Origin of the sequence: Traorella massiliensis, assembly GCF_900104665.1 — a bacterium.
Lineage (GTDB): Bacteria > Bacillota_I > Bacilli_A > Erysipelotrichales > Erysipelotrichaceae > Traorella > Traorella massiliensis.
This window is the reverse complement of record NZ_LT629969.1, coordinates 937745-993573: the sequence shown is the minus strand read 5'-3', so window position 1 is coordinate 993573 and position 55829 is coordinate 937745. Positions and strand designations below refer to the sequence as shown.

Genomic DNA, 55829 nt, shown 5'->3' with positions numbered 1-55829 from the left:
TATCAAGATGATGAGAAGAACGATCTAAAAGAATTTTCATCTGATCGGCCAGCAATTTTTTATATCGCTGCAGCTGATAGCTGACTTCCTGAATATCAGGTGTTACTAATTCAGCAGCTGCTGTTGGTGTCGCCGCTCTGGCATCACTCACATAATCGACAAGTGTTGTATCGGTCTCATGACCAACACCAGTAACAATTGGTGTTAACGTATCATAAATACATCGTGCCAGTTCTTCCTGATTAAATGCCCACAAGTCTTCAATGCTACCGCCGCCACGTACTAATAAAATAACATCGTGATGATTCTGATCAGCCTTTTTTATTGTTTCAATCAGCATTGGACTAGCTTCACTTCCCTGCACCAGCGATGGATAAAATGTAATTTTCGCTAATGGCCAGCGACGAGCAATCGTCGTTCTGACATCACTTGCAGCAGCTGCTTCCCTGGCACTGATCAAGGCAATATCCATTGGATATTGTGGCAGCTGTTTTTTATGTGCAGGATCAAAATATCCTTCACTCATCATTTTCTTTTTCAATGCTTCCAGCTGCAGATACATTTCTCCGATACCATCCGGCTGTAAACCATTGACATAAAGCTGTACACTACCGCTTGCTTCATAAACGCTGACCTTGCACTGAGCAATAACCTTGCTTCCATTTTCAAGATCAAAATGAATAAGTCTTGCATAATTTGAAAACATGACACAGCTCATTCTTGCTTTGTCATCTTTTAATGTAAAATAATAATGACCTGAACGATGTTTTACAAGATTGCTGATTTCACCACGTACCAGCAGCTGTCTTAAATTTTCATCATGATCGATTCCTCGTTTGATATAGGATACCAGCGCAGAAACCGACCACATCTGATTCATCATAGCTTATCTAGCACTCCATTGATCAGTTTATAAGTTTCGCTATCACAGTACTTCTTAGAAAGAGTCACTGCTTCATCAATTACGATTGCCTTATTAGCAGTCTCAAAATCAAGCTCTGCTGCAGCCATCAAAAGGATGGCCTTTTCAATACAGCCTAAGCGGTCAAATTCCCACTCATCGCTCAGTACATCATTAATTTTCTTTATATAATAATCTTTATGTTTTAAAGCATCGATCGTTACAGTATAAAGAAAAGGATCAATTTCATTTCCCGCATTTTCATAAACAATAGACTTGATATCTGTATTTAAAAGAAAATACTGATAAAGACAAGTCATTGCAGTTTCTCGTAATGTATGTCTGCTCATGGTTACCTCCATCATTTCATTTTAGCACATATTCCATTCAAAAACACCCGTTAGGGTGTAATTAAGCTAGAAAATAAATCCGGTCACCTTGATGTCTATCATATCCATCTTCACACCTGTCATATGCAAGATCGAATTATAAATTTTATCCTGAAGACGTGAGCAGATTTCGTTCACATTCTGCTGATAATTTACTTTCACATCAACATTCAGTACTAATGAATTCTTAGAAACTCTGCAGCTTACAGCATTTTTAAATCTTGAAGAATCAGGTAAAACTGTTTTTTCTTCTTCACCAATTTCAATCAATGCAATTGATTCAAATACTTTTTTGTTAATTGCAATTTGTCCGTAATCATTTGATTTTTTTATACAAATATATTCTTGTGCCACTTTTATCACCTTCTATTGCTATTATACTTGAAAGTGAAGCATCTTTCAACTAAAAACTAATTCGATCGTCTGATTTGAAGAAATCAAAGGATAAATCAGACGCATGATCTCAGCTGCTTTTTCATTACTTTTTTCAACTTCAAAAACACTTGTCTTAACGATATCATCTTCAATATTCACAACACTTTTAAACCCTTTTTGTTCTAAAGCAGCAACGATTTTTTCTTCTGTCTGCTTGCTATTTTCAATCGTTTCAATTTTAGAAAGAACTTCTTTTTTCTTTTCTTCGCTTGTTTCACTGCTTGCCAGCTGTTCTTTTAGCTGTAACACCAAAGTGTCTTTCTTTTCCTGATTTTGCTCATTTAAAACAGCCATGACACTTGTTATATCACTGACAGGTGTATTACTTTGAGGTGGAATCGTTTCGAGTGATACATAGTAAATCGAAAGCATCAGCACTAAAGTAAACATGCTGATAAAAGCGAGGGCTTGTTTATTCATAAAAAAACCTCCTTGCATTTCATTATATGAAACAAAAGGAGGTTTATACCTAAAGTGATTTTGCTTTTAACACATCACGTTTAAGCTGTTCCACTAAATCTTCTTTACTATCAAATCGTTTTTCATCACGGATTCTTTCAATAAAGATCAATTCCATATCATCTCCATAGATCTTTTGTTCAAAATCTACCAGATAAGCTTCGACAGCAATATCTTCCTTATAATTAAAAGTAGGATTATGACCTACATTGATCATGCATTTATAATGTTTGCCTAGCACATAAGCATAACCAATATAGACACCTACATGAGGCAAGATCGAATGATACTTCATTTTCAGATTAGCGGTTGGAAAACCGATCGTATGTCCTAAGGAGCGACCTTCTGTGATTGTTCCTTTAATGGAATAAGGTCTTCCTAATAAATGAAGTGTTTTTTTCATATCACCTTCTTGAATTGATTTTTCGATACGGGTTGATGAAATTTTCTCATCTTCATAAGTTACTTCTTCCACTTCTACTACATCAAAATATGATTGCTTTTTCAAGGTTTCAACATTTCCCTCACCCTTATACCCATATGAATAATCAAATCCACAAATCAAACTCTTGATATTCATCTGTGCTAACATCTTTTCAAAATCTTGATAGGATAAGGAAGCCAGTTGTTTTGTGAAAGAAATAATGATCCAGTAATCTAAACCACATTGACGTCCAATTTCGATACGTTCTTCCATTGAAGTAATATGTGCAATATCTTCCATCTGTTTAATGACGCACCAAGGATCCGGATCAAAGGTAATGCAGGCACTTTTTAAGGATTTAGCTTCTGCCTGTTTAAGTGTTTCTTCAATCAGGCGCATATGGCCAAGATGCATTCCGTCAAAATAGCCAATGCAGGCAGCTATACCTTCTAACTGTTCAATTTTATTTAAATCCATGCATATTACTTTCATTACCATAAACCTCTTTCACAGCCAAAAACATTTTGATGATGTCGTCTATAGATGGCTAAAGCTTCTTTATTTTTTACCATCAGCACACGCTCTTCTTTTGTATCAAGTCGAATCTTTTTACCGTTTAGGACATCAAATTCATTTTCAACTTCAATCATTGGCAGATAGCTTAACGCTTCATAGATAGAATGCAGCTGAACCGTATCAGCATCTACCTCATCCAGGTCATAACAATCCTTCAGTGTAAACTTTCCTACTCTTGTCCTGGTAAGCGAGCTCATGCATCCGATATTACCGCTTTGAATCGCCATATCACGAATCAAAGAACGAATATAAGTACCACTTGAACAACTCACTCTGATCTTATTTTTATCCAATGCCTCAATATCATAGATCTCAATATCTCTTAAAGGACGTTCTACTTCAATCTGCTCACGAGCATATTCATAAAGCTTCTTTCCTTTTACTTTAATGGAACTGACCATAGGTGGCAACTGTTTTTGTTTTCCAATAAATGAATTGCATAAGGATTGCAAATCAAAAATTTCATGCACTTCTTTTTCTTCAGTTACTTTGCCCCAAATATCTTCAGTATCAGTCTGCTTGCCTAACTCAAAAGTCGCAATATATTCTTTATCAGTATTTTCAAGATAAGGGAGAATTTTAGTTGCTTTCCCGATCAGCAGCAATAATACACCTTCAGCCATTGGATCCAATGTACCGCTATGACCAATTTTTTTGATATGAAGCTTTTTTCTCATGATGGCAACAACATCAAAAGAAGTCATATTTTGCGGTTTATTCACAAGCAGTAATCCATTAAAACTTTCCATTTTTTTACCTTAAAAGCTGCTTTTAAGCATCTTTCTTTTTCTTTTTGAATTTCATGATCAGCCAAGCCGCAGCAACGATCACAACGATGATGCCCACAACAAGTCCATACTGATCCATATAACCTGAAATCAATCCATAGTGATCTCCAAGTACAGTTCCAACATAAATCAGCACGCAGTTCCAAATTAAGCTTCCTACGACTGTATACAGAGAAAAAGGAAGCATCTTCATACGGCTCATTCCTGCCGGAATACTGATCAGTGAACGGATGATTGGCACAAACCGGCAAAAGAAAACAGTCAGAGAGCCTTTGTTATTGAACCATTTTTCGGCTTTTTCTACATCCTCAAGATTAAACTTAAATAAATTTAAAAAACGTTCAAATTTCTCTGGACGCAGAAAATAACCAAGCCCATATAAAATGATAGCTCCGATATAAGAACCTAATGTTGAAAAAAGGACCATCCCTAAATATCCTAAATCACTTTTTGTAATCATGAAACCAGCAAAAGTCAAAATGATTTCACTTGGAATGGGTGGAAAAACATTTTCCAATGCAATAAGCAGAAATACTGCTAAGTATCCAAACTGTTCGATAAATTCAACAATCCATGTTTCCATATAACACCTCTCGCCTATTATACCAACTTTTTACACAAAAGAAAAGCGGGATTAAACCCGCTTACCCAAAAGGTGAGATCTTTCCCTGTATATACAGGTGGGTGTCCTGTGAAAATCTTTAGGATTCCTATGAAACACAGGCATTCAACACCAAATTTCAACGTCCGGACTCCCTTATCTCAACTTTGAGGAAAAATTTGAACCTTTTGGACAATTCCATTATATTATAAAAAAATCAAAAGTATACTCTTGATTTTTTATAGATAATTTGATATAGGACCCACGGAATTATTTTCCATCATTCTTTTGAATCATTAATCCTAACTCTTTAAGCTGATTTTCATCTACACCGGAAGGTGCTTCGCTCATCAGATCGCTTGCACTTGCTGTTTTTGGGAAAGCAACGACATCACGAATATTCTCAGTACCAGCTAAGATCATAACAAGTCTTTCCAGTCCGATACCTACACCGCCATGAGGTGGAGTACCATACTTAAAGGCTTCTAAAAAGAATCCAAACTTTTCTTCTGCCTGTTCTTGTGTCAATCCAATCGCTTCAAAGACTTTTTCCTGAAGATTTTGATCATGAATACGAATTGAACCACTAAGCAGTTCATAACCATTTAATACAAGATCATAAGCTCTTGAATAACAGTGAGCAGGATCGCTGATCAGCTTATCGACATCTTCAGCCTTAGGAGAAGTAAAAGGATGGTGAGCGGCTACATAGCGGTTTTCTGTCTCATCATATTCAAACATTGGAAAATCAGTAACCCATAAGAAGCAATATTTGCTTTCATCAATCAATTTCAGCTCTTTTCCTAACTTAACACGTAACGCTCCTAAAGATGTTAATGAAATCTTTGGCTTATCGGCAACGATAAATACGATATCATTTTCTTCAATTTGTAATGTTTCCTTTAAGAGTTCTTTTTCATGATCGTTCAATACTTTATGAATTGAACCGCTCCAGCTTTGATTTGTATATTTTAAGAAAGATAAAGCTTTAGCTCCATATACTTTCACAAATTCAGTTAAATGATCACAATCTTTACGAGAGAACTTATCTGCAGCATTTCTTGCGACGATACAATTGATCATTCCTTTATCATTTAAGATATTTTGAAAAATCGTAAATTCTGTATTTTTAAATATGTCTGTTATATTTACGATTTCCATTTCAAAGCGTAGATCAGGTTTATCAGAACCAAATCTAGACATACACTCATCATAAGGAATTCGTTTAAATTCATCAAGTTCAATACCTTTCGTATCTTTGAATATCTTTCTCATCAAACCTTCTACAACAGAAAAGATATCATCTTCATTTGCGAAAGACATTTCAATATCGATCTGATCAAATTCTGGCTGTCTGTCTGAGCGTAGATCTTCATCTCTGAAACAACGGGCAATTTGGAAATATTTATCCATTCCGGCAATCATCAGAAGCTGTTTATATATTTGTGGTGACTGTGGTAATGCATAAAAGCTTCCTTTAGAAATTCTGCTTGGAACTAAATAATCACGAGCTCCTTCAGGTGTTGATTTACAAAGAATCGGTGTTTCGATTTCTAAAAAGCCTAAGTCAGATAAATAGTTGCGGGCACACATTGTTACCTGATGTCTTAGTTTTAAATTGTTCTGTAAACATTCACGTCTTAAATCAAGATAACGATATTTTAAACGTGTGTCTTCTAAGGCATCTGTCTGATTTGCGATGATCAAAGGTGTTGTTTCAGCACTATTGATGATCTTTACATCACTTACGCTGATCTCGATATCACCCGTTTTCATCTTAGGGTTTTTATCTTGTCTTTCAACGACTTTTCCTGTTACTTGAAGTACGTATTCATTTCGAACGCTGACGATCTGTTCAGAAATCTTTTCATCAAAGACACACTGTGTGATCCCCTCACGATCTCTTAAATCGATAAAAACTAAAGCTCCAAAATTTCTTCTTTTATTGACCCAGCCACATAAAGTAACCGTTTCATTTACATGATCCAGTGTCAATTCACCACATGTATGTGTTCTCTCCATTTAAAATCTCTCCTCTAATAATTCATCCATTTTCGCAATAATTTCATCTGCATTGATCTTAAACTGTTCCTGTGTATCAATTTTCTTTAAAGAAAGCGTATGTGATGCCAGCTCATCTTCACCAATAAGAATGGCTATCTTCGCTTTCATTCGTTCAACGCTCTTAAACTGTGCCTTAAAAGAACGCAGCTGATAATCAGTATCACAGATGAAACCGTGGCTTCTCAAGGTTGTTGTCAGCTTAAATGCTTCCAGCTGAGCTTCCTTACAAAGACAAAGCACATAAGCATCAATTCCTTCATCTTTTGCGATTTCAATATTTTCTGCTTCTAAAGCCAGCAAGATTCTTTCCATTCCGAGTGCCCAGCCAATACCAGACATCTCAGGTCCACCAAAATACTCGATCAGGCCATCATAACGTCCTCCCGCTAAAAGAGTTGCCTGAGAACCCATTTCTTCATTCACAGAAACGATCTCAAACACTGTATGAGTATAATAATCAAGTCCTCTGACAAGGCGGTCTTCAACCGTATAAGGAATCTCTAACGCATCTAAACCTGCTTTTACCTTTTCAAAATAATCACGGCTTTCTTTATTTAGATAATCACTGATTTTTGGAGCACTTAACATTGCCGGGTGATCATGATCCACCTTACAATCTAAGATACGCAATGGATTTTGTTCATAACGGCGACGACAATCGGCACATAGTTCATTTAAGTGACCTTGAAAATGTTTTTTCAAGGCTTCACGATAATTATTTCGTGATTCATCATCTCCTAATGTATTCAGCTGAACAACAAGATCCTTAAGACCTAATCCACTAAGGATCGAATATCCCAAAGCAATCGTTTCTACATCCAGATACGGATTCTTGACACCTAGTACCTCAACACCAAACTGGTTGAAAATACGCTGTCTGCCCTTCTGTGGACGCTCATAGCGCATCATAGGCCCCATATAGTAAAGCTTAACAGGCAGGTCTGCACTGCCATAAAGCTTATTTTCCACAAAACTGCGGCATACCCCTGCTGTACCTTCTGGACGTAATGTCAAAGAACGTGCACCATTATCCATAAAAGTGTACATTTCTTTATTGACCATATCACTGGAATCATTACCACGTTTAAACACTTCCGTATGTTCAAAAATAGGTGTACGGATTTCTTTATAGTGATACAAAGTTGTAAATTTCTGTAGATATTCTTCTAATGCATGCCACTTTTCAATTTCATTTGGCAGAATATCCTGTGTGCCTCGAGGCATCTGATAATTTGTCATGTCTTCTCTCCTTTTAAAAACAAAAAAAAGCGTCCATCTAAGGACGCTTAACGTGATACCACCTTAGTTCGCATGACTGCGCACTCAACTCATAACGGCGAGTCCCGACTGTTCTTTGCAAACAGTACCTCCATAGTGTCCCTATTTACTTCCTGTATGGACTCACACCCAACGTCCACTCTCTTTAACATTTCATAAATATTCTCTACTTCATCAGTTTTTTTTAATATAGCACAATTCAACGCTAAATTCAACTAGTGAATCATTCTTTCTACTGAAATAACACTATTCACTTTTTTCAGATTAGCCATCAACGTTCTTAAATGTTCTGAATTTTTTACTAATACCGTCAGCATCGTCGTAACCGATATCTTATCATCCATCACCTTACTGTCTACATGAATAAGACCTGCTTTATTTTGTGAAACAACCGTTACGATATCGCTCAACAAGAAAGATCTGTCAGTAGAAGCGATCAGCACCTCTACTTCATAATCTTTTTCTTCAAGATTATCATCCCAATAAACATCAATGATCCTTGATTTTTCATTAACAATATTTGGACAGTCACAGCGATGTACTTTTACTCCCTGTGATTTTGTCACATAACCAACAATATCATCTCCAGGTATTGGCTTACAGCAAGCTGCAAGATTCACCATCATCGTATCAATGCCCTTTACATAAACGCCACATTTTGAAGATCGCTTACGTCTAGATTCATTACGATTGAACATCTTGACCAATTCTTCGTTATCCATGCTCTTGCTAGAAGTATGATTCACAAGACGATCTACGACAGCACCGGCAGAAATGGCTTTCGTACCAATGGCATAATAAAAATCATTTAATGAAGGATAGGTCAAAGCACCAACTACCGCTTCCATCTTTTTTCTTTCCATATAGTCATCGGCATTCAGACTGCGACGCTTTAGCTCATCTGCAAGCATATCTTTGCCCTTTTCAATATCCGCCGATTTCTTTTCATTTTCTTTTTTCTGATAGAATGCACGAATCTTATTTCGAGCATGAGTACTCTTTACAATTTTCAGCCAATCCTCACTAGGACCCGTTGACTGATTGCTTGTACGAATACTAACGACATCCCCTGTCTTTAAAACAGTATTCAATGGCACAATAGCACCATTGACCGTAGCTCCTACCATCTTATGACCAACTTCTGTATGAATACGGTAAGCAAAATCAATCGGTGTTGAACCATTCGGTAAAACAATGACCCTGCCCTTTGGGGACATGACATAAACGTTTGCTTCAAAGATATCTTTCTGAAGCAAATTCATATATTCCTTCGCATCATCGCTGACACCATCTTCACCGCTCATCAGTGCAAATTCCTTCAGCCATGTCAATTTTTCTTCAATTTCTTTTTGTTCTTTTTCATGACTTAAAGAAATATTTTCTTTATAAGCCCAGTGTGCCGCAATACCTTGTTCAGCAATCTGATCCATTTCTTCTGTACGAATCTGAACTTCAAAGATGTTCTCTTCAGCTACGATCGTCGTATGCAAAGATTGATACATATTAACCTTTGGCATCGCAATATAATCCTTAAAACGTCCTGGAATCGGTCGATAGGTTGCGTGAATATAGCCTAAGATCTCATAACACTGTCCGACATCATCACAAATAATACGAATCGCTAAAAGATCTAGGATCTCATCAAAGCGTTTATGCTTATTGATCATCTTCTTATAAATACTATAAAGATGCTTACTTCTTCCAAATATACGGAATTTGATATGATGTTCATTTAAAAGCTGTGAAATTTCTTCGATCATCTTCGAAACCTGACCATCACGTTCCGCTTTCTTCTTTTCAACAAGATGAGCAATTTCAAAATATTTCTCTCGATTCAGATACATGAAGCTGAGATCTTCCAGCTCATTCTTAATCTCACTGATACCAAGACGATGTGCGATCGGAGCATAAACCTCTAATGTCTCTGCGGCGATCCTCATCTGTTTTTCTTCAGGCATGTACTGAAGCGTCAGCATATTATGCAAACGATCCACCAGTTTAATCAGAATAACACGAACATCCTTCGCCATCGCAATGAAGATCTTACGATGATTTTCTGCCTGATACTCTTTTTCATCTTTAAATTTCAGATTACCGATTTTGGTAACTCCCTGTACAAGCAGAAAAATTTCATCACCAAAAAGCTTTTTAAACTCCTCTTCATCGACATCACAGTCCTCGATCGTATCATGTAAAAGCCCTGCAGCAATCGTTTGCGGACTGCTTCTTAAGGCGGCAAGAATATAACCAACATTTAAAACATGTGTTACATAAGGTTCACCACTTTTTCGAAACTGACCGGCATGCTTTTCATTTGCGTATTCATATGCTTTTTTAATCAGATCTAAATTTTCAGGTTTCACCATGTATTTTTTGACTTCATCCATGATGTCATCAAAGTTTTTATTAACATATTTATGTTTCATATTCTTTTCACCTCTTTTCTAAAAAAGGCTTACGCCTTTTAATATTTCATTACTGAATAAACATCATAATTTTTCAATAAATCACGTCCATTTAAATCAGATAGTTCAATCAAAAATGAACAGCCAACGACTTCACCGCCCATTTTTTCAACTAATTTGATCGTTGCTTCTACTGTACCGCCAGTAGCTAAAAGATCATCAATGATTACGACCTTATCCCCTTTTTTGATAGAATCAGCATGCATCTGCAATTCATTGCTGCCATATTCCAGATCATATTTGATCGATACTGTTTCTCTAGGCAGCTTATTTGGTTTTCTTACTGGTATGAAACCAATACCCATATCTTTCGCAACCGGACATCCAAAGATAAATCCTCTAGATTCAGGTCCTACAATAACAGTTGCTCCTTTACTTTGTGCAAAATCCCGAATATGATTGCAAGCCTCCTGAAAAGCTTCACCACTTGCCATCAAAGGTGTAATGTCACGAAACAGAATGCCCTCAATTGGAAAATCCTGTACAGACGCGATATAATCTTTTAAATTCATAATTTGCCTCCATTAACATGTTCATTATAATCTTTTTGACATAAAAGTTCAATACAACCCTAACTACACCCAAATAATTTTATATACATAATTCCATTTCAATAAACTCATAAAAAGAACCATTCGTAGCCTGAACAAAGCTTCTAATTCTTTTAAAACCACATTTTTCATATAAATGAATCGCTCTTGAATTAAATGATGCGACACTTAAAACAAGTTTCTTCTTTTCATAATTTAAAGATATATAATCAAGAAGATCTTCAAGAAACTTTTTTCCATGACCCTTACCAGTGAAGTCTGGACGAAGCCCAAGACCTATCTCAATATGATCATCTTCTTCCATGATCGAATAAAAACCGATACAGATATGATTCTCGATCACTTCAAAATAATGATCACCACGTTCATAAAGAAGTTCATGTAAATCTTCTTCATCATTGCTCATATCATAAAAATCGTAGGGTTCTTCATAATGCCACTTAGCAATTTCTTCGGCACTTTTTTGACTCATCTTTTGTATCATATTTTCACCTTGATTATATTCTATCACAAAAGAAAAAAGATGGCATCGCCATCTTTAACCTTTCGTTACACGGATAAACACCGGACCGCTTCCTACATATGCAGGAGCAATCTTTGTTGATCCCTGCCATCCTCCATGGATTGCCATACCATTTCCGATATAAAGAGCAATGTGAGGAACACCAGCACCAGCATTATCATAATAAATCAAATCACCAGGCTGAGCTTCTGAACCGCTCACTGTATAACCAAGGCTGAAGTAACCAGCTGGCCATCCGTGATAATTGATTCCTGCAGCTGCCAATGCGTTTGTAACTAACATCGTACAGTCTTGTCTTCTTCCTAGCTGTGCATAAGCTGCATCAACTAAGACACTTGCACCGGCATAATTGCTGCGATCAGGATTCGATCCATAATAAAGATTGGAAGTATTTACAACAACAGGTTCTGTCTTGTTTACTGTTACGCTCATCTGAGATGAAGCAGTATTGCCACTTGAATCCACTGCACTCACAGTAAATGTATAAGTTCCTGCTTTATATTTGTCATCTGTTGTTTCAAGTGCACCATCAACTGTATAACCCAGTACACCATCTACATTATCAGAAACACTGATATAATTATTGATATCAAAACTATCTGTATCATCGATCGTAACTGAACTTTCACTCAGTGAAATAACTGGAGCAACAGTGTCAATGACATTGATCTTTACATTGTACACATTTACAGTTCCATCAATGACTTCTGCATTACTCTGATCGTTTAAAGCAATGATTTTCTGATCATCAGGGCGGTCATGCGTAAATTTAGTTTCGATCGTTAATTTTACGTCTTTTACTCCTAAGCCGCTGTTAGCTTCATAGTAGACGCTAACGATATAATCTTCTAATGAATATACAGTTTTATATTGACTGCTTTCAACCATCTTAAATTCTGAAAGTAAATTCACATGATCTTTTAAAATCGTCTTTGCTATTTTTGCGATTGCATCTGTATCATTGTAATTCACACTGATTGGCTCTAAATTAACTCGATTTGTTGTAGGAGTTGTTGTTTCCTCAGCTTGTAAAACACCACGCTGCGTTAGTGCCAGCATCGTTACCAAAGAAACACTTCCTGTAATTTTCATCAGTTGATTCAGAGTCATGTTATTACTAAGATAGTTCTTATGGTCCATGTTTATCACCTCATTACACGATAAATATTATAACACACAACTTACATTTTTGTCACATTTCACAAATTTTCACACATTTGAAACAGCAATATTATCTTTTTATATATAATAATGATATTTATCTTTAAAATATATCATATATATTATCATATTTTCCATTTTAAAAATGACAGGATTGCCATAAATATGGAAGAAAACTAAAAATATTAAATAGATTTTAATTAGATTTTTGCACGCTATATGTCATATTTTTTCTTTACTATCATAGATATCTACCCCTTTTTTCAAAAAAAATACACGATTTCTAGACAATGATATCAAAAAACATTAAAATAGAAAGGCAAAAGGAGATAAATATGGAAAATTTCGGATTATTTTTATTGGCTTTATGCCCTATTCTCTGGCTGTTTTTTGCTCTTATCGCATTAAAGATGCAAGCACATACCGCTAGTATCGGAGCTTTTATCGTTTCTCTTATCGTAGCATTTTTTGTTTTTCATATGACTCCCTCTGATGCATTTTTAGCGTCACTTGAGGGGATTGCGATGGCATTATGGCCCATTGTACTTGTTATTATTGCAGCTGTGTTTACCTATAACTTAACAGTTTATTCAAAATCTATGAATGTCATTAAAAGAATGCTTACAGGAGTAAGTGATGATATGCGAATCCTGGTACTTCTGATTGGCTGGTGTTTTGGAGGCTTTTTAGAAGGCATGGCTGGTTTTGGTACGGCAATTGCGATTCCTGCAAGCATGTTAGCAGGCTTGGGTCTTAATCCTATTACTTCGATCCTTGTCTGTCTTTTAGCGAATGGTACACCGACACCTTTTGGCTCTATCGGTATCCCCAATGTCACTCTTGCAAATTTAGTTGGCTTAGACAATCCAACGCTTGCTTTTGCTTATGCATTGCAGTGTTCATTATTTATGTTTATATCACCTTTTTTAATGGTCGCAGTTACTGGTAAATCCGTAAAATCCTTAAAAGGAATGATACCTACAACGCTCATAGCAGCCCTCTCTTATGTGATACCAGTACTTCTTGTATCAAAATATGTAGGTGCTGAACTCCCAGTGATTGTTGCAAGCGTATGTTCTCTAACAGCTACTTTCGCATATGCTTACTTCACTTCGAAAAAACATGTTACTCCAAGTAAATTTAAAGTTAATATTGAAGAAAAAGAAGAAGTGAAGATTACTGTTTTTTCCGCATTAAAAGCGTGGTCACCTTTCATTTTGATCTTTATTTTATTACTGGCAACCAGCAAGCTTGTTCCTTTTATCAGCGAGCCACTCAGCGCTATCAAAACAACAGTTAAATTTTATGAGGAATATACGTTTACATGGATCAATACTCCAGGAGTTTTAATTTTCATATCTGCCATCATCGGTGGACTGATTCAAGGGCTTCACATAAAAGATTTTAGGATCGTCTTAGTAGATACTGTCAAACAAATGTCTAAAACAATCATTACGATGATCTTTGTTCTTTGTTGTGCGAAAGTCATGGGATACAGTGGCATGATCTCTGCAATTGCATTATTCTTTGTCTCAACACTTTCAAATTTCTATCCATTAGTAGCACCGCTAATTGGCTGTATCGGAACTTTTGTTACTGGCAGCGGTACCAGTTCTGCTGTTCTTTTTGGTAATGTGCAGCTTCAGGCAGCTCAAGCGATCCAGGCTGATCCATACTGGATCGTAGCGGCGAATTCTTTAGGTGTAGGTGCTGGAAAGATGATTTCTCCGCAAAGTATTGCCATTGGCTGTGCAGCTGTTTCAATTAGCGGTAAAGATGGTGAGATCCTTTCAAAGATATTCAAATATGCACTTGTATTTTTAATCTTCATGGCACTTATCGTTTATTTTGGACAAGGCTTTTATCAGATGATAAAATAGGTATTCAGTCAAGCTGAATACCTATTTTTTTATAAAAGCGGATCAATCGTTTCACGAATGATTTGGGTAAGATTATCACAGGAAGCATCAAATTTACCTTGATCAACTTCATTTAATGGAAGATGAACGATTTCTCTTATTCCTTCACGGTTTACGATGGCAGGAACACCGATATATAAACCTGATCTTCCATATTCATCATTCTGATAAGCAGATACTGTCATAATAGCATTTTCGTTATTCAATATAGCGCCAACCAAGCGATTCAATGAAAGTCCGATACCATAGTAAGTTGCTTTTTTCTTTTCAATAATTTCATAAGCCGCATTACGAACATCCTGATAAATCTGTAATAGATCTGCCATGTCTCTTCCCTGTTCATCCAAAAGCTCTAAAAGCGATTTACAACCGATGTAAGCATGCATCCATGGCACAAAAGAAGAGTCTCCATGTTCACCCATAATATAAGCATGAACATTTGTTGAATTTACATCCAGATATTTAGCAACCATATATCTTAGACGTGCTGTATCCAAAAGCGTTCCACTGCCAATAACTCGATTTCTTGGATAACCTGTTACTTTCTGAGCGACATAAGTCATCAAATCTACCGGGTTGCTGGCAATGACCATAATGCCTCCAAAGCCACTCTCTTTGATCTGTTCACAGATACCTTTCATGATCTTTGTGTTGATAGCAGTTAATTCCAAACGTGTCTGTCCTGGCTTTTGTGCAGCTCCTGCCGTTACCACGATGATACTGGCATCTTTACAGTCAGCATAGTCACCAGCATAAATTCTCATCTTGCTGGCAGCATAAGGAAGACCATGTGAAAGGTCCATTGCTTCACCTTCCGCTTTTTCTTTAGCAACATCAATCAGTACCAGTTCATCAATACCTGGCTGTGAAAGAAGGGAGTAGGCAAAACTCATTCCAACAAAGCCTGTACCTACTAAAACAATTTTTCGATTATCTAATGTTTTCATTTCATATTTCTCCTTTAAATTTATTATACATTCTTTTCCTTTTTTAATGCAAGTATTTCAATCCATTCTTTTCATAAATATTAAATCTTGTAACATTTATAAAATGTGCTAAAATATATACATAAAGAAATAAGAGAAAGGAAAAGAATATGGAAAAACTAACACAGGAACAGTATGCTTCCATTATCAACAGCAAAAAGCAAGATGCTCATGAAATGCAGTGGCTGTTCATTGAAATCAATGCAAAGGAATTAATGGAGGAATGTGAACCAGGGGTAAGAAATCAGACTGTTTGCTGTAAGGCAATGCTGGATGCATTGTTAGAAGGCGATCGGATATTGGTTGTACCTAAAACTAAAAATAAATGTGGTGGTGCATTAACTGTTCGTTATTACACAGATAACTTAAGTCCTGAAAGAGCAAAGTATACTGGTGAACCAGAATTTTAATTAGAAGACAAATAAAAAAACTCATCATATGATGAGTTTTTTTATGCTTAGCTCTCTTTCATCAGACATTCAAATACCTGATAAGTGGCGATGACATCTGATAAGGCACGATGTGCCATCTTATTTTGAATATTGTAATAATCACATAGTGTTGAAAGTTTATAATTTTGACACTTGATTCTTTTTCTTGAAAGTTTCATCGTATCATATAGAATGTGATCAAAAGACAGTCCCGAGCTTTCTAAAGATTTCTGTTTTATGAATCCCATATCAAATGAAATATTATGACCGACAAGACAGTCTTCTTCAACAAAGTCATACAAGCATATTAACGCTTCTTCCAGTTCAATCCCCTCTTTTTGAACCATTTCATCTGTGATATGATTAATTGATGTAATATAAGGGGAAATGGGCTTATGGGGATTGATAAGAATATTTATCTGATCAACAATTTTATGATCTCTGATCTTAATACATCCTATTTCTAAAATATCATCTCTGAAACGTGAAAGCCCTGTTGTTTCAATATCTAATACACAATAATCTTTAATTTGAATCATACTTTTAAAATAACATAAAAGTTGGCAATTGCCAACTTTATTTGGTATATTAAATTATCGTGGGAAATGACCCCTGCTTTAAATTTTGAGTGGGATAAGACTTTCCTCGCTTTAAATTTTAGATGGGGTTAAAAAAACTACCTCGCTTTGATAGAATTTTACTGGTCNATAGAATCATTTCATTCATTATTGAAAAGGGAGTGGATAAACAGATATAAAATATGGGATTATGAACAAGCGAAGAGATTAGTGTTTGAATACATAGAAACATTTTACAACACAGTGAGAATACATGGACATTGTCAATACATGAGTCCAGATTCATATGAAAAAGAATATTACAATCGTCAAATACAATCACTACAAAATTACAAAACTATCAATTTAACTGGTACTTTTTCTTGACATAGTACCAAAGCGAAGACGTCTGAAATGCGAACACTGTGGAAAGTCTTTTGTGGAAAACCATCCTTTCGGCTCCACCCGCAAGTCGGTGGCTCCTTCCACGATCATCAGCGTGCTGGAAGCTCTGAAGCCTTACAACTCCACGTTTTCCTCTGTTGCGTCCACTTACGGACTCTCGGTCGGAACGGTTGTCGATATCTTTGATAAACATGTCCAAATCCCAAGAAAACACTTAACAGATATCCTGTGCTGGGATGAATTCTATTTCAACCGGCGCTCACGCTATAAATATGCTTTCATCATGATGGATTTCCATAAGAAAGTCATCCTCGATATTCTTGAATCCAGACATGTCCAACATTTAAGTGACTATTTCTATTCCATCCCTTTGCGGGAAAGAAAAGCTGTAAAGTATATCATCATCGATATGTACCGCAACTACAGGGATATTGCCTCTGTGTATTTCCCCAATGCTGCTGTCTGCATCGATCCGTTCCACGCTGCAAAAAGAGTCAATGATGCACTGAACACTCTGAGAAAACGGATCATGCGCAGGAAGAAAGAAAACGGTGATATGTTTTCCTACAGCCTTCTGAAAAACAGATACGAGCTGTTACTGAAGAATCGAAATGAACTGGAATTCGAAAAGAAGAAAAAGGATATGATTCTGGGTTATTCCATCACAGAAAGGGATCTGGCTGATCTGCTTCTTCAAATGGATAGCCATTTAAAAACAGCTTATTTTCTAAAGGAAAGATTTATTCGCTTCAACAGCAGCGACAGGAAGCGTTTCACCAATCGGAAGACAAAAGAAGAAGAGCTGAATAAACTTTTCAAGGATATGCTTGATTCAGGCATTGAGGAAATGAAGGGATGTGCGGGGACTCTTCGAAGCTGGAAGGATGAAATCTTAAACTCATTTGTATGGATTGATGAAAGGCGTTTATCAAACGGACCTATCGAAGGAAAGAATACTTATATAAAAAAGATCATCAGCAATGCCAACGGATTTACTAATTTTGAGAGAGCAAGGAACAAGTTTCTTTATTCGCAGAACCTATATGAAACTTACTCTATTACTGAAAAGAAGACAAAAGTCAAAAGAAAAGGCGCCAAAAGAGTCACCTATAGGAAACATAAATAACCTTTAATTAATGATTGATTTTTAGAATGAAAGTAGGCTCCTTTAAAATTTCAGCGGGGTAAATTCACCCCGCTAATATTTAAAGGTTTTTTTATTTTTCCCCGCTATTTTTTAAAGCGCCCTTTATTTTTTCATATGGCTGGGGTAATAGGATTCGAACCTATGAATGACGGAGTCAGAGTCCGTTGCCTTACCGCTTGGCTACACCCCAATGTGCTTTTCTATTGTATATCAATTTTTTATAAACTGCAAGAAAAATTTTAATTTTTTTTATATTTTAGGAGATTACAATTCATCACCTTTCATAAATTTATCAATTACTTGTTTTTATTTAACATGATAATTATAATAAATGATATATTTACTTAGGGGGATAAAATGAAAATCAATCAATATTTAGATATCCATATTCGTCATTTAATGATTTTATTAAAATGGATCGTATTAGGAATTACATGTGGTATTTTAGTAGGAATCATTGCTGCTCTGTTTGCCTATAGCTTAAATTTAGTAACAGCTATTCGTATGGCCCATTCCTACATTGTATTCGGTTTACCCATAGCTGGTCTGATTATCGTTGCCTTATATCATTTTTGTGGCAAAGAAAATAATAAAGGCACCAATTTAATTATTGTTTCTATACGCTCAGATGAAAAAATACCTGTTGTCATGGCTCCGCTCATCTTTATATCAACCCTATTGACACATCTTTTCGGTGGTTCAGCAGGCCGTGAAGGAGCTGCCTTGCAATTAGGAGGAAGTCTTGGACAAAATATAGCCAGAGCCTTAAAAATGGATAGTACAGACTGTAAAATCATGACCATGTGTTCCATGAGTGCTGCTTTTTCCGCATTATTTGGAACACCCTTAACAGCAACTATTTTTTCAATGGAAGTAATCAGTGTTGGTATCATGCATTATGGAGCCCTTGTTCCTTGTGCAATTTCAAGTATTGTTGCAGGACTTGTTGCCCAACAATTTGGAATTGCTAAAGAATTCTTTATCATTGAATCTTTGCCAGCTGTTGATATCGTAAATATGTTACGTGTTGCCTTTTTATCGATACTCTGTGCTTATATAGGATCCTTCTTTTGTTCATTTCTACATTATAGCTCTGATCTTTTTTCTAAACTTTTTAAAAATGAATATGTTCGCATTCTTATCGGCGGATCGATCATCGTAATATTGACTTTACTTTTTGGAACTGATTACAATGGTGCAGGTATGTCAGTTATCAAAGCAGCCATTGAAGAAAGCAGGGTACATCCTGAAGCCTTCCTTCTTAAAGCTCTTTTCACAGCAATCACTTTGGGATGCGGATACAAAGGCGGCGAAATCGTTCCTAGTTTCTTCATCGGAGCTTGTTTTGGAGGATGGATCGCTCCTTTTCTGGGGTTAAGCCCTTCTTTTGGAGCTGCAATAGGTTTGATGGTAGTATTTGATTCAGTAACAAATTGCCCTGTCACTTCCCTATTTCTCTGCTTTGAATTGTTTGGATTTACTGCCGTCCCTTTATTTTTGATTGCAGATGCAATTGGATACATGCTTTCTGGTTATCAAGGACTCTACAGTGAACAGAAAATTATGTATTCTAAATTTAATTTTGGATTTATCGATGCTCATACTAATAAAACAGCGGATTGATGGGAGAAGCTAAGATGAAATCATAAAACTTGATATAAAGGATTTTAATAAATGCAGTAATATTTGGAACATGGAAAAACACTCTGCACTTGCAGAGCAGTTTCATCATGAATTGACTTCAAAAAATAGAGTAACTTATATTTATAAGATCGATGAAAATTATATTGCTGAAATATCGTTGGTCTTTGATATGAAAGATGCTGATTATACAATTGCTCACCAGCGTATCTATATTTCTAGACTGATTGTGAAAAGAGAATATCGCCGTCAGGGCATTGGTAAAAGATTGTTAAGTTTTGCTATTGAAAAAGCAAAAGAAATGGCATATAAGGAAGCATCTATCGGAGTAGACTTAGATAATTACCCTGCACTAAAACTTTATATTGATTCTGGCTTTGATAAGATCATTTGCATTGATAAGGATCATCAAGGAGCTTATATAAAACTTCTTAAAACACTTTAGATCTTTTATAAAAATCACAGGTCGTTTCATGATCATTGATGATACCCATTGCCTGAAGATAAGAATAAATGATCGTTGATCCCACAAATTTCATTCCTCTTTTTTTCAGATCTGCAGATATTTGATCTGATAAAGATGAAGTAGTAGGTAATTCATCATTTTCATTATAAATGATCTTACCATCCGTAAATGACCAGATATAATTTGAAAAACTTCCAAATTCTTGTTGGATCTTAATAAATATTTTCGCATTATTTACAGTGGCACGAATCTTTAACTGATTTCGAACAATCTTTTGATTGCTCATCAGACTCAAAATCTTAGTTTCATCATATTGACTTACCTTTATCACATCAAAATTATCAAAGGCTTCTCTGAAAGCCTCTCTTTTTTTTAAAATCGTAATCCATGATAATCCCGCTTGAAAAGATTCAAGCAACAGCATCTCAAAAAGATAGTGATCATCATATGAAGGAATGCCCCATTCTGTATCATGATATTTCACATATAATTCATTTGTTTCATCTACCCATTTACATCGTTTCATGCTCCCATTATAACAAAAATAATCCACGAATGGATTATCTTCGGTATATACCATATCGTGTGGTGTGGTTACCCCTATAACAGAAAATGTGGTTATGTGAAAATTATGTGACTATGTGGTCTGGTATAACAGTTTTTGTGGTAGTCCTATGACATTTCTGTGGTTTTTGCTTGTAAAATAAAATCCTCCTTGTCGTATAATGTGTGTGTTCAAAATCACTTTATACAGAAAAGGAGGTAGACATATTCATGTCCTTACATAAGTTTATCACAGATATGCTGAACATTAAACCGGATAATATTGATAAGATTGATTCCTTTGATCTTTCTGACGGTTCTGTAAATCTTAGAATCAGACTGAAAGCCAAGAAAGATATCTGCTGCCCTGTATGCGGCGGAAAAGTCCATATCCATGGCTATTCCTTAAGAAAACTGATCCATTCCACTCTTGTCAACAGAAAATGCACCATCTTTTATGAACGCAGAAGATTCAGATGTGATTCGTGTGAGATGACTTTCTTTGAAGAGAATCCTTTCATCAATTCTTCTGAAAATGTGACCTTTGAAACCAAGGTCAATGTTCTCAAGGATCTCAAGTTCGTCAATAATACCTACACTTCTACGGCTGCCCGCTATCATCTTTCTGCCACCAAAGTCCAGCGCATCTTTGATGCCCATGTCAATATCCCCAGAAAGCCTTTGCCGGAAGTCCTGTCTATCGATGAACACCATTTTCCTGAATCCAGCTATGATTCTCTCTACTGCTGTCTTCTGATGGATTTTGAGGACGGCACCATCATCGATGTGCTTCCTGACAGAAAAAAAGATTATCTTGCCGGCTATTTTACTAAAGTGCGGCTGGATACTTACGATGAAAAGACCGGAAAAAGCGAACTCGACAATGTCAGATATGTCTCGATTGATCTCTACAAGCCTTATAAAATCATTGCTCAGATTTATTTTCCTAAAGCTCTCATCTGCGCCGATTCCTTTCACGTTCTCAAACATCTCACTGAGGCCTTCAGAGCTGTCCGTCTGAGGTGCAGAAGAAACACCGAAGATGAAAATCTCCGGTATCTTCTTACAAAGTTCAAGTATATCTTCAGTCATGGCTTCAATCTCGACAACGATCCTAAGTACAATAAAAGATTCAAGCGCCGCATGAACTACAGAGACATGCAGACCATCCTGTTTGAGCGTTTCCCTGATCTGAAGAAAGCCTATGAACTGAAAGAAGGCTATATTCTCTTCAACGAGTCCTGCTGCGTGCAGAATGCAAAGGAAAAGCTTGCAGATCAGATCCGGCAGTTTGCAGATTCCGGAATCAGTGAATATGCTGGCTTCTACAATCTTTTGATTAACTGGAATGAAGAGATCGTCCATTCATTTTCTGCTGTCAGCGGCAGAAGAATCAACAACAGCTATATTGAATCAAGAAACAATCAGCTGGAAAGACTGATGATGAATGCAAACGGGTTTAGAAATTTCAAAAGAACCCGTAACAGAATACTTTACTGCCTGAATAAAAAAGACACTTTTAAAATTTAAAAACAGCTACAGTATATAACGATAATACAAGTGATTTTGAACAGAAAAGGCGATCGAACCGATCACCTTTTTCCTCATATAAACCACAGATTTGTCATAGTCATACCACACACTCTGTTATAACTTTCCACATGGTTGTGATAGCCTGACCCACACGCTGTTTATAGCCTAGACCACAGAATTATTTAGAATCCCATTATCTTTTTTCAAATACTTCTTTTGGCTGAAGACAAAGCGGACACTTGTAATCATCTGGTAATTGTTCAAATGGAATTTCACCATCATAAACATAGCCGCAGATACTACATACCCACTGCTCTTTTGTACTTACATTCTCATCAACGATATGAGTAGGTGCATTTTTAGGAGATTTTCCTTTAATGACTTCATGATAATACTTATAAGTCATAGGTGTAGAAGAATGAAATACATCTCCATCAATAACCTCTCCTAAGAATACTGTATGAGTAGGTGTTTCCATCGTATTGATGACTTTTAAAGTCAAATACCCTAATGTTTGTTTTAAGACAGGTACATGATCTTTCATTTCATATTCAAAATCTTTAAATTTATCTTTATCCTTACTGCTTGAAAAGCCAAATACACCAATAAAAGAAGGATCGATATTTTCTTGTAATACGTTAATTGCAAAATATCCGCTTTCACTGATCGCTTTATGAGTTTCATTATTATGATTCATACTGATTGCAATGGTAGAAGGCTGATCTGTAATCTGCATAGCACAATTTGCGACACAGCCATACATTTTTTCATTTAAAGATGATGTAATAACATAAACACCATAACTTAGTTTTGTGTAAATTTCAAAGTTCATTGTAAACCTCCTTGTTATGTATATTATAACCTTTTTTTCTTAATATATCATTAATCTTTTCATTATTAAATATAGTGATGATCCACTTTCTTTAAATCGGAATATGTATCAATCTCCATAATATCATCAAAACTACATTCTCGTACTTCAACCTGATAATTTTTCTTAAAATACTCTAATGCAACCTGATCCCAATATCTTTCTTTGCCTCCTGGAAGGTCATAAGTTGCCTTTATATCTTCTTTTAATTGTTTACCATCTTTTTCATTCCAATAAGAGATTCCAAACATATGATAAACATTTTCACCTCCTATTGCTAATTTTGTAATAATACGGTTTCTGTTAGTCTCAAAACACCAGTCATCTGTCACATCCGTTTTTACTCCAAGATAATTTGAAGTATATTGATACTTAGTAATAAGTTTAGGATTTGATAATACCAGATCCGCTTCCATGACATAAGCATTTTGAAGAAGATGACGCACTTTCATTGCACTTGAAATATTATTCGCCTCGTTATATTCTAAATTATCTATAAATTTAATATTTGGATATTTATATAACAGCTGATCAAATTGTTCCCTAAGATAACCTCTAACAATTATTACTTCCTCTATTCCTGCTGTATATACTGCATCTAAAAGCGTATCAATCATCCTTACTCCGTTCACACGTATTAATGGTTTTGGTGAATTAATAGTCAACGGAACTAATCTTGAACCAAAACCTGCAGCAATAAAAATAGCCCGTTTGACACGATATGGTTCTAAAGTTTTCATTCCTTTTGGAGTCACTATATTTTTGTCTCCAATTAATCCTTTTTCTAATAAAGACTTCATAATTGAATTCGTTGTTCCTAAGGAAAAATGACATTCATTTGAAATTTCACGTTGTGTATAGCTGCCATTATGTTTGGTTGCTAATAATGTCAAAATGTCAAATTCTTTTCTATTCAGTTTCATATCATATTCTCCTTTTTTAAATTTATTTCTTTTGATAATTTTTTAAAAAAATAAATCAGAGCTTTCACTAGAAGATTTACAACAAGAATCACAATTGACACAAAAGAAATAGAACCAATAAGCATCATGCTTTCAAGATTTGGTATCATTAAAGATAAAGGCTGATTAGCAGAAACGCTTAGAAATGAAACAGCCGAAATAGTGACCATTGAATTTACAAAAAAATAAGAAAACTGTTCAAGAATCGTTTCTAATGTCTGAGGTACAAAAACATCAACTACCAATTTATACTGTGGAATGCCTAACGTTTTAGAAATACCTTCATAATTAGGATTAAGCTTATTTAAAGCATTATAAGCCATTAAATAAGGTGAGGCGAAAAAATGAATGCTATTTACTAGAATCAAAATAGAAATAGTTCCATATATTGGACTTTTCTGGAAGAATATAATATATGAAAGACCCAATACAATTCCAGGAACAGCCATAGACACCATTGAAAATAAATGAAGTAATTTACTTAATCTTCCTTTTGTTCTAGCAGTAAAATAAGCAGCGATATAAGAAACAGAAGTTCCTATTATAGCTGTAAATAACGAAATAACTAACGAATGTCCTAAATAACGAGGCAATCCCAAATTCATTGCTCTTGCAATATGTTCCAATGAAAAGTGCATAGAAACCGGATAATTTTCTATGAACATCAAGAAGAAAAATACAATAATTGGAAGAAAAAGTAACATAAACATCGGTGTACAAGGGGGACAAACAAGATAAAATAGAAATGAGGGGCGATAGAGCGGAAATGTCAGATTTTCCACTCTATCTGAACACGGTCGCTGGTGGCCTTGATCGTAGAGATCAAACCATCGGCGGCTTTTCTTTTGTCGTCAAAATCTATGCTGTCCCAGTTGTCGAGATAATAGGATAACTTCTTTATCTGCTGGGGAGATATGGTTTCAACGCTCAATTCGGCGATTGCCTTTGAAATGGTCTGGCGTCGGGTGTCCAGTTCTTCAATTTTTTTGTTGGCGTAGGCAAGCAAGGTCGCATTGGCTCCGGTCAGCATATCCAGCAGCTTTTCAATTTCTGCCTCCACCTGTGCCAGCTCCACTTGATAGGCGGTCAGCTTCGGATTGACTTTTTCCTTCCTGCCGTGGAGTATCTGAAAGTCTTTGAACTTCTCCTGCATGGCCGAGAAAATGAATTGCTCAAATTCTTCTTTGCGGATTTTCCCGCAGCCCGGACAGCCTTTGTTTTCCGTCCGTTTGGTACAGCGGAAATATCCGGTGCTGTTTGGTACATGGGTGGCTTTCAGAGCATACCCACAATGCCCGCATTTGACTTTTCCGGCCAGCCAAGTATTTTTCGGTTTCCGTCCCTGCTGGAATGTGGTATTTGCCATAAGTTTTTTCCGGCATTTAAGCCATGTGTCAGAGGAAATGAGTGCTTCGTGGGGAGCGATAACAAGTATCTGGTCTTTTAAGCACCTGTCCTTGTCCTCCTTCACATCCCGCCCCTGATAGAGATAGCAGCCGTTTGTTCCGGCAAAGTCGGAAGCGTCATTGACAATCGCTGCGCCCTGACTCTTGAAAAATTCGTACAGCTCCAAATCGGCCTGTGCGTAAACGGGGTTTCTTAAAAGCTGGGAAAGAAATGTACGGAACATGGATTTTCCATAAATTTTTATGTCATGTTCCTCGAAGTATCGGGTAATATCTCCGAAGGAGGTTTCCGGTTCAGCGTACATTTCAAACATCAGCCGTACATGGTCGGCGGCTATGGGGTCGGCAACCATTTTCTTTGTGCGGATACCCTCTACCACAGTAGGCTCTAACTGATAACCGTATGGTGCCTGTCCGCTCATGTGGAAGCCTTTCAGACACCGGGAATAGTAGGCGTCTGTGACACGCTTCTGAATTGTCTCACGTTCAAGCTGGGCGAATACAATGCAGATATTCAGCATGGCCCGGCCCATCGGGGTCGAAGTATCAAACTTTTCTGTGGATGATACAAACTCCACATCATACTCTTGAAACAGCTCCATCATCGTTGCAAAGTCCAGAATAGAGCGGCTTATACGGTCCAGCTTGTACACGATGACCCGCCGGACCTTTCCCTTGCGGATCTCGCCCAGCAGCTTTTGAAACTCCGGCCTGTCCGTATTCTTACCGGAATAGCCTTTGTCCTTGAATACCCGGCAGCTCCCACCTTTCAATTCATACTTGCAAAAGTCGACCTGACTTTCAATGCTGATACTGTCCTTGCGGTCTACTGATTGTCTTGCGTAAATACAATCTTCTCTGATAAATTCCATATTGGGCTCCTTTCCTTGTTGGAATGGAGCTACCAACCTTACAACTATATTATACCATCAGCAGCCCCGGACAACAATGTTGCGAATGATTAGGGAAATCTGTCCCCATATTTGCTGAACACCTCGTAAAGACAACGCTCAATTTCTTTTTTGCGCTGTTCTTTCTCCTTCGGGGGAAGTACCGGCGTGAGGCTTTCCAGCACAATGATCTTCCCTTGAAATGCGACAGACTTTGTTTCTCGTTCATAAGTGACAGCTTGCGTCATTGAAAACCTCCTTTGCGAAAGTGCGTGTATATGCCAGCCTTTCCCACTTGTCCCGTGGGGAAATGTCAAAAGACGGCACCCAGCAGGTGCCGCCCTTTGAGCTTTCTCCACTTCGGGTCAATGTGGCCCGAGGTCAGTAAGGACTGGAAAGGTACTTTTCTTTGGCGTCCTCCACGCTGTTGAGGTCGAATACTTCATAAAGCTGCCCCACAACACGCCGTATATCCTTCTTTGAAAATCCGCAGTCCTCCATTGCCATAATGACATAACCACGGCAGGCGTCATTGCTCCATTCGTCCGGTTCCAAGCCGGGGATCATTCCAAACGCATTTCCCATAAAGTGCTCCTTTTTTGAAAAGATGGGGAGCCACGCCGGATCGGTTGGCCTATCATCAGACAGCATTACCGGGGGCTCCCCATAGGTTTTCACTTCATTTCAGACACATCGGACGGACATAGGCTTTATGCCCCATAGTATTTCAACTCTCCCCATTCTGATGGCAAGGCGTTCTCATTGCCTGCGACGGCTCACGGCTTGCAAGGCCGCTTCAACGCTCGGACTGTGACTAAACGCAAGTATCCGGGGCCTGCGCCTGTTCCGGTGGAGCCAGCCTTGCCCCACCTATGGCATGGACCTGTTCGCTCGCTCAGTTTTACAAAGACTGTATTCTCTGAAATCCGAGGTCATGGCGGGTCTGTCACACAGCGCGTTCCCCTTCGTATCCGGGTGTCTTTTTATTCAATTTTCAATCTGCATGAGGCTTGTCTGAACCTCGGGTCATTGTGACCCGAAGTGTTTTGCCTCTCATAAACCATTTCATTTTCCGGTCTAAATCGGTACGCCTTACAAAGAATTTTTCAAAATTTTTTCTAAGCGCCGCAGACCTCGCTCGATTGCGACACGAACCACTTTTTCATGGACGCCCTCTGCCTGGGCAATGTCCTGTTTGGTCATGCCGAGAATGAAATGAGCATAAATCCGTTTTGCCTGTTTGTCCGGCAGATTGGCAATCGCTGCGTGAAGTTCCTGCATGGTCACTTTCCGCTCATACAGTTCATGGGGAGATAAGGCAACAAAGACAGCTTCATGCTCCAGCCCGTCATCCCGATCAAGGGAATAGTAGGCTTTGTGGCGGTATGTACGCAGCCGGTAGGCAGCCTCTTTACGATCAAACTCTTTGAACATTTCTGCAACTTCTTCCGATACTTCCATGAAGCAATCCGATGTATAGAATGGGTAATAGTCCCGCAAATTGATAATAGCCATATTGACCTCCGTTTCGGTTGTTGGTTGACGAGTGACCGAAACGAAGGCGGCGGGGAGCGGCACCGGGGAATGACTTCGGGCCAACATGACCCGAAGCAGCCCCATAAGAACACAAAAGCGCCCGGGCGGCATGAAGCCACACGAACGCATGAAGTTACATATTCATTTATGTGTTGTCTAATTTCACATTCATAACCAGACTGTCCCGGAGGGGGAGCTACGCTTTTTTTAACTGGTGCAGATCATGGATACTGCGAAATAAAAAGAAGGACACGGTAAATCAACCTCCAATCGGCTACCGTGTCCCTGCAAGTCGTCTCATAGGTTTGTGTAAACGCAAAGAAACGGCGGCTCTGAAAATCAAAGTCGCCGTTTCAAATGGGCGTGTCAAATTGTCTGCTCTACGACGGCTTTTTTTCTTTTGCCGTCGTCCGGCAGAGTATTATTCAATATTTAATTCAATGTTTCCAGTGAAATTCTCACATTCAATGCCAATATAATTTCCACCATCAGGAAGTGTGATTGTGTCACTATAAGTCCCGGTTGCTTCAATCAACGTGACTGCTTCATCAGATCCAGAAATCCAAAATACTTTTGCAGTACCTTCCGTAATCTCCAAGGTGCAATCAATGGACAGCTCCTTACCAGCTTCTCTCTTTATGGAAGTTCCTCCGAACAAATACTCTGTACCTGAAAAGTTCGCATAATCAGCCGTATAAGTCCCTGTATAATCATCAATTCCTTTTTCTTTTTCCCCTTGCAGTGACGATTTCCCTGTCAGTTCTATGGAGCCCGCAGATTGAACAATGTTATTGTAATGATTGAGAATTTCATCTTTTGAACAGCCAGCAAGCATAAAACTTCCCACAAGGACGAATGTTAAAGCTAAAACTATTTTCTTCATAAAATCATCACCAGCCTTTCTTTGGAGCTACCTTTTTGGCCTTTTTCTTTGTTTGGGTTGCTTCTCGTTCTTTCATGCACAAAATCAAGATGGCAGAAATAACGACAGCAAGCGCAAGACTGCAAGAACAGGTTCCGATATTCCAGTTGACTGCGGTATCATAGCTGCGGTAGCCTACCATTCCAAGACTTGCGGTAATCGGATAAAGGTTTGCTAATGTCATATTTCCTGCGGCAAACATCCCTCCATATCCATAGACAAAAGCAATGATTACACCGACTAAAAAGCTGCCTGCCCTCCGACAAGTAAGAGCGATAATCGGCAGAACCGCAAGATATAAAAAGAAATTAACCGCAGTAATCTGCAAAGCTGCTTTTAGAGCTAAGGAAATCTCAAAGCCGGGAAATCCCACAATCATTTCTGCTATGATTGTAAACAGACTGCATATCAGCCCGAAAATAATAGACAATACGCCGCACACAATCAATTTTCCGGTCAACAGTTTCTTAAAAGAGATCGGCACAGTCAGAATATTTTTCAATGTATCATCCGTCTGCTCACGAGAAATCATATATCCAGCAATTAGGCTGATACACATCGGAAAAATCATGGACATATTGTTTTTGATGACCTGTTCTGTAAGATAGGCAAAATCCCAAACGGAACCATCATTCGCCATAGAGGTAAACAAGGTCAGCAGGACGGATAGGAGCATGAGTGCAACGCCCGCCCAAAGGATATGATACCTTTTCAATTTATAAAATTCTGTTTTTACAATGCGAACCATGTTTATTCCCCCCTCTGCTTATATAATCTGTCAATCAGTAAGAACGAAACCAATGCCATGATCCCAAGAATGAATACAACTTGAAATGTTGAGGGAATTAGCCCTGTCATTTGCTCCAAGTCCATTTTTATTCCATGAGTCGCCATATCTCCCGCACTCCAAAATGTAGTCAGTGGCGTGGGCAGAAGCCATAACATAGTTTTAGGCAGTGTGTCAAACAATGCCGTAGCACTCATGTTCAGAACGCTGTAAAAGACACACAACAAAATGGAAAAAACATAGGTCTTACTGAAAAAGACAACAAGGACAATCAACGGGAGTGTTCCTGCCGTAATGAAGATCCCCGTTTCAACCGCCAAAAACAGCTTATAACCAATTCCATAAACTTCTAATGTTCCAATTCCGCAAAGAATTGTTGCAATGGTAGAAGCCACGCAAAAAACAATTCCAAAAAGAAAGAGGACAATAATCTTTGCAAGCACCATTTGTGTGCTGGTTACGGGAATTGTACGCAGATTTTTGAATGTATCGTTGTCGCGTTCCATAAAGAACAGGATAGCGGCAATCACTCCAATAATGCAGGGCAGTAAAAACTGGATACCATATCCCAACACCATGTTAAATAGTCCGTCAAAAGCATCTGCCCGATCTGTATATCGCTCCATCATAGAGGGCGTTGTCATCAGATAAGTCAGCGGGATTGGAAACAGGAAAGCAGCCAGAATAATAAGCGGAATAAATTTCTTCCGTTTCAATTTCAAAAATTCGCATTTGATTAGTTTAAGCAATTCCTTCTCCCCCTGTCACACGCTTGAAGTAATCTTCAAGACTTTCTTCACAAGTATGCGCCTCCGATACCTCCAATCCGTTTTCTACAAAGGCAGTTACAATTTTCCCCACAGGCAGATCAAGGTTGTGCAGGCGCAGATTGTGGTCGTCCTGTATGGAGAAATGGTTTTCATGGAAATTGCGTTCCAAAATTCTTGCCGCCTGTGCAGTATCAGAGAGCGTAAATCGGATATGTTTACTGCTTTTTTGCTCCAGCTCAGCAAGGCTTTCTTCTTCCAGCAATGCGCCGTGGTCGATAATTCCAATATCGTCAGCCAGCAAGGAAATCTCCGAAAGAATGTGACTGGAAATCAAAATAGTTTTTCCTCTTGCGTCGCAAAGCTCCCGAATAAAGGAGCGTACTTCTGCAATACCGATGGGATCGAGGCCGTTGATCGGCTCATCCAAAATCAAAAGCTCCGGATCGTGCATAACGGCAAGGGCGATGGCAAGCCGCTGCTTCATACCAAGAGAATACTGCGAAAAGAGCTTTTTATCTTTGTAGGGCAGTCCTACCAGATCCAGAGCATCTTTGATGGCATGATTGTTTGGTACGCCCCGCAGAGTAGCAAAGATACGCAGGTTCTCTGTGCCGGTCAGATTGGGATAAAAACCGGGGGACTCAATCAGGCTTCCGATACGGGGCAGCAACTTCTTTTCATTTCCTTGCAAAGACTTTCCCCAGATTTTGACCTCACCGGAAGTAGGCTTCGTTAAACCCAACAGCATTTTCATAGTTGTGGTTTTTCCGGCTCCGTTTCTACCCAACAGACCATAAATTCTCCCACGCTTGACATGGATATTTAAGTCAGCCACACTCTTTTGTGAGCCGTATTGCTTTGTCAGATTTTTTGTTTCAATGATATAATTTGTATCCATATTCAAAACCTCCTGTTCTGTAAGGTATTCTATCATGCCAACCTTGCATTAACCTTGCCGCAACCTTGCATTAACCTTGCAATTTGAAATCCAGTAAAATGACAAAGGCTCCCGCCATAAAGACGGGAACCCGCTTAACTCTCCAAAGGAAAAAGCAACATAAATTCAGTTCCTTTTCCCGGCAAACTTTCAACTGTTATACTTCCACCCATCTTTTCTACAAGCTGATGGACAATAGAAAGACCAAGTCCGCTGCCTTTTTCAGAGCGTCCTTTATCACACTTATAAAGCCGTTCAAATATGTGTTTCAAATCTTCTTTCTCAATTCCCACTCCATTATCCGCCAGCAGCAGCTCCATGTTATTTTCCTTCTTCGATAGGGAAATTTTGATTTTGTCCGCATGGCTGTGAGCGATTACATTTTGAATAAGGTTATTGATGATCCTCATATAGCTATCCATATCCAATCTTACCCGGACAGGCTGTTCAGGAATATCAATGTCATAATCAACCTGTTTATCCTCAAAAATCGGTATCCAGTCGATCAGAATATTTCTTGTCAGCTCTGCAACCTCAACGCTCTGGATCTCCAAAGCAAACTCGTTTGAATTTAACTTGAACCAGTCAAAGAGTACATCAATGTATTCTTTCAGATCATGGGCTTTCCGACGGGCGGTTTCAATATAATCATCCCGGTCTTTTCCTGTGACCAGTCCTTTGTGTGCAGCGTCAAGATACCCAAGCAGAGTAGTAAGGGGCGTTCGCACGTCATGGGAAAGGCTCGTCATAAGTTGGCGGTTGGTTTCTTCTGTCTGCCGTACAGTTGAAAGTCTGCTTTCATAGGCCACAACGATCTCATTGATTTCATAGGCAAGAGGTGCTGTCAGTTCATTTGTTGCAGACAGAATACGCCGGTTGCCATTTCCGTTTTTCACATCAACCAGCACATCGGTCATTTCTGCTATTTGTTTTTTTACACGCCGAACGAGAACGATGGAAGTCAATACAGCCCCAACAGCAATCACAATGGACAAGAATACAATGATTTCCATACTGACTACACCTCCTTATTAAACCGGTAGCCAATCCCTTTGACCGTTTGTATATACTTTGGGCTTGAAGGATTGACTTCTAATTTTTTACGAAGTCGGCTGATAATCGCCATAATATTACTGTCATCATAGAAATATTCTTCGCCCCATACTTCCTCATAAATCTGCTGTTTGGTCAAAATTTTCCCTTGATGTTTTGCACAGTACAGGAGCAAATCAAATTCCTTTGGGGGCAGTTCAAAAGTGCCGTTTGATGTAGTAACAGAACGATTTTCAAGGTCAATCTGCAATCCATCAAAATCCAGTTTTTGCACAGCTCCGGCTTGATGATTAAAACGGGTGTAGCGGCGAATGAGGGACGCAATGCGGGCAATCAGTTCATCCATATCAAACGGTTTTGTCAGATAATCGTCCGCGCCGGCCCGTAAGCCCCGTACTTTAGAAATGCTGTCATTTTTAGATGTGAACATCAAAATCGGCAGACTGTTCTCTTTGCGGATTTCTTCCAGCGTTTCAAAGCCATCCATACCAGGCATCATCACATCCAGCACCACAAGCTGATACTCCTGCTCTCTTAATTTTTGTAAGCCCTCTTTTCCGGTATTACAAAAATCAGCTTCTATGTTTTCTGCTTGTACGCTACGTTTAATCAAAGCGCACAGTTCTCTGTCATCATCTATAATCAGGATTTTATTCATGGCGCAACCCCTTCCCTTGTTTTGTCCTTCCGTCAATCGGCTTTTCTGCGTTCTTTGGGATCAGCCAAACACCAGCCATCTTTACAGCGCCGGGGATACGCCCTCCGGCGCAATAATAATTTACCCTACGAGGTGTCACGCCCCATTTCTCGGCGGCCTCTTTTAATGCCATGTAGTCCATTTCGCACCTCCACAGAATACATTATAGTTCTTTATCTCGAATAATACAAGTTGGAGCCTACATTGATGCGAAACAAAATACTACTTAATGTAAAATCTCATTACATTCTCATAATTCAACCCGAAATGTAGAATGATATAGGGTGATATGAGAATGAACCAAGATGAAAGAAGATTTGACTTTCACGGCCTCGGGGCAGCTCTCAAACGAGCCAGAGAAGAAAAGGGCTGGACACAAGCCTATGTTGCGGAATTAGTAGACCGTGACTCCCGTACCATTATGAATATTGAGAACAAAGGTCAGTATCCCAGCTTCGACCTTTTTGTTAAACTCATTACTATGTTTGACGTTTCAGTTGACCAGTTTATTCATGCGGACGGAGGGGCAAGGTCAAGTTCTTGCAGAAAGCACATTGATGTTCTTCTAAACTCCATGAACGAAAAAGAGCTTGTCGTGATAGAAGCCACAGCCGAGGGCATTAAGAAAGCCAGAGAAACGGAGGTTCCAGAATAAGGGCCTCTGTTTTTTTGCGCCATTTTAGGGGATGCCGCTAAGTGGCAAGCAATGCCTCTGTGGCCACAAGTGGCACAAAGGCGGCTTGTTGGGGCTCGCCCCAAACCCGTATCTTCGGGCCAACATGGCCCGAAGTGTCAGCGTCGCTTTGCTCCTTGTTTTCATAACCTTAACGCTCCTTTTCCTGCTTTCTTCCCGGTTCGGTGTAGCCCATCAGAGTGTCAATGTTCGCTTTGATCGTGACGATCTCCTGCATATCCCGTCGTGCCTTTTGATATTCTCCATAGAGCTGTTTTTTCTTTGCTGTGAGCTTACGGCCTTCTTCCTTCAGCACATCCATTTTGGGGAGCTTCGCCCCACCCAGCAGAGAGCGCATTTCCGTTTGTGCAGCCCGGTACAGTTCAAGGTCGGCCTCATGCTCCGCGAGGAATTTCCGGCTGTACTTCGTCGCCTTATACTGCTCAAAGACTGGACGGGTTTTGGCATACTGAACCGTTGCGGCCTTTAGCCCGGCATTGGTTTTCATGGCCTGTTCCGTCTGCTTGATCTGCTCGGAAATGGCATGAAAACGGTCTGCTGCCTCGGTGGCTTTCTGTGCCAACTGCTCATAATCGGTCAGGCCATTGTCCTGTATATAAGCAAGGGCAGCAGCCATCTGCTTAATGTTAAATACCTTCGCCCAGCGTTCATATCCCGGCCCCTTACCGGCAGCCAGCTTTGCTTGAATATCCACCGCCAGACTGATTTTCCGCTCCGAGCGCCCGGGGCGTTTTTCTTTGCCCTCAATGGCGGACAGAACATCTTGCAAGTCGTAGCCGTCCCCCAGCGTGGAGGCACGCAGACGGGTGAAGCGTTCCTGTCCCTGCCCGGTCAGCCGGAAGCTGATACCGCCGCCCCGAACCGTCTTGACCTCATACTCGGCCTGCTTCATCAAATTGAGAAATTCGTCCAGATCAGCGGGGCGTTCCGCCAGCGCAGTATCAATAGCAAGGCGCAGTCGGTCCTGATAGGAAAGCGGTCCTTTCCGGTCTTTCTGCCACTCCCCATAGTTCCGATACTTGCTCTTGCTCCGGGGCTTCGGGTTCTCCACGATGGACAGCCCGTTTTCAAGGCACAGCCTGTCAGAGAGCCGCCGAAGGGCGAAGCTGGAGCCCCAAAAATTTCGGAATTTCCGGCTGCAGTCAAGGGTGGTGGAGTTGTAATAAATGTGACAATGGATGTGCTGCTTATCGGTGTGCGTGGTAACGATAAAAGCGTGCCGCCCCTTTGTCCAGCGCATAGCCAGCTCATAGCCGATACGGTTCGCCTCCTTCGGGGTGATCTCGCCCGGATAGAAGGATTGTCGTATCTGATAGCACAGCACATTATTTTCTTTCTTCTGTTCCCGGCCCGTCATAGCGGCATAGCTGGCCTTTGCCAAAAGGAACTCGTCCGCCACGGTGGCCGGATCACATTCATAAGCGGAGATATACTTTCCGCTTTCTGTTTTCTCCGGGTCCTTGCCATAGTCCAGACAATCCCGGATAGCCTCAGCAATCGTTTCGCCTTCGCCCGCATGGCGCTGTAACAAAGTTGTGGTAGCCAAAAATCATTCCTCCTTTCCATGAGAAAGGGGCGGCCCATTCAGACCGCCCCGACTTCGGGCCAGTATGGCCCGAGGCTGCTTAACTTGCCAGAAACCGGTACAGAGCGGATTTGCCTCCGTCCAGCGCCCAAAGAAGGGAGCCCGCCGCCGCTTGCAGTCCATACGGCGAAAGAAGGAAGGCAAGAAACAGAAATACAATCCCGCCTATGGGCGTCGGCGTGAAAAAGAGAGCGACACCCAGCACCGCCAGGATCACAGAGGCAATCGTCAGCAGGACGGCACAAATATCAAACAGGAACACCAGCAGAGCCGCCAGAAGGCACAACGCTAAAGCAAAGGGAGCAACCAATATTTTCAGCAGTATCTTCATCTTCAAAACCTCCTTTATCTATCCTTCCTACCTCTATTTTATCATGCCTGCCCGGGGACATAAATGTTGCGAAAGATTAGTAAATCCTGTCCCAAACCTTCGGGTCATACTGGCCCGAAGTGGTAAAAAAAGAGCAGGGCGGCAAGCCCCGTAACGGAAGCCTGCCGCCCTCGTCTTACTTTGCCACCAGCTCGGAGAGCTCCCGCAACACCTTTGACACCTCGCCCCACAGCTTTTCATAGTCCCGCTTCAATCCGTCGATTTCCTCCGGGTACACGCCATAGGTATGTGCGTGTATGGCAACCTGATTGAGATTGTTAGAACAGCGCCGTTGCAGAGAGATCAGCTCTTTTACGGGCGCAAGGTCGATGTGCAGGATATACCCATTCAGAGCCATTTTCCGTACATAAGCCCCGGCGTTGGAAATGCCCGCCTCGGCCATCCGCTCATGGATGGCCGCCAGCTCGTCCGGCGTTACCATGACGTGCAGATGGACATTCCGCTTGCGGTTCTCCATCAGCGTTCCAGCTCCCGGCCTTTCCGGCGTTCTTTGGGCTCCTTTACCTTATCCAGCGGTTTTGCGTCCAGCTCCGGGGGCGTGGGCGGGATGGGCGTGTTGTTGGGTACGCCGTCGATCATGTTGCAGTTCTGCTCTGTGGAGAGCTCGGCGGTTTTCAGATAGTTGTCTTTTTCGTGCATGGCGATCCTCCTTTATCGTTCCTCATGGTTTTTATGGTTTCGCTTCTGGCCGGGTTCCTTCGGGGGTTCCTGCCCTCTGGTTTCATCTTTGAGCCGGGCAGTAATGGATGGGCGCACCCGGTCAGGATTGCCCGGTGCTGGTTTCAGCTCATAATCCTCCATCTGCTTTTCGGTCAGCGGCTTTGCGTAGGTCAGTTCGCCCCATGCCATCAGCCTGCCGTCTGCCACAGGACGCCGCCTGTCATCATCGTAGTTGACGATGGAAAGAGGCTGGTTATCCGGCGGCTTCGGGTAAGTTCCTATGTCCACGGGCCGCTGGGTGGAATAATAGCGGTAAACGCCCTCCGGTCCCAGCTCGGTATGCTTGACCGCCGCATGGTAAAACTGCTGATAGTCGTCCACCCGGCGGTCAAAGTCCCTCTGCGCCCACGCCTGACTGGTTCCATAGCGGCCCCAGTAGTAATCCCGATGGCCGTTTTCCCCCTCGGTAAACTGCCAGGTCACAAAGGGGCTCGGCGCTCCCGGATTATGCCCCAGCGCAAAGCCGTGTCCGGTTTCAAAGGTGGCAGCTTTCAAAATCACATATCCTTGTACTGTCTCCAAGAGATACCTCCTTTCTGTGCCTCGGGCTAACATGACCCGAAGTGCTGGATGTTACGAAATAAGAGGGCAGACCGGGGAGAAATGTAATAAGATATTCCCACCCCGGAAACACCCTCAAAAAAGCCCAGAATGTCAAGCCTTTGGAGGCGGCAAATCGTAACAGCCGCCCGGCCTTTTCTCCCGCATTTTCCTCATGCGTTCCCGGCTTTTTCGGCGGTTCCCTTCGGCCTTGCAGGCGTCGGAACAGTAGGCTTGACGCCCCTCGGGCAAAAACGCCTTTCCGCAGACCGCACAGGCCCGCAGCTTCGGGGAGATGCCTTCCGTTGTCAGCGACGCTTGAAGCTCCAGGTTAAGGGGCAGGACAGCCTCACGGAAGTAACGGCAGTACGCCCCTGTCCAGCACTTGTGCAGCATATAGCAGGCACAGTCAAGAGGAAGGCATAGGCCGCTTTCCCGGTCATAGTTGGCGCACATCCCCGTGACCAGAGTGCGGATTTTCTTCTTCTCGTCACGGGTCAGCTCCCGGGCGTTCATTTATGACTTCGGGCCACGATGGCCCGAAGGGCGGGGCTCCACGATCAGCGCCCGGAACTTCTTCCGGCACTGTTTTTTCTTTCCTTTGCACTCCTTGTAGTAACGGCATCCCTTACAAGGATCGTCATTGTCCCAGCCGGGGTGCGGTACTTCCTTCATCATTCGTTCAAAAGGGCTGCTTGTAAAATTCATTCTCATTCCTCCGTATCTTCCTCCCACGGCGGGGTATCTTCGTCCTCGGGTTCCTCTGCGATCTCCTCCAGCTCCCCGTCCTCATATTCGCAGTAATCATCTTCCAAATCCGGGGCCTCATGCTTCGGCTTGTAAATCTTGAAATAGTAACCAATCCCACCGCCGGCCAGCACCACCGCACCGATCAGGAGCAGAGAGAGAAGGGGGCTGTCCTTTTTCTCCGGCTCGGGTTCCGGTACTTCCTCCACCGGTTCGGTGGGCTTTGGCTCTGGCTCAGGGGTCACTTCTTTGGGCGGTTCCTTACCCTGTTCAGCAAGAGGCAGAAGGTCGTCTGTGGTAACGGTATTGAGGAAATAGACGTTCTCGCTGGTTTTCTGTTTGTCGATCACCAGATAAAACACGCTCTCGTCTGCTGTGGTGATGGTGTAGAACTCTTTACCGTCCTCGTCGGTGGCGTTGTCCACCACGGTTCCCGTCCCGTCCGGGGTAAAGGGGTTCTGGGTTTCCGGCTCTGCTTCGGTTTCTGCCGGGGAGGGAGCTGTCTCCGGCTGCGGCTCGCTGCTCTGGGCGTAGGCCGGGACCGTAAAGATCAGGCAACACAAAAGGCTGGCAGCCATCGCCGCCAGCCTGCGGTATTTAGTTTTCTTCATGGGCTGTGTCCTCCTTTTCGGGTGCCTCCGGCTTCGGGTCAGTATGGCCCGAAGCGGTAAGGCTGTTTTTGGGGTCGTTCAGAAAAGCCATAAGCTGGGCGGGCGTCAGTTTGAGGGAGCGCACCGCCTGCACGATCTGGCTGTTTTCTTCCTCCTGTTTCTGCTTTTCCAGCTCCCGGATTTTGGCCTGCCACTCGGCAGCCTTCTCCCGGGCTTTTTCCAGTTCCTTATCGAGCTTGTCGATCTTGTTCATGCAAGGACTCCTTTCCTCTGGCTCACAAACGCCCGAAGGCATAGAAATGTGTCTGCCAGTAGCTTGAATTGATGTTTGCGTATTGGATGGGCGAACCACAATGAAGCATCATCCCGTCGCCCACATAAATCCCCACATGGGACACAGGGCCGGGGCTGTCATAGGTTCCCGTGAAAAAGATAATATCGCCGGGCTTTGCCTCGGAGGGGGAAATGATAGCACACTGGTTGTAAATGCCCTGCGCCGTGGTACGGGGCAGGTTGTGGACGCCGCTGGCCGTGTACACCCAGCAGACAAAGCCCGAACAGTCAAAGGAGGTGGACGGGCTGGAGCCGCCCCACACATAGGGCCAGCCGATGTACTTTGTGGCTTCTTCCATGAGCGCCGCAAAAGCCGGGTCATCCAGCGCCTCGCCGGGTATCTCATAGCTGGGGCCGGTATCTTCGCCGCTGTTGTAAATCCCTTCCCACAGATAGGGTTTGTTGCCTTTGAGCTGCTGCATAACGGTGTAGATTTCCCGCTGCTGTTCGTTAAGCCTCGGCAGGATCACGGCGGGCAGCGTCTTGTTTGTGAGGGTCACATTGAGAATGTAATACTCATAGGGGACTTCCTCGGTGGTGGTTTCCCCGGTCTCCGGGTCGGTGCTGGTTTCGGTGCGGTAGCGTATCTCGACTTTCTCCGTCAAGGTCAGCTCATACTGTGCCTCGAAGATCTCCCGCAGTTCGTCCTGCACCTGTTCCCGGAAATACACATGGTACTTTGCCGAGAAATAGGACGCCAGCTCATAGGGGTTATGGCCGATCTCGTCCACGGAATAGCGGTACTCGTCATAGCCGGGATGGGTGCTTTCGATGTTCGCTACCGTCTGCGCCAGCTCGTTTTCCAGTGCCGTGTAGTCCTCGTCCACGCCCAGCAGGTCCGTATCCTCCGAGGCGTAGGAGGTGCCGGATAACGCATTGGCAAGGCCGCTGCCAAGCGTGGGAAAGATAGAGCTTACTGCCGACACAAGAAAACAGAGCAGCAACAGCAGGAGCAGGACCAGCACCGCCACGGGATGACGGGTCACAAACTGCGCCGCCCGACGGGTCGCAGTTCCCGAAGCGGCAGCGGTTTTCTTTGCGGCCTTTGCGCCCTGTTTTGCAGCCGCCTTTGCTTCTTTGGAATACCGGCGTTTCAGTTTCCATTTCTGCTGCACACGGGAAAGCGGATTGCTGGTAAGCTCCGGGTGCTCGGAGGCCATCTTTTGAAAATCCACATTGGCCCGGGCTTTTATGTCCTTCCGTTCCCATTTTGCCACCTTCCGGGCCGGGTGCTCCTGCCAGCGGCGTTTGGCATACCGGGTCAGTTTCCGGGCTCCGGCCTCGGCCACAAGTTCCGACTTATGGGCTCCTTCCACACCCACATTTTCATGCTCAACTTCGTGAATTTTGTTGTGGAGATAAAACCACGCTTCGGTGCGGGCTCCCCGGACAGCTTTCTTCGCAAGCCCCGGCGGTTTCTTCGCTGCCCGTTTTGCCTCGGTCTTGTCCAGTTTCTCCCGAGCCTTTCCCAGCTTTTCCCCGGCGTGTTCCGCTTTTGCCTGTGCTTTCTGGTACTTATCCTTTTTGCTCCCGGCCTTCTCGGCAGAGCCCTCCGGCTCCTGTGCCTTGCCGGTATCCTGCGGCCCGCCCGCTTCATCCTCCTTCCTCATGCGGTCAGAGGGACGGCTTTTCCGGCTGTCCTCTTGAAACTTGCCGCTTTTGGACTTCGGGCCATCATGGCCCGAAGGGCTGTCCTGTCCGGTATCCTCGTCCTCAAACCGCAGGCGTCGGGATGGTGCGGGGGAAGGCCCTTCCCGTTCAGCCGGTCCGGGGCGATTGCCCCCGGTATCCTCCGTCGGCCCCGGCCTCTGAAAATTCCGTTTGTCCGGTTTCTTTCCGATGACGTATCCCTCCTTTCCAAACCTCGGGCCAACATGGCCCGAAGTGTGTTATGCCCGGTTCATTTCCTGTTTTTTGTCCTCCGGGCGGGTGGTCATAATGGCGTACAGCTCGGTATTCTGCGGGAAGCGGTCAACAAACGGGATGGTGGTATTCCCGAAGAACAGCAGCCCTTCGCCGGAATTGGTATGGGTCACATAGGAAAGCTGGTGGGGGCTGATCCCAAGCTGTTTGGCTAAAATCTGCCGGTCCCCCTGTGCCTGCGAGAGCAGCACAAGGAAGTCCGAGTTTTCAAAGATGTTCTCAATCTCCGGGCTTGCCAGAAAATCCTTTACGTTCTGCGTTAAAGCACTCGGAACGCACCCTTTTTTTCGCAGCATTTTCCAGATCGCCACACAATAGCTTGCCGTCAGCCGGTCGCGGAGCAGCACATGGAACTCGTCGAAGTAGCACCATGTAGCGATACCACGCAGGAAATTCATGGACACCTGCGAGTTTACCAAGTCCTGCATAATGAGCATGGCAATCGTCCGAAGCCCGGCCCCCAGCTTTTTTAAGTCAAGGCATACCAGACGGCGGTTCAAGTCCACATTGGTTTCATGGTTGAATACGTTAAGGGAACCCGACACATAAATTTCAAGGGCAGTTGCCAGCCGTACCGCCTCGCCCTCCGGCTGGGAACAGAGCAGGTCATACAGGGTTTGGAGGGTCGGCATTTTGCTTGTTTCCGGGTCCTGCAAGTGTTCCCGGTACATCTGGCGTACACAGCGGTCAATGACGGTCCGCTCCACCGGCTGCAAGCCATCCTTGCCGCCGACGATCAGCTCCATCAGCGACAGGATAAAGTCGGCTTTCAGCGCCATCGGGTTTTCCTCGTCAAAGCTCAGGTCAATGTCCATCGGGTTGATGTGGTGGGGGCTGTCCGGGGCGATCTCGATGACCTGTCCGCCCAGCCGCTTGATAAGGGGCGAGTATTCGCCCATCGGGTCCACCACAATGATCCGGTCACGGGTGGCAAGGAACACGTTCACAAGCTCCCGCTTTGCGGCAAAGGATTTGCCGGAGCCCGGCACGCCGAGGAACAGGCCGTTGGGGTTTTTGAGCTTTTTCCGGTTTGCCATGATGACGTTATGGGAAAGTGTGTTGAGCCCGTAATAGACGGCTTCGCCATCCATGCGGAGCTCCTGCGTCATAAAGGGAACGAAAATGGCCGTGGAGCTGGTCGTCATGCCACGCTTGATCTCAATGCCGTTATGACCCAGCGGAAGGCTGGAAAGAAAACCGTCCTCCTGCTGGAAGTCCAGCCGCTTCAAGGTGCAGTTGTATTTCTGGACGATACCCGACACCGTGAACAGGTCATTGTCCAGCTCCCGGCGGGTCGGGGCCATGTTTACCACAAGGAAGGTCAGCAGGAACATTCTTTCATTCCGGCTCTGTAAATCTTCCAGAAGGGTCTTTGCGTCGTTGCTGTACGTTACAAGGTCGGGCGGAAGTATGTCCATGTCGTACCCTGACCGAGCTGCCTTCTTTTGTTCCTCCACCTTCATCTTGTCAATGTCGGAGACTTTGGCCTTGATAGATTTTACGGCGGCGGCCTGATCGACGGTTTGGATATGGAGAGTGATGGTCATTTCCGCGTCCATTTCCAAAAGCTCCGCCAGCAGCTTGTCCGAGAGCTCCGAGGCCAAAATCTGCAAGTAGGAGGCAGCGCCCCAAGTCGTCCCCACCCGGAACAGACGGCTGAAACGAAAATCGAAACTGTCCGGGGCGATAAAGTCTTTGGTGGAAAGCCCGGTTTTGGGGATCATATCCCATGAAAACCGGAAGGGGGAGCCGCTGCCGGGGTGAAGCTGCCCGTGAAGAAGCTCCAGCCGTTCCAGCCCCGAAAGGGAGCGGCACTTGACGCCCAGCTTTTTGAAGTTCCCGCAAATGTCCGCCTCTACACGTTCCAGCCTTGCCCTGGCGGTGGAAAGGTCGTCCACGTTCACGCCGAAGGTCAGGAGCTTTGTGCGAACAATGCCGTTGTTGCTTTTGGCGATCTGGTTTTCCAGCATTTCCACATACTCACACCGGACGCTGTTGTAATCGTCATCCTGCATGGGGATGTTCACGCTGTACCGGCTGCCCGGGCGGCTTCGGTGGTTGAGGAAGGAAAGCTGGAACGGAAGGCTGCTGTCAAAGTAGTTGAGGCAGGCGCTCCACCCATCAAAGATGGCTGCCTGATCTTCGGACTGTGCGAGCTGGTAGTTGATGTCCTCGTATTCAATGGTCTTGGTGTAATAGCGGTCCGCTACCCGGCACACCCCGTCCCGGTACATTTCCCGGTAAGGGAGGGTCTGCTGGGCGGTGGTGGGAATGTTCTTTCCTTTTGTAAACAGGCCGGTAAGGCCCTGCTTTTCAGGCTTTCTGCCTGCGGGCTTTCCGGCCCTTCTGCTGTTTCGCAATCGGCTGCGCCTCCTTTCTGGCGCTAAGCAGCGCATAGAAGTTTTCGGTTTTGTAAGGCCGCACACGGGGATAGAGGAACCGGGTGCGGATGATATTTTTCAGCACTTTTTCCAGCGGCAGGCCGTCTCGTTCATACATAGCCAGAAAGAAGAACGGGAGCATGAGGCCGATCATCAGGAACATGGCGGCACTGTTCCCGATACTGCCACGGGAAAACAGGTAAGCCGGGAGGCCCACCGCCGCCGCGCTGGAAAAACAAACAAGCTGGCGCTTCGTTAGGTTGAAGGCCAGCTTTGTCTTGATTTTGGAAAGGTCTTTTGGTACTGGCACATAGGCCATTTTGGTACACCTCCTTTATTGCTTCGGGCCAGCATGGCCCGAGGTTATCTTGCGGCCTCTTTGGCCGGGGCTGTGCTGCGGGCAGCTTCGGCGGCCTCTCGTCCGCTCTGCCTTGCCCGCCAGTATTCGGGGTGATACTGCCGGATGGACTGATTGAGTTTTTCTTCAAACTGTCCTTTGTCCTTAATGCGGTCAGGGATTTTCCACAGCTTTTTGTCCAGCAGCTCCCGGAGCACTACGCTTTCCTGTGCGTCCTCCTCATAGCAAATATAGCCCTTGTCCTTGAAGCCGCATTTTTTGGCCGCCGGGGAGAGAACGGCGGCTACCTCGTTTGCCACCATCGTTCCGCCGTGGCTGGCGGTAGATACCAAAAACACCCCCGGACAGAGGGTTTCACAGCTCTGCACCTCGCCCCACGGGGAGCTTTTCGGCCCATGGAACATTCCGCCCGTCCGGCTCCGGTCTGCCTGCATGAGCGCCGCCTTTTCCAAGATGGCTTTCAGTTCCGGGGAAAAATAGGCATATTCCCGAAGGACACGGGCGGCCTCCCCGCCGCAGGCGTTCATCAACAGGGTATAGGCGTCGCTGTCCGCTTTGGTACAGCGCCCCAGCAGTTTTCCGTCGTAATAGCAGGCCGCGTCATAGCCCGTCCGTTTGCGTGGCATGATTCCCGCCTCCTTTCTGCTTCGGGCCATTATGGCCCGAGGTCAACGCTCTGCCCCACGGCTGGGCTTTTCCTTCGGAGGCCGTTCCGCCTTTGCCCGTTCGGCAGCCGCTTTCCCGGCTTTGAGCTGGTCGCTGATGGACGCACGCCCCACAGAGCCGCGCTCCGCCATCTGTTCCAGCTTTGCCTCATAGGCTTGCAGAACAGCGGTGTTGAGCTGTTCCCGGAACTCCTTTGTGACAGGGTAGGCCATATCCCGGTAGCCGCCTTTGCCGTCCGGCTGGCTGGGCATCCCCACGAAAAGGCCCTTGCTGCCCTGTACGATTTTCAGATTTTCCACCACAAAGCAGTCATTGAATTTCACGCTGGCAAAGCCCATCAGATTTTTCACAGGTTCGATGACCCGCACGCTTACATCCAGCTTCAACGGTGCGGCCGGGGTGGTGTTTGCAACCTTTTCCTGCATGGTTTCCTCCTTTCCGGCGGGAACAAGGTTCCCGTCCTTGTAGTCATAGCCTTCCGCCCGGAGTGCCGCCAGCGTGTCCGCCGATACGCACCCGGACAGTTTCAGATCGGTTTCCACCATAAAGCGCATGGTGTCTGCTTTAGAAAATTCTTCGGGGAGCTTTCCGTAGAAAGCCGGGTGCGGCTGTCCGTCCGCACCCTGTTTGTAACGCCGGGGCATACCGCCTCCTTTCCGCTTCGGGTCAGCATGGCCCGAAGTCTCTTAATGGCAGCCGAAGATGGATTTTGCAAGACTGCCTGTTTTGAATAAGGTAAAACACAGCAGCACCGTATATCCCACACAGCCCCAGATTGCCCCGATGGGGTCGCCGTCGGTGGCGATACTCTGGATCAGCACCGCATAGATGGCGACACAGACTAAAATCAATAGGCCTTGAAAGCCTACTGCAAAGAGGGAGCGGAAATAGTTCTGCCCCATGTGTCCGGTTTCCCTGTTGGGGACTGTGGCAAACGGGATAGGCGCTAAACTTGTGAGCAAATAAATTTCAATCATACGGCCATATACGATGACGAAGATCACGATGTTTAAGGCAATCATGGTAAGCTGGATCAGGAAGGATTGTAGCCAGAGTCCGAACAGAGGACCTAACTCCATCGCCTCAAGCTCTGTCCGCAAACTGTCCAGCACATCCGGCGTGATCTCTGTCCCGTTCTGGATAATGCCCGCTGACTGCTGTATCACATGCTGGCTCACATCAAAGACCGCCAGCACGATATTGAAGGTGTTCGTCAGGATCATCACAGCCACAAAGGTTTTGAACACCCACTTAAAAAACATCCATGTGTCAACTTCATGGAGGTTGTTGCGTTCTATGAGCATCTGTATCAGCTCATAAGTCATTACAAAAGTGAGGATGACCCCGGCGATTGGCAGGATGGCAGTTTCAGAGATCTGTCGTATCATGGAAAAGACCCCGGCGTTCCAGTCCGCCGGGGTCGTGCCTACCTGTGTGGCGATTTCGCCAACGCTCTGATTGACGTTATCGAAAAGGCCGTCCAGATTTCCCATGATACCATCGACGAGCAGACCTTTCAGCCATTCAACGATTGCGTCGATGATAAAGTCCATACATCAGCTCCTTTTCTGGAAAAAGGGACAACGGGTGACATTTAGCTGAACAGCCCGGACAGCAGAGGGATAAGCTGAAGACCGATCAGAACGACACCGCCGCCCGCCATCAGCTGCTTAATGCCCTGGCTTTTTGCCGCAGGGTTGTCCGACCCGTAACCTTCCAGAAGGTTGATGACGCCCCATACCGCCAGACCGGCGCCAAGAGCCATGACCAGAATTTTGAGAATGTCGATTGCCTGATTGAAAAATTCCATATACGTTCCTCCATTTTGTTTGTTTGATGATTTTGGGTACAAAAAAAGCCGCCCACATCGGCGGCGCTTCGGGTCAACATGGCCCGAAGTTACACAAACTCGTCGCTGTCCAGATCATCGAAATTCAACAGGTCAGCTTCTTCGTCCGTGTCGGAGCCGTCCACTTCGTACACCGTGTATTCGTCCTCCGGCTTTAGTCTCAATGGCCGGTGGCGGAACAGGCTTTCCAAGCGGAAGGCGTTTTTCTTTTTATCAAATTCGGCTGTGTACTTGTAATTCGGGTGCTTTTTCAAGTCATACTTCGGAGACAGGAAGGGCGGGAGCCCCCGAAGCTGCAAGATACATTTATCCCCGGGCATGGTGGTGATCTCGCTGGTGGTCATCAGCTCCCGGCCAAGCCGCTGCATATTCTGGCTGTAACTTTCAGACTGCCCACGGCTTCGGCCCTCGGTCTGCATAGAGATGGTGGCCTTGCCCAGCCAGTTTTCCGAAATATCCTTTAGGGTGGAAGCCTCCCGGCCTCCGAGGAATACGATACTGTCCATGTTGCCCATGATGGTTTCGGAATGGTCTTTGTACAATGCCTTGCACTGGCTCATTGCCTGATAAAAAAGCGTCAGGCTGATCTCACGGGAGCGGATGACGGCCACGATCTTTTCCAGCCCCGGCACCTGTCCGGTGTTGGCTGCCTCGTCCCACAGCACCCGCACATGGTAGGGCAGACGCCCGCCATAGGTGTTATCAGCCCGTTCACACAGAAGGTTGAACATCTGCGAAAAAGCGAGGGCAACCAAAAAGTTGTAGGTGGTGTCCGTGTCGCTGATAAGAAAGAACAGCGCTGATTTTTCATCCCCCAGCTTATCCAGCTCCAGTTCGTCATAAGACATGATCTCCCGAAGTTGGGGAATATCAAAGGGAGCCAGTCTTGCACCGCAGGAAATCAAAATGCTTTTGGCTGTCTTGCCGCTGGCGAGCTTGTATTTCTTATACTGCCTCACGGCGAAGTGCTGGGGGCTGCGGCGTTCCAGCCCGTCAAACATATAGTCCACCGCGTTTTTGAAGGTTTCGTCATCCTCCCGGACTTCCATGCTGTTTATCATTTCCACCAGCGTATTCATGTTGCGTTCTTCCTCCGGCCCCTCAAAGACGATGTAGGACACAAGGGCGCAGTACAAGAGGGTTTCTGCTTTTGTCCAGAACTCGTCGCCCTCCTTGCCGTCGCCTTTGGTGTTGGCAATCAGGGCGGTAACAAATTTCAAAACATCGCTTTCTGTCTTGATATAGGCCAGCGGATTGTAGTGCATGGATTTTGAAAAGTCGATACTGTTGAACACCCGCACCCTGTATTTCTCCCGTTGCAGAAACTGCCCGCACTGGTCGAGAGTGCCGCCCTTCGGGTCTACCACCACATACGAGGAATGGGCTTGAAGGAGCTGCGGGGTCAACCAGAACCTTGTCTTTCCCGAGCCGGACGATCCGATGACACAGGCGTTTAGGTTCCGGGCATTGGCGGGTATCTTCGGACGGGTGTTCATGGTAAGGAACTCCGTCCCGGTCAGAATGACATTGTTCTGAAATTTAGGGTCAACAAATGGCTTTATATCTTCCTTTGTTCCAAAGCGGGCGGTGCCGTACTCCGCATCCCGCCGGAATTTTTTCGCCTGCCTGATCTTTGACTGTATCAGCAGATACATCCCAGCCGCACCGGCAAGGCCCACCAGCAGGTCAATACCTCCCAGCCCCGGCCAGTAGGTTTCAAAGGCTTTGGGGAAGGTATCAAGCATCCCCATGAGCTTTGTCCCGAAGTCTGTGCCGGGGGCGATCCGGTAGGCCGTCCCGATTTTGGAGAAAAACCAGAACACAAAGAGGTACGGCAGGTTTGGGAGCACATATTTTCTGATCTTGTCACTCAACGTCCGTCCTTCACCGCCTCTCTGGTCCGCTGCTTTTCCTTTGCCTGCGTCCTGATTTGCTCCGTGAATTTCCGAAGCTGACCGAGGATGGAAGCCTTGTCCTGCTCTTTGTTCAGCACCTTTGCGCTGTACTTCTGGAAGGCCGCCGTGATAGCGTCCGCCTGATTGGCTTTGAAAAACAGCAGGTAATGACCGGGGCTCACTTTATGGAAAGCGTAGTCCACATGGAACTCCTTCGCGATCCGGTCAAAATCCTTTGGAGCTCCCACATAGGGCATGGCACTTTTGCCGCCATAGTGGTTCATCAGCTTTTTTACGCTCTGGCGTCCCTGCGGGGTCAGCGCCTTCTGGTGGTGCTTTTGCAGCGCCCGAACCACCTTGCCAAGAGCGGCAGCCAGCACTTTTCCTGTGAGCTTCGTTGTCCTGATCGAAAGGGCAACCGTTTTTTGGTTTACTTCTTCCTGCATAAAACCTCCTTTCCGTCGGGGTTCCCGCTATCCGGGAGGCCCCCGTACAATCTCGGGGAACAGAAAACCTCGGGCCAATGTGGCCCGAGGCTTACCGCTCGGCATCTCTGCCGGACGGAGCTTTCTTTTCCGGCTCCGTCTGGACTTTTTCGTCCTGTTCCCGCATGGTCTGCAAGATAGAGGGCTTCTTTTGAAGTTGGGAGGGCTTTTCGCCGGACAGCGGCTTGATACATTCCAGACGGTCAGCCGCCCGGATGGCGTTGTCCGTGAGCTGCCTCTGCCATGCGCCCACGCTGGGAGCCCAACGAAAGCCGCTGCTTTTCAGCTCGGCCCGGGTGTCCGCGTCAGGCTTTCCGTCAAAGAACACCTGCAAGCGGTTGTCCTCCCGGTTCATTTCCACACGACCCCCATCGAACTCCCAGCCGGAAAATTCCTGCTGTGCCTGTTTGGAAAGCTGTTCGATACGGGCCTTTACCCGGCGGATCTCCGCATTGTTGTTGGTTAGCTGGTAACTTTCAAAGGGCCTCGGGTCGCTTCGCCAACTTGACGCCATGCTTGCTTTCAGCTTTTCGATCTGGTCCGGCGACAGCAGCGCACAGCCGTCCAGCTTGCCATGCTTGCGGTAATAGGCGTTGACCTCCTTCATAATGAGCTGGGAGCGTTCCAGCCCGTCCAGCTTCTTCTGGAGCTTTTCAATCGCTGCCGGGTCATCGGCGCTGATCCCGCCCATGCCGGTGCTGCGTATCTTATCCAGCAGCCCTTGAATATGCCGCCATTCCTCCATGTTGCTGTCCCGCGCCCGGTTCTGTTTTTCCTTCTTTCCCACCGGGAAATTGGAAGGCCCGGCGATCAGCACAGAGGGAACCCTCGCGTCAATGGCAAAGCCTTGGTTCATGTTTTCGGCCAGCTTGCGGGCGTAGGTGTCTAACAGATGGTCGATCTTCTCATGGTACATGGGGTCCACCCGGGATTTCTGCTTTTCCGCTATGGCGGCGGCCTTGTCCACCATTGCCCGGTATTCCGCCGTTGCGCTCCCTTCCTTGTAGTCGGAAAAGCTGTTCATTTCTTTTGCCCGGCGGGCGGCTCCTTCATTGATAGGGTAATAGTTGATGGTATGCACCTCCTTTATGCTTCGGGCCATGCTGGCCCGAAGTCTTACCGTTCTTCATGGGAAGGCCCCGCCTTGTCCTTTTTCGGAGCGGGTGGGGCTTCTTGAAACCGTTTGAGTGTAGCGAGAATGGAGTGGACAGGCTCGGCCTTTTCAGGATAGGCAAATATCCGGTGTTCCGGCGGAATGTCCTGCGGCCCGTGGTAATACTCCTTGAAGCCCTCCGGGACTGCCGACACATACCCACCGGGAGCGAATACGCCGCCCTCGTTGATACGCACATCCCGCCCGTATGCCTCATAATCGAAGTAGTTCTGAATGTGCTCCGGTATGTCGATAGTCCCAAGCTCGTCGGCGTAAAGACGGCCCAGCCCTTCATCATCGGAAATATCCGGGTAAAAGCGGTAAAGGTCAAGGTTCTGCGTCAGGTTTATCAAATCCTTCACGCTCCTTGTGTGGTTTCCCAAGACAAGAGCGGCTTCAAAGGTTTCCAGTCCGCCCTTATCCCGTACTTCCAGCAGGGCGTGGCCCAGCTCGTTCAGCTCGTCGATGTTCTCACATTCGTAGAGATAATCGTAGAGCCCCAGCACATCACTGTCAAAGCTGGTAAAGAACACTTCGCTGTACCGTTTCCCGTCTATCCCGATTTTGGCAAGGGCGGCCTGCAACTCCTGTGTCGTCATGGGGAAATGTACCGTTGTCCCTACCTCAATCCCCATTAAGGGGTATAGGGCTGTATTGGTTATATAGGCTTCAAACATGGGCTCATTCCTCCTTTCCGGCCCGGTCAGCCAGCACCTCATAAATCCCGGCCATAATGTAATCGGCGCAAGGGAGGGCAATCGCGTTTCCCAGTGCCTTGTAGCGTTGCAGAGGCCGGATCTCCACGCCGTCCGCCCCGTACTTTGTCCAGCCCTCTGGCAGCCCCATCAGCCGTTCGCTTTCCGTTTCCGTCAGAAAACGGATACAGCCGCCCTCCGGGTCGCCCTCATACCAGAAGGCAAAGGGCGTTACATCACTGGCTAAAAGAGTGGGAAAAGGGTCAGTTGGTAATCCGAAGCTGTTTCGGAAGGCCGTTTCTTCCTGCCTTTTTGCCGCTCCCCGCATACGGAAGCACTGAAAGGGGTGGATGACTGGTATCTGCCGCCCTGTTTCAAAAGAAGCTGTTCGATCTCCTTCGGCGGCGGCCCACCCGCCCTCTCCGCAAGGCGGAGGAAGTGGGAGCATTGGACGGGGCTTAAATAGTATGTCTGCGGCACGTCTGCCTCCAAAATCCGCCACGACGAAAATCCGCTGCCTTCGTGCCAGCCTTCGGGAGCCTGCCCAATACTGGGCGTCCATGAGTCGCCAGCACACATCAGGCGTTCCCCCTCGCACCATTCCGGCGTTTCCCCATCTTCCCGAAGGAGGCATTGGAACTTCGGTGTCCGAGAAGGCGGATAAGACGGCTCTAAAGTCCATCCGGTCATTTGTAGAAAACGCTCCCATGACGTTTTCCCAAACAGCGATAGCTGGATATAGGTTATCAGTAGCATCCCTCATTTCCTGTATGATACGAAACGCCTGATAGAACAGGCTTGATTTTGCCCCGGCAAGGCCGGAGCGGTTGCCGATCAGAGAAAGGTTCTGACAGGGGGAACCGAAGGTAATTACATGAACCGGCGGGATTTTCCCGCCGTCCACCTTCGTAATATCCCCCAAATGCACCATGTCGGGAAAGTGCCTTTTGGTTATGGAGATGGGCGCTTTTTCAATCTCACTGGCCCATACCGGACGGATACCGCACCGAGAAGCAGCCAGAGGGAACACGCCAATCCCGTCGAAAAGGCTTCCCAGCTTAATGTCCGGCATGGCCCGGGGTGCCGTGTCCCTTCACGGCAAGCACCCCTTCCAGTGTGGTCGCCGCAATGCCCAGCCGCCCGGCAACCGCAATATCATTTTTTACATCCTCGTCCACAGCGCTGCCGCAGACAATCAGGGTGTGGGAGCGCCGCAGCATATCCCGGCGCATATCAATCCCGGCCTTGTGTTCCTCGGGAACGCTGTCATTCAAAAACAGCGGCAGATACAAGAGCGGGCAGATCGGGGAAAAGCCCGCCTCATAAGCAAGACGGCAGTAGTGGGCCGCCAGCTCCATATCAACATCCGGCTCGCCGCTCCATGCGGCGGTCAGGTATGCTAAAGGTCGTTTCATTGGTTGAGCCTCCATTTCTGTTTTGGTTTAGGGAAAAGCAAGAGTTCGCCCAACCCCTCCGCCCCTTCCCCCGGGAAGGGGAACGGCTCTGGAGAATTTATATCCCCGTCGCTTGACCGGGAAAAAGCATAACCGGGAGAAATCCGTCAAGGGTGCCTCTGGCACCGCCTGCGGCGGCGCTGCCCTTGACTGATTTTCCCGGCTATGCTACGGAATAACTGGCGACGGGGAATAATTTATATCTCCAGAGCTTCGGGGCGCGGGGCAGAGCCCCGCAATCCTCGGGCCATGCTGACCCGAAGTTTGGGCTTACTTTTCCTGTTCGGTTTTCTTCTCCGGCTTTTCATGTTCCTTCTGCTGACCCTTCCAGTCGTCCAGCAGCTTGACGATCTGGTCCTTCATTTCCCTCGGCGTAGTTTCCTTGCCGAAATACTTGCTCAGTTCCGCACCTGTCAAAATCACTTTGTCTACCTCCTTTTTGTCCTCCATCATAATGCCGTCGATCACATCCCCGTTGAGCAGCTTCTTTTCGTCCAGCTCACGCATACGCTTTGCCTGCGCCTGTGAAGGCGAGGACTGCTGGCTGTCAATGGCGACGGCGATATAGTTCTGGTTCTTCTTGCCGATATAGGAAAGCTCCACCGCCGTAGTAAAGCCCAGCTTTTTTTCATCCATCAGCTTCATCAGGTCGGGAACCAGCTCATTGAGCCGGATATACCGCTGCACCTGCTTGACCGCCATCTTATTGCGCTCGGCTACAATTTCGTTGGAGCGTTTTCCTGCGTCCTTCGGGTCAATCTGGCCCGAAGTGCGGGAGCCCTGGTGCTTGATGGCCTCAAGCTGCATTTTCAAGGCTTTGGCCCGCTCACTGGGGAGGATTTCTTCACGCTGGTTGAGATTGTCCTCGACCATCTGCGTGATGGCTTCATCGTCCGTCAGATTGCGAACAATACAGGGCATATCCGCATATCCGGCAAGCTCGCTGGCCTTCTGGCGGCGGTGGCCGGACACGATCTCATAGCCGCCATCCTCACGGGGACGGACGATAGCGGGCTGGGTCACGCCCTTGTCCTTGACGCTGGACACCATAGCCCGCATTTCTTCATCATCCCGAACCTCAAAGGGATGGTTCTTGAAGGCGTGAAGCTCGTTCAGCTTGATATAGACGATCTGCTCCTTGCCCCGGCGTGGTGCATCCTTCGGCTTCTCGGGTTCCTTCGGAGCGGGAGCGGCCTGTACCGTTGGAGCCGTTTTTTTCTCCGGTTCCTTTTTGACCGCATTTTCCGGTTTCTGTGCAGGAGCTTTGGGCTTCGGGGCTGCGGCCTTGTCCTTATCTGCTTTCGGGGGACGGCCCCGGCGCTTTGGCTGTTCCGGCTCTTTGGGTTTTTCCTCCGCTTTCTTCGGAGCCTCCGGCTGCTTTTCCGGTTTTTCCGTTTTTGCCGGGGCAGGCTTTTCCCCGCTGGGAGCTGCCGCCCGTTCCTCGACCTTCTTTTCCTTCATAATTTCAGCGAAGTTATAGACAGAAACCTGTGGGTTCTTTACCTCCGGTTCCGTCTTTTTTTCCGGCTCCGGGGAAACGGAAACCTTCTCTGGCTCTTTTGGGGGAGTGGGCGGCGTTTCCTTGCCCGGTCCGGTATCCGTTACCGGCTGTTCCGGCGTTTTTGTGGTTTTATCATCTGCCATAAGCATTTACCTCCTGTTTTTTGGCATGAAAAAAGGGGCTCAACTTTTCAGTCAAGCCCCCGTGGGAAGTTCCTCCTTTCTCCGCCATGATACAAAAATACCGCCCGTAGTCTCGTTTGGGCGGTACTTTGTGTAAGATTGGCAGTCCATTATTAAGTTTTTTATTATGTTCCCTTTGTACACCGTTGCAATCAATAACGTAGACCAGCTTTTCGCAATAATATCTCTCCACTTATTTACAGAAGGTATATAAGGATAAGTATGAAAATTAATAATGACATTTTCTTTATTAAAAATATCAACAAGAAAGGCAATAAAAGCCGGGATCATTAACAAACATCCAATTAATGCCCCTTTCCCAAAATCTAATAATCCAATTACTTCATTATACATATACAAAGGAAGCGTTGTATATTTTCCACCTATCATCAATGGAATTCCGTAATCAGTAAATACAAGCGTAAAAACACTAAAAAAAGCAGCAATCATCGTTTTACGAAGATATGGCAAGGTAATCTGTAATAATTGACTATATCTAGGTATACCTAAGACATTAGCAGCTAAATATACTGTTCCATCTTCATATTGAAGGCTATCATAGAACATTAAAAATGCTACAGGAAATGAATAATAAAGTGAACCAATAACAATTCCCCAAAATCCATATATACTAAAATTTACATTTAAAAGGTTAGTAATAACACCATTATTTCCAAAAAGCACAACTAATCCTGTACCATGAGAAATTGAAGGAATCAACATGGGTATCGTAAATAAAGCTACTAAAAGACTTTTATGTTTTATATTGCTTCTTGCTACAAACCATGCAGATATAAAAGCAAGTAAAACACTAATAATGGTTGCAGTTAATGTTACAGTAATCGTATTTATTATAATGGTAATAAAATAAGGAGAAGAAAAAATTCTAGCAACATCTACTTGACCTAAATTTAAAAACATCGCAAATAGCGGACATACAAGTGAAACAAAGAGAAATAGTAAAATGAATGACTTGATATAAAAATTTCTAATTTTCATTGTCATCTTCCTTTATACATTTTATTAAAGCATTTAACTTCTTATCAAGATGAGTTACAAAGAAATCATTGACATATTTATTGCTAGGATGATTGTAAATATGGATGGGAGTATCCAACTGTTCAATATTTCCTTCACTCATGACCATGATACGATCCGACATCGTAAATGCTTCTTCTTGGTCATGTGTAATATAAATGATGGTTGAACCATATTCTCTTTGAATTCTTTTAATTTCTTCTCTCATCGTTAATCGATTTGCTGCATCTAATGCAGAAAGAGGTTCATCAAAAAGGATAATATCAGGTCGAAGCGCAAGTGTTCTTGCAATTGCTACACGTTGCTGTTGTCCACCTGACAAAAAACCAATTTTTTTATCTAAATGTTCTTTGAGTCCTACTTTTTCAAGAGTTTGTAATGCAATTTCTCTTGACTTATTTTTAAATTCTTTCTTAAATGTTAAAGCATATTCTACATTTTGCAAAACTGTCATATTGGGAAACAAAGCATAATTTTGAAAAACAATCCCCATATTTCTTTTAGATGAATCTTCGTATGAAATATCTTTCCCGTCTAAATAAATCGAACCGGATGTTGGCCGTTCAATTCCGATAAGAAGCCTCAAAAGAGTTGTTTTACCACAGCCACTAGGGCCTAAAACTGAAAGAAACTCTCCTTTTTGTACTTCAAAGCTTATTTTATTTAAAACAACCTTTGAATTATAAACTTTACATAAATCATTTACTTTTAAAAATGAATTCATATTCCCTCCTCATTCATCTGAATCACTAATATATCCATTGTCTCAGCAGCTTTAGTCTTTCTTCAGCAGTATTATTACTCATATCACCATAAATAATGTTTGCCGGATAATTTTTGATCGTCGTATTTTGATCTTTATAAATTTGTTCAGGAAGAAACATTTCTTTATCTTTTTGAACTAATTCATCAAAAAAGTAACGGAATACTTCTTGAACTCCTTCTTTATCTTGATGCCCATCCACTATCGCAAAAACACTTGTTGTCCAAGGTGCACCCTCTTCAAAAAATAATATTTTTAAATTAGCACCTTTATTGATTTCTTGGACAGCTTGAAATGTCATGCCCAGTCCAATTGCTACTTCACCTTGTACAAGTGCATTGACAGGACCTGATCCACTTGAAGTATATTGAAGAATATTATTCGTAAGTTTATCAAAATAAGCAAAAGCTTCCTTTTCACCCATTTCATTTACTAGATTTTTTAAAAACATATAGCCTGTTCCTGAAGCTTTCGGACTTGGCATAGAAATCAAGCCTTTATATTTCGGATCCAGTAAATCTTCATATGATGTTGGTTCATCTAAACCCTTTTCTCTTAATACGTCTTCATTTACAATGATTGCACCACTATAACGAATAGAAGTAGCATATTTTTTATGTTTAGGAACCATTTCATCTAAATATTTTGAAAAATCATAATCACTTAAATCATAAAAAAAATCTTTTAATTCTTCAGCGTATGTATATTCGCTTTCAAATATAATATCAGCTTCTATATCAGTACCCTCAGCTTTTAATCGTGCTGCACAGTTTCCAGTAGGTATATATTGT

The 55829-nt window shown here is 44.0% G+C and carries 63 protein-coding genes, 1 tRNA gene, 1 other RNA gene and 1 other annotated feature (2 of these 66 running past the window's edge); of the genes, 8 read left to right on the top strand and 57 right to left on the bottom strand.

What is annotated here, in order from left to right:
• The 14 genes from xseA to BQ5367_RS13750 all read right to left on the bottom strand — a co-directional run.
• Window positions 1-883, bottom strand: the 5' portion of a protein-coding gene (gene xseA, locus BQ5367_RS12155) for an exodeoxyribonuclease VII large subunit (protein WP_071442721.1). 452 nt of this gene lie to the left of the window's left edge; only the first 883 of its 1335 coding nucleotides appear in the window; the start codon lies at window positions 881-883; the stop codon falls past the left edge of the window.
• A complete protein-coding gene (locus BQ5367_RS12150; protein WP_235858770.1) occupies window positions 880-1251 on the bottom strand; it encodes a transcription antitermination protein NusB in 372 nt (123 codons plus the stop codon). Before BQ5367_RS12150 ends, xseA begins: the two co-directional genes overlap by 4 nt.
• 66 nt (window positions 1252-1317) lie before the next feature.
• A complete protein-coding gene (locus BQ5367_RS12145) occupies window positions 1318-1644 on the bottom strand; it encodes an Asp23/Gls24 family envelope stress response protein (protein ID WP_071442719.1) in 327 nt (108 codons plus the stop codon).
• Window positions 1645-1689: 45 nt separating this feature from the next.
• Window positions 1690-2145: a hypothetical protein gene (locus tag BQ5367_RS12140; protein ID WP_071442718.1), complete on the bottom strand. Its 456-nt coding sequence runs from the start codon at window positions 2143-2145 to the stop codon at window positions 1690-1692.
• Between the two features lie 49 nt (window positions 2146-2194).
• Entirely contained in the window at window positions 2195-3100 is a 906-nt protein-coding gene (locus BQ5367_RS12135; protein ID WP_071442717.1) for a bifunctional riboflavin kinase/FAD synthetase, read from the bottom strand.
• A complete protein-coding gene (gene truB, locus BQ5367_RS12130) occupies window positions 3100-3933 on the bottom strand; it encodes a tRNA pseudouridine(55) synthase TruB (protein ID WP_074022025.1) in 834 nt (277 codons plus the stop codon). The genes BQ5367_RS12135 and truB overlap by 1 nt, the downstream gene beginning before the upstream one ends.
• A 22-nt stretch (window positions 3934-3955) precedes the next feature.
• A complete protein-coding gene (locus BQ5367_RS12125) occupies window positions 3956-4555 on the bottom strand; it encodes a DedA family protein (protein ID WP_071442716.1) in 600 nt (199 codons plus the stop codon).
• A 59-nt stretch (window positions 4556-4614) separates the two neighbouring features.
• Window positions 4615-4770: non-coding RNA, 6S RNA (gene ssrS / locus BQ5367_RS14055), on the bottom strand.
• A gap of 73 nt (window positions 4771-4843) precedes the next feature.
• Complete coding sequence (gene aspS / locus BQ5367_RS12120; RefSeq protein WP_071442715.1) at window positions 4844-6595, bottom strand: aspartate--tRNA ligase; 1752 nt, start codon at window positions 6593-6595, stop codon at window positions 4844-4846.
• On the bottom strand, window positions 6596-7876 hold the full coding sequence (gene hisS / locus BQ5367_RS12115) for a histidine--tRNA ligase (protein WP_071442714.1): 1281 nt from the start codon (window positions 7874-7876) through the stop codon (window positions 6596-6598). It lies immediately after the preceding gene.
• A 36-nt stretch (window positions 7877-7912) separates the two neighbouring features.
• Window positions 7913-8099, bottom strand: a binding site (T-box leader).
• A gap of 31 nt (window positions 8100-8130) precedes the next feature.
• Window positions 8131-10341 carry a RelA/SpoT family protein gene (locus tag BQ5367_RS12110; RefSeq protein WP_071442713.1) on the bottom strand — a complete coding sequence of 737 codons (2211 nt, stop codon included), beginning with the start codon at window positions 10339-10341 and terminating at the stop codon, window positions 8131-8133.
• A gap of 38 nt (window positions 10342-10379) precedes the next feature.
• Window positions 10380-10892, bottom strand: a complete 513-nt coding sequence (locus tag BQ5367_RS12105; protein ID WP_071442712.1) for an adenine phosphoribosyltransferase — start codon at window positions 10890-10892, stop codon at window positions 10380-10382.
• A 79-nt stretch (window positions 10893-10971) separates the two neighbouring features.
• Window positions 10972-11415, bottom strand: coding sequence for a GNAT family N-acetyltransferase (locus BQ5367_RS12100; protein WP_071442711.1), 444 nt, complete (start codon window positions 11413-11415; stop codon window positions 10972-10974).
• Window positions 11416-11469: 54 nt separating this feature from the next.
• Window positions 11470-12594 carry an NlpC/P60 family protein gene (locus BQ5367_RS13750; RefSeq protein ID WP_071442710.1) on the bottom strand — a complete coding sequence of 375 codons (1125 nt, stop codon included), beginning with the start codon at window positions 12592-12594 and terminating at the stop codon, window positions 11470-11472.
• A gap of 356 nt (window positions 12595-12950) precedes the next feature.
• Here BQ5367_RS13750 and BQ5367_RS12090 point away from each other — a divergent pair, with 356 nt between their 5' ends.
• Window positions 12951-14495 (top strand): L-lactate permease, encoded by a 1545-nt coding sequence (locus tag BQ5367_RS12090; RefSeq protein WP_071442709.1) that lies wholly within the window; start codon window positions 12951-12953, stop codon window positions 14493-14495.
• A gap of 29 nt (window positions 14496-14524) precedes the next feature.
• Here BQ5367_RS12090 and BQ5367_RS12085 read toward each other — a convergent pair whose 3' ends face one another.
• Window positions 14525-15481, bottom strand: a complete 957-nt coding sequence (locus BQ5367_RS12085) for an L-lactate dehydrogenase (protein WP_071442708.1) — start codon at window positions 15479-15481, stop codon at window positions 14525-14527.
• 149 nt (window positions 15482-15630) lie between these two features.
• Between BQ5367_RS12085 and BQ5367_RS12080 the strand changes: the two genes are divergently transcribed.
• Window positions 15631-15930: a hypothetical protein gene (locus BQ5367_RS12080; RefSeq protein WP_071442707.1), complete on the top strand. Its 300-nt coding sequence runs from the start codon at window positions 15631-15633 to the stop codon at window positions 15928-15930.
• Between the two features lie 47 nt (window positions 15931-15977).
• Here the strand turns inward: BQ5367_RS12080 and BQ5367_RS12075 are convergent, their stop codons facing one another.
• On the bottom strand, window positions 15978-16490 hold the full coding sequence (locus BQ5367_RS12075; RefSeq protein ID WP_071442706.1) for a 3'-5' exonuclease: 513 nt from the start codon (window positions 16488-16490) through the stop codon (window positions 15978-15980).
• 147 nt (window positions 16491-16637) lie between these two features.
• Between BQ5367_RS12075 and BQ5367_RS13195 the strand changes: the two genes are divergently transcribed.
• Window positions 16638-16895 (top strand): IS3 family transposase, encoded by a 258-nt coding sequence (locus BQ5367_RS13195; RefSeq protein WP_235858769.1) that lies wholly within the window; start codon window positions 16638-16640, stop codon window positions 16893-16895.
• On the top strand, window positions 16879-18039 hold the full coding sequence (locus tag BQ5367_RS13190) for an ISL3 family transposase (protein WP_083383112.1): 1161 nt from the start codon (window positions 16879-16881) through the stop codon (window positions 18037-18039). Before BQ5367_RS13195 ends, BQ5367_RS13190 begins: the two co-directional genes overlap by 17 nt.
• A gap of 136 nt (window positions 18040-18175) precedes the next feature.
• On the opposite strand, the gene BQ5367_RS12065 is transcribed toward BQ5367_RS13190, so the two are convergent.
• Window positions 18176-18250 (bottom strand) — tRNA-Gln (locus BQ5367_RS12065).
• A 167-nt stretch (window positions 18251-18417) separates the two neighbouring features.
• Here BQ5367_RS12065 and BQ5367_RS12060 point away from each other — a divergent pair.
• Together BQ5367_RS12060 and BQ5367_RS12055 are read left to right on the top strand one after the other, a co-directional pair.
• On the top strand, window positions 18418-19683 hold the full coding sequence (locus BQ5367_RS12060; RefSeq protein ID WP_071442705.1) for a chloride channel protein: 1266 nt from the start codon (window positions 18418-18420) through the stop codon (window positions 19681-19683).
• A 70-nt stretch (window positions 19684-19753) separates the two neighbouring features.
• Window positions 19754-20146, top strand: a complete 393-nt coding sequence (locus BQ5367_RS12055) for a GNAT family N-acetyltransferase (RefSeq protein ID WP_083383265.1) — start codon at window positions 19754-19756, stop codon at window positions 20144-20146.
• On the opposite strand, the gene BQ5367_RS12050 is transcribed toward BQ5367_RS12055, so the two are convergent.
• On the bottom strand, window positions 20133-20693 hold the full coding sequence (locus BQ5367_RS12050; protein ID WP_071442903.1) for a DNA-3-methyladenine glycosylase I: 561 nt from the start codon (window positions 20691-20693) through the stop codon (window positions 20133-20135). The genes BQ5367_RS12055 and BQ5367_RS12050 overlap by 14 nt on opposite strands.
• 248 nt (window positions 20694-20941) lie before the next feature.
• Here BQ5367_RS12050 and BQ5367_RS12045 point away from each other — a divergent pair, with 248 nt between their 5' ends.
• Complete coding sequence (locus tag BQ5367_RS12045) at window positions 20942-22240, top strand: ISL3 family transposase (protein WP_071440743.1); 1299 nt, start codon at window positions 20942-20944, stop codon at window positions 22238-22240.
• A gap of 196 nt (window positions 22241-22436) precedes the next feature.
• Here BQ5367_RS12045 and BQ5367_RS12040 read toward each other — a convergent pair whose 3' ends face one another.
• From BQ5367_RS12040 to BQ5367_RS11980, 14 genes are all read right to left on the bottom strand, one after another.
• Window positions 22437-23075 carry a flavin reductase gene (locus BQ5367_RS12040; protein WP_071442703.1) on the bottom strand — a complete coding sequence of 213 codons (639 nt, stop codon included), beginning with the start codon at window positions 23073-23075 and terminating at the stop codon, window positions 22437-22439.
• A 65-nt stretch (window positions 23076-23140) separates the two neighbouring features.
• Complete coding sequence (locus tag BQ5367_RS12035) at window positions 23141-24037, bottom strand: sugar phosphate nucleotidyltransferase (protein ID WP_071442702.1); 897 nt, start codon at window positions 24035-24037, stop codon at window positions 23141-23143.
• Window positions 24034-24681, bottom strand: a complete 648-nt coding sequence (locus BQ5367_RS12030; protein ID WP_161940495.1) for an ABC transporter permease subunit — start codon at window positions 24679-24681, stop codon at window positions 24034-24036. Before BQ5367_RS12030 ends, BQ5367_RS12035 begins: the two co-directional genes overlap by 4 nt.
• Before the next feature lie 164 nt (window positions 24682-24845).
• A complete protein-coding gene (locus BQ5367_RS12025) occupies window positions 24846-26354 on the bottom strand; it encodes a recombinase family protein (RefSeq protein ID WP_071442700.1) in 1509 nt (502 codons plus the stop codon).
• A gap of 89 nt (window positions 26355-26443) precedes the next feature.
• Window positions 26444-26620, bottom strand: coding sequence for a hypothetical protein (locus tag BQ5367_RS13745; protein ID WP_015553872.1), 177 nt, complete (start codon window positions 26618-26620; stop codon window positions 26444-26446).
• Window positions 26621-26753: 133 nt separating this feature from the next.
• Window positions 26754-27023: a hypothetical protein gene (locus BQ5367_RS12020; RefSeq protein ID WP_023042386.1), complete on the bottom strand. Its 270-nt coding sequence runs from the start codon at window positions 27021-27023 to the stop codon at window positions 26754-26756.
• A gap of 441 nt (window positions 27024-27464) precedes the next feature.
• Entirely contained in the window at window positions 27465-27887 is a 423-nt protein-coding gene (locus tag BQ5367_RS12015; protein WP_202615305.1) for an RNA polymerase sigma factor, read from the bottom strand.
• A gap of 442 nt (window positions 27888-28329) precedes the next feature.
• Complete coding sequence (locus BQ5367_RS12010) at window positions 28330-28791, bottom strand: hypothetical protein (RefSeq protein WP_029732360.1); 462 nt, start codon at window positions 28789-28791, stop codon at window positions 28330-28332.
• A gap of 7 nt (window positions 28792-28798) precedes the next feature.
• Window positions 28799-29578: an ABC transporter permease gene (locus tag BQ5367_RS12005; RefSeq protein ID WP_002594767.1), complete on the bottom strand. Its 780-nt coding sequence runs from the start codon at window positions 29576-29578 to the stop codon at window positions 28799-28801.
• 2 nt (window positions 29579-29580) lie between these two features.
• Window positions 29581-30366, bottom strand: a complete 786-nt coding sequence (locus BQ5367_RS12000; RefSeq protein WP_071442699.1) for an ABC transporter permease — start codon at window positions 30364-30366, stop codon at window positions 29581-29583.
• On the bottom strand, window positions 30359-31285 hold the full coding sequence (locus BQ5367_RS11995; protein ID WP_007860248.1) for an ABC transporter ATP-binding protein: 927 nt from the start codon (window positions 31283-31285) through the stop codon (window positions 30359-30361). The genes BQ5367_RS12000 and BQ5367_RS11995 overlap by 8 nt, the downstream gene beginning before the upstream one ends.
• 134 nt (window positions 31286-31419) lie before the next feature.
• Complete coding sequence (locus BQ5367_RS11990) at window positions 31420-32337, bottom strand: sensor histidine kinase (protein ID WP_071442698.1); 918 nt, start codon at window positions 32335-32337, stop codon at window positions 31420-31422.
• Window positions 32338-32342: 5 nt separating this feature from the next.
• Window positions 32343-33035, bottom strand: a complete 693-nt coding sequence (locus BQ5367_RS11985) for a response regulator transcription factor (protein WP_015524604.1) — start codon at window positions 33033-33035, stop codon at window positions 32343-32345.
• Window positions 33028-33216: a helix-turn-helix domain-containing protein gene (locus tag BQ5367_RS11980; protein WP_071442697.1), complete on the bottom strand. Its 189-nt coding sequence runs from the start codon at window positions 33214-33216 to the stop codon at window positions 33028-33030. Before BQ5367_RS11980 ends, BQ5367_RS11985 begins: the two co-directional genes overlap by 8 nt.
• Window positions 33217-33369: 153 nt before the next feature.
• On the opposite strand from BQ5367_RS11980, the gene BQ5367_RS11975 reads away from it, so the two are divergent.
• Window positions 33370-33729, top strand: coding sequence for a helix-turn-helix transcriptional regulator (locus BQ5367_RS11975; RefSeq protein ID WP_036626676.1), 360 nt, complete (start codon window positions 33370-33372; stop codon window positions 33727-33729).
• Between the two features lie 169 nt (window positions 33730-33898).
• Here the strand turns inward: BQ5367_RS11975 and BQ5367_RS11970 are convergent, their stop codons facing one another.
• From BQ5367_RS11970 to BQ5367_RS11835, 25 genes are all read right to left on the bottom strand, one after another.
• Window positions 33899-35314, bottom strand: coding sequence for a relaxase/mobilization nuclease domain-containing protein (locus BQ5367_RS11970; protein ID WP_071442696.1), 1416 nt, complete (start codon window positions 35312-35314; stop codon window positions 33899-33901).
• A 79-nt stretch (window positions 35315-35393) separates the two neighbouring features.
• Window positions 35394-35684 carry a CD1845 family protein gene (locus BQ5367_RS11965; protein WP_071442695.1) on the bottom strand — a complete coding sequence of 97 codons (291 nt, stop codon included), beginning with the start codon at window positions 35682-35684 and terminating at the stop codon, window positions 35394-35396.
• 175 nt (window positions 35685-35859) lie between these two features.
• Window positions 35860-36201 (bottom strand): plasmid mobilization protein, encoded by a 342-nt coding sequence (locus BQ5367_RS11960; RefSeq protein WP_012741672.1) that lies wholly within the window; start codon window positions 36199-36201, stop codon window positions 35860-35862.
• Window positions 36201-36383, bottom strand: coding sequence for a DUF4316 domain-containing protein (locus BQ5367_RS11955; protein ID WP_003500078.1), 183 nt, complete (start codon window positions 36381-36383; stop codon window positions 36201-36203). The genes BQ5367_RS11960 and BQ5367_RS11955 overlap by 1 nt, the downstream gene beginning before the upstream one ends.
• A gap of 12 nt (window positions 36384-36395) precedes the next feature.
• Window positions 36396-36986, bottom strand: coding sequence for a defense against restriction DarA-related protein (locus tag BQ5367_RS11950; protein ID WP_202615304.1), 591 nt, complete (start codon window positions 36984-36986; stop codon window positions 36396-36398).
• 132 nt (window positions 36987-37118) lie between these two features.
• Window positions 37119-37520 carry a cysteine-rich VLP protein gene (locus tag BQ5367_RS13185; protein WP_074022024.1) on the bottom strand — a complete coding sequence of 134 codons (402 nt, stop codon included), beginning with the start codon at window positions 37518-37520 and terminating at the stop codon, window positions 37119-37121.
• Window positions 37521-37714: 194 nt separating this feature from the next.
• Window positions 37715-38362 carry a DUF4366 domain-containing protein gene (locus BQ5367_RS11935; RefSeq protein WP_071442693.1) on the bottom strand — a complete coding sequence of 216 codons (648 nt, stop codon included), beginning with the start codon at window positions 38360-38362 and terminating at the stop codon, window positions 37715-37717.
• Complete coding sequence (locus tag BQ5367_RS11930) at window positions 38349-38615, bottom strand: DUF4315 family protein (protein ID WP_005927622.1); 267 nt, start codon at window positions 38613-38615, stop codon at window positions 38349-38351. Before BQ5367_RS11930 ends, BQ5367_RS11935 begins: the two co-directional genes overlap by 14 nt.
• Before the next feature lie 22 nt (window positions 38616-38637).
• Complete coding sequence (locus BQ5367_RS11925; protein ID WP_071442692.1) at window positions 38638-40305, bottom strand: C40 family peptidase; 1668 nt, start codon at window positions 40303-40305, stop codon at window positions 38638-38640.
• Between the two features lie 279 nt (window positions 40306-40584).
• Window positions 40585-43014 carry a VirB4-like conjugal transfer ATPase, CD1110 family gene (locus BQ5367_RS13175; protein ID WP_408033457.1) on the bottom strand — a complete coding sequence of 810 codons (2430 nt, stop codon included), beginning with the start codon at window positions 43012-43014 and terminating at the stop codon, window positions 40585-40587.
• Window positions 42932-43318, bottom strand: a complete 387-nt coding sequence (locus BQ5367_RS13170) for a PrgI family protein (protein WP_003500106.1) — start codon at window positions 43316-43318, stop codon at window positions 42932-42934. Before BQ5367_RS13170 ends, BQ5367_RS13175 begins: the two co-directional genes overlap by 83 nt.
• A 44-nt stretch (window positions 43319-43362) precedes the next feature.
• Window positions 43363-43983 (bottom strand): DUF7007 domain-containing protein, encoded by a 621-nt coding sequence (locus tag BQ5367_RS11900; protein ID WP_235858768.1) that lies wholly within the window; start codon window positions 43981-43983, stop codon window positions 43363-43365.
• Between the two features lie 42 nt (window positions 43984-44025).
• A complete protein-coding gene (locus tag BQ5367_RS11895; RefSeq protein WP_071442686.1) occupies window positions 44026-44667 on the bottom strand; it encodes a septation protein SpoVG family protein in 642 nt (213 codons plus the stop codon).
• A 42-nt stretch (window positions 44668-44709) separates the two neighbouring features.
• Window positions 44710-45576, bottom strand: a complete 867-nt coding sequence (locus BQ5367_RS11890) for a VirB6/TrbL-like conjugal transfer protein, CD1112 family (protein ID WP_005927637.1) — start codon at window positions 45574-45576, stop codon at window positions 44710-44712.
• A 41-nt stretch (window positions 45577-45617) separates the two neighbouring features.
• Entirely contained in the window at window positions 45618-45833 is a 216-nt protein-coding gene (locus tag BQ5367_RS11885; RefSeq protein WP_016306504.1) for a Maff2 family mobile element protein, read from the bottom strand.
• An 89-nt stretch (window positions 45834-45922) separates the two neighbouring features.
• Window positions 45923-47746, bottom strand: a complete 1824-nt coding sequence (locus tag BQ5367_RS11880) for a VirD4-like conjugal transfer protein, CD1115 family (RefSeq protein WP_071442685.1) — start codon at window positions 47744-47746, stop codon at window positions 45923-45925.
• Window positions 47743-48213 (bottom strand): PcfB family protein, encoded by a 471-nt coding sequence (locus BQ5367_RS11875; RefSeq protein WP_025543433.1) that lies wholly within the window; start codon window positions 48211-48213, stop codon window positions 47743-47745. The genes BQ5367_RS11880 and BQ5367_RS11875 overlap by 4 nt, the downstream gene beginning before the upstream one ends.
• A gap of 91 nt (window positions 48214-48304) precedes the next feature.
• Entirely contained in the window at window positions 48305-49354 is a 1050-nt protein-coding gene (locus BQ5367_RS11870; protein ID WP_050005642.1) for a hypothetical protein, read from the bottom strand.
• Window positions 49355-49368: 14 nt separating this feature from the next.
• Window positions 49369-50082 carry an antirestriction protein ArdA gene (locus BQ5367_RS11865; protein ID WP_003500154.1) on the bottom strand — a complete coding sequence of 238 codons (714 nt, stop codon included), beginning with the start codon at window positions 50080-50082 and terminating at the stop codon, window positions 49369-49371.
• Window positions 50083-50086: 4 nt separating this feature from the next.
• Entirely contained in the window at window positions 50087-51172 is a 1086-nt protein-coding gene (locus BQ5367_RS11860) for a DNA cytosine methyltransferase (RefSeq protein ID WP_071442684.1), read from the bottom strand.
• Window positions 51159-51515, bottom strand: a complete 357-nt coding sequence (locus BQ5367_RS11855) for a DUF7768 domain-containing protein (RefSeq protein ID WP_003500157.1) — start codon at window positions 51513-51515, stop codon at window positions 51159-51161. Before BQ5367_RS11855 ends, BQ5367_RS11860 begins: the two co-directional genes overlap by 14 nt.
• Window positions 51516-51824: 309 nt before the next feature.
• Complete coding sequence (locus BQ5367_RS11850; protein ID WP_202615303.1) at window positions 51825-53198, bottom strand: ParB/RepB/Spo0J family partition protein; 1374 nt, start codon at window positions 53196-53198, stop codon at window positions 51825-51827.
• Between the two features lie 51 nt (window positions 53199-53249).
• The gene (locus BQ5367_RS11845) at window positions 53250-54236 is read right to left on the bottom strand and encodes an ABC transporter permease subunit (protein WP_071442682.1); all 987 of its coding nucleotides are present in this window, start codon (window positions 54234-54236) and stop codon (window positions 53250-53252) included.
• Complete coding sequence (locus tag BQ5367_RS11840; protein ID WP_071442681.1) at window positions 54226-54999, bottom strand: ABC transporter ATP-binding protein; 774 nt, start codon at window positions 54997-54999, stop codon at window positions 54226-54228. The genes BQ5367_RS11845 and BQ5367_RS11840 overlap by 11 nt, the downstream gene beginning before the upstream one ends.
• A gap of 25 nt (window positions 55000-55024) precedes the next feature.
• Window positions 55025-55829, bottom strand: partial view of an extracellular solute-binding protein gene (locus BQ5367_RS11835; RefSeq protein ID WP_071442680.1) — the 3' portion only. The gene runs 170 nt beyond the window's last position; only the last 805 of its 975 coding nucleotides appear in the window; the start codon falls outside the window, past its right edge; it ends in the stop codon at window positions 55025-55027.

What these genes read in the sequence shown, in the direction of transcription:
- BQ5367_RS12150 (WP_235858770.1), bottom strand. Translation starts at nt 1,251, where the DNA reads ATGAGCAGACATACATTACGAGAAACTGCAATGACTTGTCTTTATCAG.
- BQ5367_RS12140 (WP_071442718.1), bottom strand. Translation starts at nt 2,145, where the DNA reads ATGAATAAACAAGCCCTCGCTTTTATCAGCATGTTTACTTTAGTGCTG.
- BQ5367_RS12135 (WP_071442717.1), bottom strand. Translation starts at nt 3,100, where the DNA reads ATGAAAGTAATATGCATGGATTTAAATAAAATTGAACAGTTAGAAGGT.
- truB (WP_074022025.1), bottom strand. Translation starts at nt 3,933, where the DNA reads ATGGAAAGTTTTAATGGATTACTGCTTGTGAATAAACCGCAAAATATG.
- BQ5367_RS12125 (WP_071442716.1), bottom strand. Translation starts at nt 4,555, where the DNA reads ATGGAAACATGGATTGTTGAATTTATCGAACAGTTTGGATACTTAGCA.
- aspS (WP_071442715.1), bottom strand. Translation starts at nt 6,595, where the DNA reads ATGGAGAGAACACATACATGTGGTGAATTGACACTGGATCATGTAAAT.
- hisS (WP_071442714.1), bottom strand. Translation starts at nt 7,876, where the DNA reads ATGACAAATTATCAGATGCCTCGAGGCACACAGGATATTCTGCCAAAT.
- BQ5367_RS12110 (WP_071442713.1), bottom strand. Translation starts at nt 10,341, where the DNA reads ATGAAACATAAATATGTTAATAAAAACTTTGATGACATCATGGATGAA.
- BQ5367_RS12105 (WP_071442712.1), bottom strand. Translation starts at nt 10,892, where the DNA reads ATGAATTTAAAAGATTATATCGCGTCTGTACAGGATTTTCCAATTGAG.
- BQ5367_RS12100 (WP_071442711.1), bottom strand. Translation starts at nt 11,415, where the DNA reads ATGATACAAAAGATGAGTCAAAAAAGTGCCGAAGAAATTGCTAAGTGG.
- BQ5367_RS13750 (WP_071442710.1), bottom strand. Translation starts at nt 12,594, where the DNA reads ATGGACCATAAGAACTATCTTAGTAATAACATGACTCTGAATCAACTG.
- BQ5367_RS12090 (WP_071442709.1), top strand. Translation starts at nt 12,951, where the DNA reads ATGGAAAATTTCGGATTATTTTTATTGGCTTTATGCCCTATTCTCTGG.
- BQ5367_RS12085 (WP_071442708.1), bottom strand. Translation starts at nt 15,481, where the DNA reads ATGAAAACATTAGATAATCGAAAAATTGTTTTAGTAGGTACAGGCTTT.
- BQ5367_RS12080 (WP_071442707.1), top strand. Translation starts at nt 15,631, where the DNA reads ATGGAAAAACTAACACAGGAACAGTATGCTTCCATTATCAACAGCAAA.
- BQ5367_RS12075 (WP_071442706.1), bottom strand. Translation starts at nt 16,490, where the DNA reads ATGATTCAAATTAAAGATTATTGTGTATTAGATATTGAAACAACAGGG.
- BQ5367_RS12060 (WP_071442705.1), top strand. Translation starts at nt 18,418, where the DNA reads ATGAAAATCAATCAATATTTAGATATCCATATTCGTCATTTAATGATT.
- BQ5367_RS12055 (WP_083383265.1), top strand. Translation starts at nt 19,754, where the DNA reads ATGGAAAAACACTCTGCACTTGCAGAGCAGTTTCATCATGAATTGACT.
- BQ5367_RS12050 (WP_071442903.1), bottom strand. Translation starts at nt 20,693, where the DNA reads ATGAAACGATGTAAATGGGTAGATGAAACAAATGAATTATATGTGAAA.
- BQ5367_RS12045 (WP_071440743.1), top strand. Translation starts at nt 20,942, where the DNA reads ATGTCCTTACATAAGTTTATCACAGATATGCTGAACATTAAACCGGAT.
- BQ5367_RS12040 (WP_071442703.1), bottom strand. Translation starts at nt 23,075, where the DNA reads ATGAACTTTGAAATTTACACAAAACTAAGTTATGGTGTTTATGTTATT.
- BQ5367_RS12035 (WP_071442702.1), bottom strand. Translation starts at nt 24,037, where the DNA reads ATGAAACTGAATAGAAAAGAATTTGACATTTTGACATTATTAGCAACC.
- BQ5367_RS12030 (WP_161940495.1), bottom strand. Translation starts at nt 24,681, where the DNA reads ATGAATTTGGGATTGCCTCGTTATTTAGGACATTCGTTAGTTATTTCG.
- BQ5367_RS12025 (WP_071442700.1), bottom strand. Translation starts at nt 26,354, where the DNA reads ATGGAATTTATCAGAGAAGATTGTATTTACGCAAGACAATCAGTAGAC.
- BQ5367_RS13745 (WP_015553872.1), bottom strand. Translation starts at nt 26,620, where the DNA reads ATGACGCAAGCTGTCACTTATGAACGAGAAACAAAGTCTGTCGCATTT.
- BQ5367_RS12020 (WP_023042386.1), bottom strand. Translation starts at nt 27,023, where the DNA reads ATGCTGTCTGATGATAGGCCAACCGATCCGGCGTGGCTCCCCATCTTT.
- BQ5367_RS12015 (WP_202615305.1), bottom strand. Translation starts at nt 27,887, where the DNA reads ATGGCTATTATCAATTTGCGGGACTATTACCCATTCTATACATCGGAT.
- BQ5367_RS12010 (WP_029732360.1), bottom strand. Translation starts at nt 28,791, where the DNA reads ATGAAGAAAATAGTTTTAGCTTTAACATTCGTCCTTGTGGGAAGTTTT.
- BQ5367_RS12005 (WP_002594767.1), bottom strand. Translation starts at nt 29,578, where the DNA reads ATGGTTCGCATTGTAAAAACAGAATTTTATAAATTGAAAAGGTATCAT.
- BQ5367_RS11995 (WP_007860248.1), bottom strand. Translation starts at nt 31,285, where the DNA reads ATGGATACAAATTATATCATTGAAACAAAAAATCTGACAAAGCAATAC.
- BQ5367_RS11990 (WP_071442698.1), bottom strand. Translation starts at nt 32,337, where the DNA reads ATGGAAATCATTGTATTCTTGTCCATTGTGATTGCTGTTGGGGCTGTA.
- BQ5367_RS11985 (WP_015524604.1), bottom strand. Translation starts at nt 33,035, where the DNA reads ATGAATAAAATCCTGATTATAGATGATGACAGAGAACTGTGCGCTTTG.
- BQ5367_RS11980 (WP_071442697.1), bottom strand. Translation starts at nt 33,216, where the DNA reads ATGGACTACATGGCATTAAAAGAGGCCGCCGAGAAATGGGGCGTGACA.
- BQ5367_RS11975 (WP_036626676.1), top strand. Translation starts at nt 33,370, where the DNA reads ATGAACCAAGATGAAAGAAGATTTGACTTTCACGGCCTCGGGGCAGCT.
- BQ5367_RS11965 (WP_071442695.1), bottom strand. Translation starts at nt 35,684, where the DNA reads ATGAAGATACTGCTGAAAATATTGGTTGCTCCCTTTGCTTTAGCGTTG.
- BQ5367_RS11960 (WP_012741672.1), bottom strand. Translation starts at nt 36,201, where the DNA reads ATGGAGAACCGCAAGCGGAATGTCCATCTGCACGTCATGGTAACGCCG.
- BQ5367_RS11955 (WP_003500078.1), bottom strand. Translation starts at nt 36,383, where the DNA reads ATGCACGAAAAAGACAACTATCTGAAAACCGCCGAGCTCTCCACAGAG.
- BQ5367_RS13185 (WP_074022024.1), bottom strand. Translation starts at nt 37,520, where the DNA reads ATGAACGCCCGGGAGCTGACCCGTGACGAGAAGAAGAAAATCCGCACT.
- BQ5367_RS11935 (WP_071442693.1), bottom strand. Translation starts at nt 38,362, where the DNA reads ATGAAGAAAACTAAATACCGCAGGCTGGCGGCGATGGCTGCCAGCCTT.
- BQ5367_RS11930 (WP_005927622.1), bottom strand. Translation starts at nt 38,615, where the DNA reads ATGAACAAGATCGACAAGCTCGATAAGGAACTGGAAAAAGCCCGGGAG.
- BQ5367_RS11925 (WP_071442692.1), bottom strand. Translation starts at nt 40,305, where the DNA reads ATGAGGAAGGAGGATGAAGCGGGCGGGCCGCAGGATACCGGCAAGGCA.
- BQ5367_RS13175 (WP_408033457.1), bottom strand. Translation starts at nt 43,014, where the DNA reads ATGCGCTGCTTAGCGCCAGAAAGGAGGCGCAGCCGATTGCGAAACAGC.
- BQ5367_RS13170 (WP_003500106.1), bottom strand. Translation starts at nt 43,318, where the DNA reads ATGGCCTATGTGCCAGTACCAAAAGACCTTTCCAAAATCAAGACAAAG.
- BQ5367_RS11900 (WP_235858768.1), bottom strand. Translation starts at nt 43,983, where the DNA reads ATGCCACGCAAACGGACGGGCTATGACGCGGCCTGCTATTACGACGGA.
- BQ5367_RS11895 (WP_071442686.1), bottom strand. Translation starts at nt 44,667, where the DNA reads ATGCCCCGGCGTTACAAACAGGGTGCGGACGGACAGCCGCACCCGGCT.
- BQ5367_RS11890 (WP_005927637.1), bottom strand. Translation starts at nt 45,576, where the DNA reads ATGGACTTTATCATCGACGCAATCGTTGAATGGCTGAAAGGTCTGCTC.
- BQ5367_RS11885 (WP_016306504.1), bottom strand. Translation starts at nt 45,833, where the DNA reads ATGGAATTTTTCAATCAGGCAATCGACATTCTCAAAATTCTGGTCATG.
- BQ5367_RS11875 (WP_025543433.1), bottom strand. Translation starts at nt 48,213, where the DNA reads ATGCAGGAAGAAGTAAACCAAAAAACGGTTGCCCTTTCGATCAGGACA.
- BQ5367_RS11870 (WP_050005642.1), bottom strand. Translation starts at nt 49,354, where the DNA reads ATGGCCCGAAGCATAAAGGAGGTGCATACCATCAACTATTACCCTATC.
- BQ5367_RS11865 (WP_003500154.1), bottom strand. Translation starts at nt 50,082, where the DNA reads ATGTTTGAAGCCTATATAACCAATACAGCCCTATACCCCTTAATGGGG.
- BQ5367_RS11860 (WP_071442684.1), bottom strand. Translation starts at nt 51,172, where the DNA reads ATGCCGGACATTAAGCTGGGAAGCCTTTTCGACGGGATTGGCGTGTTC.
- BQ5367_RS11855 (WP_003500157.1), bottom strand. Translation starts at nt 51,515, where the DNA reads ATGAAACGACCTTTAGCATACCTGACCGCCGCATGGAGCGGCGAGCCG.
- BQ5367_RS11850 (WP_202615303.1), bottom strand. Translation starts at nt 53,198, where the DNA reads ATGGCAGATGATAAAACCACAAAAACGCCGGAACAGCCGGTAACGGAT.
- BQ5367_RS11845 (WP_071442682.1), bottom strand. Translation starts at nt 54,236, where the DNA reads ATGAAAATTAGAAATTTTTATATCAAGTCATTCATTTTACTATTTCTC.
- BQ5367_RS11840 (WP_071442681.1), bottom strand. Translation starts at nt 54,999, where the DNA reads ATGAATTCATTTTTAAAAGTAAATGATTTATGTAAAGTTTATAATTCA.